The 57,671-nt window shown below is 67.9% G+C and carries 47 protein-coding genes and 1 pseudogene (1 of these 48 running past the window's edge); 21 read left to right on the top strand and 27 right to left on the bottom strand.

All coding sequences use genetic code 11. The annotated features are described in order from the left end of the window. The 5 genes from infB to truB form a co-directional block, all read left to right on the top strand. Positions 1 to 1,395, top strand: the final stretch of a protein-coding gene (gene infB / locus ETD85_RS09085; protein ID WP_138689172.1) for a translation initiation factor IF-2. 1,656 nt of this gene lie to the left of the window's left edge; the window shows 1,395 of its 3,051 coding nt (coding positions 1,657–3,051); the start codon falls outside the window, past its left edge; its stop codon occupies positions 1,393 to 1,395. A gap of 120 nt (positions 1,396 to 1,515) precedes the next feature. Next, the gene (locus tag ETD85_RS09080) at positions 1,516 to 1,812 is read left to right on the top strand and encodes a DUF503 domain-containing protein (protein ID WP_138689171.1); all 297 of its coding nucleotides are present in this window, start codon (positions 1,516 to 1,518) and stop codon (positions 1,810 to 1,812) included. A gap of 39 nt (positions 1,813 to 1,851) precedes the next feature. Further along, positions 1,852 to 2,334 (top strand): 30S ribosome-binding factor RbfA, encoded by a 483-nt coding sequence (gene rbfA / locus ETD85_RS09075; RefSeq protein WP_138689170.1) that lies wholly within the window; start codon positions 1,852 to 1,854, stop codon positions 2,332 to 2,334. Then, the gene (locus ETD85_RS09070; RefSeq protein WP_138689169.1) at positions 2,331 to 3,380 is read left to right on the top strand and encodes a DHH family phosphoesterase; all 1,050 of its coding nucleotides are present in this window, start codon (positions 2,331 to 2,333) and stop codon (positions 3,378 to 3,380) included. The genes rbfA and ETD85_RS09070 overlap by 4 nt, the downstream gene beginning before the upstream one ends. After that, complete coding sequence (gene truB, locus ETD85_RS09065) at positions 3,380 to 4,252, top strand: tRNA pseudouridine(55) synthase TruB (protein WP_138689168.1); 873 nt, start codon at positions 3,380 to 3,382, stop codon at positions 4,250 to 4,252. The genes ETD85_RS09070 and truB overlap by 1 nt, the downstream gene beginning before the upstream one ends. Before the next feature lie 61 nt (positions 4,253 to 4,313). On the opposite strand, the gene ETD85_RS09060 is transcribed toward truB, so the two are convergent. Continuing rightward, positions 4,314 to 5,333, bottom strand: a complete 1,020-nt coding sequence (locus ETD85_RS09060) for a TRM11 family SAM-dependent methyltransferase (protein ID WP_138689167.1) — start codon at positions 5,331 to 5,333, stop codon at positions 4,314 to 4,316. A gap of 117 nt (positions 5,334 to 5,450) precedes the next feature. Here ETD85_RS09060 and ETD85_RS09055 point away from each other — a divergent pair, with 117 nt between their 5' ends. The 6 genes from ETD85_RS09055 (at position 5,451) to ETD85_RS09030 (ending at position 12,440) form a co-directional block, all read left to right on the top strand. Continuing rightward, on the top strand, positions 5,451 to 6,377 hold the full coding sequence (locus ETD85_RS09055) for a bifunctional riboflavin kinase/FAD synthetase (protein ID WP_138689196.1): 927 nt from the start codon (positions 5,451 to 5,453) through the stop codon (positions 6,375 to 6,377). Positions 6,378 to 6,592: 215 nt separating this feature from the next. Further along, the gene (gene rpsO / locus ETD85_RS09050) at positions 6,593 to 6,862 is read left to right on the top strand and encodes a 30S ribosomal protein S15 (RefSeq protein ID WP_138689166.1); all 270 of its coding nucleotides are present in this window, start codon (positions 6,593 to 6,595) and stop codon (positions 6,860 to 6,862) included. Between the two features lie 299 nt (positions 6,863 to 7,161). After that, positions 7,162 to 9,492, top strand: coding sequence for a polyribonucleotide nucleotidyltransferase (locus ETD85_RS09045; protein ID WP_138689165.1), 2,331 nt, complete (start codon positions 7,162 to 7,164; stop codon positions 9,490 to 9,492). After that, positions 9,489 to 10,799, top strand: a complete 1,311-nt coding sequence (locus ETD85_RS09040; protein ID WP_138689164.1) for a M16 family metallopeptidase — start codon at positions 9,489 to 9,491, stop codon at positions 10,797 to 10,799. The genes ETD85_RS09045 and ETD85_RS09040 overlap by 4 nt, the downstream gene beginning before the upstream one ends. A gap of 87 nt (positions 10,800 to 10,886) precedes the next feature. Continuing rightward, entirely contained in the window at positions 10,887 to 11,624 is a 738-nt protein-coding gene (gene dapB / locus ETD85_RS09035; protein ID WP_138689163.1) for a 4-hydroxy-tetrahydrodipicolinate reductase, read from the top strand. A 450-nt stretch (positions 11,625 to 12,074) separates the two neighbouring features. Beyond that, entirely contained in the window at positions 12,075 to 12,440 is a 366-nt protein-coding gene (locus tag ETD85_RS09030; protein ID WP_240779045.1) for a GNAT family N-acetyltransferase, read from the top strand. Positions 12,441 to 12,551: 111 nt separating this feature from the next. Here ETD85_RS09030 and ETD85_RS09025 read toward each other — a convergent pair whose 3' ends face one another. Continuing rightward, positions 12,552 to 13,388: an AAC(3) family N-acetyltransferase gene (locus tag ETD85_RS09025; RefSeq protein WP_170246579.1), complete on the bottom strand. Its 837-nt coding sequence runs from the start codon at positions 13,386 to 13,388 to the stop codon at positions 12,552 to 12,554. 307 nt (positions 13,389 to 13,695) lie between these two features. On the opposite strand from ETD85_RS09025, the gene ETD85_RS09020 reads away from it, so the two are divergent. Beyond that, complete coding sequence (locus ETD85_RS09020; protein WP_170246578.1) at positions 13,696 to 14,961, top strand: MFS transporter; 1,266 nt, start codon at positions 13,696 to 13,698, stop codon at positions 14,959 to 14,961. Here ETD85_RS09020 and ETD85_RS09015 read toward each other — a convergent pair. Together ETD85_RS09015 and ETD85_RS09010 are read right to left on the bottom strand one after the other, a co-directional pair. Beyond that, positions 14,958 to 16,943: a tetratricopeptide repeat protein gene (locus ETD85_RS09015; protein WP_338087129.1), complete on the bottom strand. Its 1,986-nt coding sequence runs from the start codon at positions 16,941 to 16,943 to the stop codon at positions 14,958 to 14,960. The genes ETD85_RS09020 and ETD85_RS09015 overlap by 4 nt on opposite strands. Positions 16,944 to 17,136: 193 nt before the next feature. Continuing rightward, positions 17,137 to 17,379, bottom strand: a complete 243-nt coding sequence (locus tag ETD85_RS09010; protein WP_138689159.1) for a hypothetical protein — start codon at positions 17,377 to 17,379, stop codon at positions 17,137 to 17,139. 108 nt (positions 17,380 to 17,487) lie between these two features. Between ETD85_RS09010 and fxsT the strand changes: the two genes are divergently transcribed. Next, a complete protein-coding gene (gene fxsT / locus ETD85_RS09005) occupies positions 17,488 to 20,007 on the top strand; it encodes an FxSxx-COOH system tetratricopeptide repeat protein (protein WP_240779044.1) in 2,520 nt (839 codons plus the stop codon). On the opposite strand, the gene ETD85_RS09000 is transcribed toward fxsT, so the two are convergent. From ETD85_RS09000 to ETD85_RS08950, 11 genes are all read right to left on the bottom strand, one after another. Further along, the gene (locus ETD85_RS09000) at positions 20,008 to 21,294 is read right to left on the bottom strand and encodes an HEXXH motif domain-containing protein (RefSeq protein WP_138689158.1); all 1,287 of its coding nucleotides are present in this window, start codon (positions 21,292 to 21,294) and stop codon (positions 20,008 to 20,010) included. Next, the gene (locus ETD85_RS08995) at positions 21,291 to 22,523 is read right to left on the bottom strand and encodes an FxsB family cyclophane-forming radical SAM/SPASM peptide maturase (RefSeq protein ID WP_240779043.1); all 1,233 of its coding nucleotides are present in this window, start codon (positions 22,521 to 22,523) and stop codon (positions 21,291 to 21,293) included. Before ETD85_RS08995 ends, ETD85_RS09000 begins: the two co-directional genes overlap by 4 nt. Before the next feature lie 99 nt (positions 22,524 to 22,622). Further along, on the bottom strand, positions 22,623 to 25,313 hold the full coding sequence (locus tag ETD85_RS08990) for a P-loop NTPase family protein (protein WP_138689157.1): 2,691 nt from the start codon (positions 25,311 to 25,313) through the stop codon (positions 22,623 to 22,625). Further along, positions 25,306 to 26,295: a hypothetical protein gene (locus ETD85_RS08985; protein WP_138689156.1), complete on the bottom strand. Its 990-nt coding sequence runs from the start codon at positions 26,293 to 26,295 to the stop codon at positions 25,306 to 25,308. The genes ETD85_RS08990 and ETD85_RS08985 overlap by 8 nt, the downstream gene beginning before the upstream one ends. 1 nt (position 26,296) lies before the next feature. After that, on the bottom strand, positions 26,297 to 27,547 hold the full coding sequence (locus ETD85_RS08980) for a KAP family P-loop NTPase fold protein (RefSeq protein WP_170246576.1): 1,251 nt from the start codon (positions 27,545 to 27,547) through the stop codon (positions 26,297 to 26,299). A gap of 84 nt (positions 27,548 to 27,631) precedes the next feature. Continuing rightward, positions 27,632 to 28,336 carry a GAF and ANTAR domain-containing protein gene (locus ETD85_RS08975; RefSeq protein ID WP_138689154.1) on the bottom strand — a complete coding sequence of 235 codons (705 nt, stop codon included), beginning with the start codon at positions 28,334 to 28,336 and terminating at the stop codon, positions 27,632 to 27,634. Positions 28,337 to 28,450: 114 nt separating this feature from the next. After that, the gene (locus tag ETD85_RS08970; RefSeq protein ID WP_138689153.1) at positions 28,451 to 29,449 is read right to left on the bottom strand and encodes an adenosine deaminase; all 999 of its coding nucleotides are present in this window, start codon (positions 29,447 to 29,449) and stop codon (positions 28,451 to 28,453) included. 9 nt (positions 29,450 to 29,458) lie between these two features. Then, the gene (locus tag ETD85_RS08965) at positions 29,459 to 30,334 is read right to left on the bottom strand and encodes a 1,4-dihydroxy-2-naphthoate polyprenyltransferase (protein WP_138689152.1); all 876 of its coding nucleotides are present in this window, start codon (positions 30,332 to 30,334) and stop codon (positions 29,459 to 29,461) included. Positions 30,335 to 30,349: 15 nt separating this feature from the next. After that, the gene (locus ETD85_RS08960) at positions 30,350 to 30,958 is read right to left on the bottom strand and encodes a GNAT family N-acetyltransferase (RefSeq protein WP_170246575.1); all 609 of its coding nucleotides are present in this window, start codon (positions 30,956 to 30,958) and stop codon (positions 30,350 to 30,352) included. Positions 30,959 to 31,002: 44 nt separating this feature from the next. Further along, positions 31,003 to 31,554, bottom strand: a complete 552-nt coding sequence (locus ETD85_RS08955; RefSeq protein WP_240779042.1) for a CGNR zinc finger domain-containing protein — start codon at positions 31,552 to 31,554, stop codon at positions 31,003 to 31,005. Between the two features lie 30 nt (positions 31,555 to 31,584). After that, entirely contained in the window at positions 31,585 to 32,988 is a 1,404-nt protein-coding gene (locus tag ETD85_RS08950) for an aminotransferase-like domain-containing protein (protein WP_138689151.1), read from the bottom strand. Between the two features lie 169 nt (positions 32,989 to 33,157). Between ETD85_RS08950 and ETD85_RS08945 the strand changes: the two genes are divergently transcribed. Next, positions 33,158 to 33,988 carry a DMT family transporter gene (locus ETD85_RS08945; RefSeq protein WP_240779041.1) on the top strand — a complete coding sequence of 277 codons (831 nt, stop codon included), beginning with the start codon at positions 33,158 to 33,160 and terminating at the stop codon, positions 33,986 to 33,988. Positions 33,989 to 34,034: 46 nt separating this feature from the next. After that, entirely contained in the window at positions 34,035 to 35,057 is a 1,023-nt protein-coding gene (locus ETD85_RS08940) for a hypothetical protein (RefSeq protein ID WP_138689149.1), read from the top strand. A 173-nt stretch (positions 35,058 to 35,230) separates the two neighbouring features. On the opposite strand, the gene ETD85_RS08935 is transcribed toward ETD85_RS08940, so the two are convergent. The 5 genes from ETD85_RS08935 to ETD85_RS08915 all read right to left on the bottom strand — a co-directional run bounded on the left by ETD85_RS08935 (position 35,231) and on the right by ETD85_RS08915 (position 41,746). Further along, the gene (locus ETD85_RS08935) at positions 35,231 to 35,713 is read right to left on the bottom strand and encodes a GntR family transcriptional regulator (RefSeq protein WP_138689148.1); all 483 of its coding nucleotides are present in this window, start codon (positions 35,711 to 35,713) and stop codon (positions 35,231 to 35,233) included. 49 nt (positions 35,714 to 35,762) lie between these two features. After that, positions 35,763 to 36,242 carry a GntR family transcriptional regulator gene (locus ETD85_RS08930; RefSeq protein ID WP_240779040.1) on the bottom strand — a complete coding sequence of 160 codons (480 nt, stop codon included), beginning with the start codon at positions 36,240 to 36,242 and terminating at the stop codon, positions 35,763 to 35,765. 1,087 nt (positions 36,243 to 37,329) lie between these two features. Continuing rightward, positions 37,330 to 37,728 (bottom strand): hypothetical protein, encoded by a 399-nt coding sequence (locus ETD85_RS08925; protein WP_138689146.1) that lies wholly within the window; start codon positions 37,726 to 37,728, stop codon positions 37,330 to 37,332. Between the two features lie 1,420 nt (positions 37,729 to 39,148). Further along, complete coding sequence (locus tag ETD85_RS08920) at positions 39,149 to 39,805, bottom strand: JAB domain-containing protein (RefSeq protein ID WP_138689145.1); 657 nt, start codon at positions 39,803 to 39,805, stop codon at positions 39,149 to 39,151. Between the two features lie 1,224 nt (positions 39,806 to 41,029). Further along, on the bottom strand, positions 41,030 to 41,746 hold the full coding sequence (locus tag ETD85_RS08915) for a GntR family transcriptional regulator (RefSeq protein WP_138689144.1): 717 nt from the start codon (positions 41,744 to 41,746) through the stop codon (positions 41,030 to 41,032). A gap of 736 nt (positions 41,747 to 42,482) precedes the next feature. On the opposite strand from ETD85_RS08915, the gene ETD85_RS08910 reads away from it, so the two are divergent. The 3 genes from ETD85_RS08910 to ETD85_RS08900 all read left to right on the top strand — a co-directional run bounded on the left by ETD85_RS08910 (position 42,483) and on the right by ETD85_RS08900 (position 46,234). After that, entirely contained in the window at positions 42,483 to 42,926 is a 444-nt protein-coding gene (locus ETD85_RS08910) for a GNAT family N-acetyltransferase (protein ID WP_138689143.1), read from the top strand. Between the two features lie 650 nt (positions 42,927 to 43,576). Then, positions 43,577 to 44,494 carry a 4-hydroxy-tetrahydrodipicolinate synthase gene (dapA, locus tag ETD85_RS08905; RefSeq protein WP_138689142.1) on the top strand — a complete coding sequence of 306 codons (918 nt, stop codon included), beginning with the start codon at positions 43,577 to 43,579 and terminating at the stop codon, positions 44,492 to 44,494. Positions 44,495 to 44,548: 54 nt separating this feature from the next. Next, positions 44,549 to 46,234: a ribonuclease J gene (locus tag ETD85_RS08900; protein ID WP_138689141.1), complete on the top strand. Its 1,686-nt coding sequence runs from the start codon at positions 44,549 to 44,551 to the stop codon at positions 46,232 to 46,234. 262 nt (positions 46,235 to 46,496) lie between these two features. Here ETD85_RS08900 and ETD85_RS08895 read toward each other — a convergent pair whose 3' ends face one another. The 4 genes and pseudogenes from ETD85_RS08895 to ETD85_RS08880 form a co-directional block, all read right to left on the bottom strand. After that, the gene (locus tag ETD85_RS08895) at positions 46,497 to 46,664 is read right to left on the bottom strand and encodes an integrase core domain-containing protein (protein WP_170246574.1); all 168 of its coding nucleotides are present in this window, start codon (positions 46,662 to 46,664) and stop codon (positions 46,497 to 46,499) included. A 351-nt stretch (positions 46,665 to 47,015) separates the two neighbouring features. After that, complete coding sequence (locus ETD85_RS08890; RefSeq protein ID WP_138689139.1) at positions 47,016 to 47,792, bottom strand: ABC-2 transporter permease; 777 nt, start codon at positions 47,790 to 47,792, stop codon at positions 47,016 to 47,018. A gap of 20 nt (positions 47,793 to 47,812) precedes the next feature. After that, the gene (locus tag ETD85_RS08885) at positions 47,813 to 48,577 is read right to left on the bottom strand and encodes an ABC transporter permease subunit (protein ID WP_138689138.1); all 765 of its coding nucleotides are present in this window, start codon (positions 48,575 to 48,577) and stop codon (positions 47,813 to 47,815) included. A gap of 62 nt (positions 48,578 to 48,639) precedes the next feature. Continuing rightward, positions 48,640 to 49,293: pseudogene (locus ETD85_RS08880) on the bottom strand (ABC transporter ATP-binding protein); the annotation flags it as partial. A gap of 113 nt (positions 49,294 to 49,406) precedes the next feature. Here ETD85_RS08880 and ETD85_RS64565 point away from each other — a divergent pair. Together ETD85_RS64565 and ETD85_RS08865 are read left to right on the top strand one after the other, a co-directional pair. After that, the gene (locus ETD85_RS64565; RefSeq protein ID WP_206058199.1) at positions 49,407 to 51,182 is read left to right on the top strand and encodes a histidine kinase; all 1,776 of its coding nucleotides are present in this window, start codon (positions 49,407 to 49,409) and stop codon (positions 51,180 to 51,182) included. Next, positions 51,179 to 51,820 (top strand): response regulator, encoded by a 642-nt coding sequence (locus ETD85_RS08865; protein ID WP_138689136.1) that lies wholly within the window; start codon positions 51,179 to 51,181, stop codon positions 51,818 to 51,820. Before ETD85_RS64565 ends, ETD85_RS08865 begins: the two co-directional genes overlap by 4 nt. A 177-nt stretch (positions 51,821 to 51,997) precedes the next feature. Here the strand turns inward: ETD85_RS08865 and ETD85_RS08860 are convergent, their stop codons facing one another. The 3 genes from ETD85_RS08860 to ETD85_RS08850 all read right to left on the bottom strand — a co-directional run bounded on the left by ETD85_RS08860 (position 51,998) and on the right by ETD85_RS08850 (position 55,510). Beyond that, on the bottom strand, positions 51,998 to 52,504 hold the full coding sequence (locus ETD85_RS08860) for a DUF402 domain-containing protein (RefSeq protein WP_138689135.1): 507 nt from the start codon (positions 52,502 to 52,504) through the stop codon (positions 51,998 to 52,000). A gap of 583 nt (positions 52,505 to 53,087) precedes the next feature. Next, the gene (locus ETD85_RS08855; protein WP_138689134.1) at positions 53,088 to 54,257 is read right to left on the bottom strand and encodes a hypothetical protein; all 1,170 of its coding nucleotides are present in this window, start codon (positions 54,255 to 54,257) and stop codon (positions 53,088 to 53,090) included. Continuing rightward, complete coding sequence (locus ETD85_RS08850; protein ID WP_138689133.1) at positions 54,254 to 55,510, bottom strand: glucarate dehydratase family protein; 1,257 nt, start codon at positions 55,508 to 55,510, stop codon at positions 54,254 to 54,256. Before ETD85_RS08850 ends, ETD85_RS08855 begins: the two co-directional genes overlap by 4 nt. 103 nt (positions 55,511 to 55,613) lie before the next feature. Between ETD85_RS08850 and ETD85_RS08845 the strand changes: the two genes are divergently transcribed. Beyond that, positions 55,614 to 57,083 carry an aldehyde dehydrogenase (NADP(+)) gene (locus ETD85_RS08845; RefSeq protein ID WP_138689132.1) on the top strand — a complete coding sequence of 490 codons (1,470 nt, stop codon included), beginning with the start codon at positions 55,614 to 55,616 and terminating at the stop codon, positions 57,081 to 57,083. Positions 57,084 to 57,671 lie beyond the last annotated feature (588 nt).

Raw genomic sequence — 57,671 nt, 5'->3', positions numbered from 1 at the left:
GTCGCCGCCGAGCACGAGGGCGAAGAGCGGAAGATCACCTTCATCGACACCCCGGGTCACGAGGCGTTCACCGCCATGCGTGCCCGAGGCGCCAAGTCCACCGACATCGCGGTGCTGGTGGTCGCGGCCGACGACGGTGTGAAGCCGCAGACGATCGAGGCGCTCAACCACGCCCAGGCGGCCGAGGTCCCGATCGTGGTCGCGGTCAACAAGGTCGACAAGGAGGGCGCAGACCCGAACAAGGTTCGCGCCCAGCTCACCGAGTACGGCCTGGTGGCGGAGGAGTACGGCGGCTCGACGCTGTTCGTCGACATCTCGGCGAAGAACGGCACGGGCATCGACGAGCTCCTCGAGGCCATCGTCCTGACCGCGGACGCCGAGCTCGACCTGCGGGCCAACCCGACGATGGACGCGCAGGGCATCGCGATCGAGGCGCACCTCGACAAGGGCCGCGGCCCGGTCGCGACCGTCCTGGTCCAGCGCGGCACGCTGCGCGTCGGCGACTCGATCGTGTGTGGCGAGGCCTTCGGCCGCGTCCGCGCGATGCTCGACGACAGTGGCGAGCTGGTCGAGGAGGCCACGCCGTCCCGTCCGGTCCTGGTGATGGGCCTGACGGCCGTGCCGAGCGCCGGTGACAACTTCATCGTGGTCACCGACGACCGCATGGCCCGCCAGATCGCCCAGCAGCGCGCGGCGCGCAAGCGCAGCGCCGACATGGCGAAGTCGAGCCGTCGCCGCACCCTCGAAGAGCTGTTCAGCGACCTTGAGAAGGGTCGCGTCGACGAGCTCAAGCTCATCATCAAGGGTGACGTGTCCGGTTCGGTGGAGGCCCTGGAAGACGCCCTGCTCAAGATCGATGTCGGCGACGAGGTCAGGCTTCGTGTCCTGCACCGCGCGGTCGGCGCGATCACCGAGTACGACGTCAACCTGGCCGTCGCCGACGACAACGCGGTCATCATCGGCTTCAACGTCCGCCCCGAGCCTCGGGCGCGCGACCTGGCCGAGCGCGAGGGCGTCGACATCCGCTACTACTCGGTCATCTACCAGGCGATCGAGGAAATCGAAGCGGCGCTCAAGGGCATGCTCAAGCCCGAGTTCGAAGAGGTCCAGATGGGCACCGCCGAAGTCCGCGAGGTCTTCAAGGTGCCGAAGATCGGCAACGTTGCCGGTTCGCTGGTCCGCTCCGGTCTCATCGTCCGCAACAGCAAGGCCAGGATCATCCGCGATGGCGTCGTCATCGCCGACAACCTGACCGTCTCGTCCCTGCGTCGGTTCAAGGATGACGCGACCGAGGTCCGCGAGGGCTTCGAGTGCGGCATCGGGGTCGGTTACAACGACATCCGGATCGACGACGTGATCGAGACGTTCGAGATGCGGGAGAAGCCGCGCGTGTGATGCGCGGCCGGGCGCCCGGCGGGACATCCGCCGGGCGCCCCTCGCACGTCCTGGCCTGGTCTCCACCGCAGCAGGCCGCTCGTGCGCTCACCACACCAGGCCAAGCGGTGGTCATCAACGATGTATGTGGGTGCTCTGACCCTGGACATCCTGCTCGGCGACGTCCGATCGCTGAAGCAGAAGCGCTCTGTCGTCCGGCCGCTGATCGCCGAGCTGCAGCGCCGTTATCCCAGCATCGCGGTGGCCGAGACCGGCCATCTCGACCTGCATCGCAGAGCTGAGATCGGCGTCGCGGTGGTCTCCGCCTCCGCGGGTAACTGCAACGAGGTGCTGGACGCCTGTGAGCGGATGGTGGCGTTCCGCCCGGAGATCGAGCTGCTGTCGGCCCGGCACCGGCTCTACAACGACGAAGATTGATCGACTGCACGGCCAGGTCGTGCGTGAGGGGGAGCGAACATGGTGGATGCCGCACGAGCGCGCAAGCTCGCCGACCGCATCCAGCAGATCGTCGCCGAGATGCTGGAGCGCCGGATCAAGGACCCGCGTCTGGGCTTCGTCACCGTGACCGACACGCGGATCACCGCGGACCTTCGCGAGGCGACGGTGTTCTACACGGTGTTCGGCTCCGACGCCGAGCGGGCCGACAGTGCGGCTGCCCTCGAAAGCGCCAAGGGGATCATCCGCTCCGAGGTCGGACGCCAGACCGGCGTGCGGTTCACCCCGACGCTGACGTTCAAGCACGACCCGCTGCCCGACAGCGCGCGCCAGCTCGACGACCTGATCAACGCCGCCAGGGCGCGGGACGCCGAGGTGGCGCGCAAGGCCGAGGGCGCCGCGTACGCCGGGGAGTCCGACCCCTACCGGAAGCCCGACGACATCCTGGACGGGGGTCCCGAGCCTGAGATCGTCCCCGAGTCCGGCAAGGACGACCAGGCGTGACGCCCGACGTCCGCGACAGAGCCGAGCGCCCGTCCCACACCCCATCCCATGTGGGCGCGCGTGCGGCCGAGAGCTGCCCGATCCCTGAGGCGGCCTGGGATCGGGCGGTGCAGCTGATCGGCCAGGCCGACGAGATCGCACTGTCCTGTCACGTGACGCCCGACGGGGACGCGCTCGGCTCGATGCTGGCCGTGGGCTTCGTGCTGCGGTCGATGGGCAAGCGGGTCGTGGCGTCGTTCGGCGACCGCCACTTCGCGGTGCCGCGGCTGCTGCGCTTCCTGCCCGGCCAGGAGATGCTGGTGCCGCCCGAGGACTACCCGGCGGCGCCCGACCTGATGATCACCTTCGACGCCTCGACGTTCGAGCGGCTGGGGCTGCTGCGTGACAGCACCGCCAGGGCCCGGGAGGTCGTCGTGGTCGACCATCACCCGTCCAACGAGGGGTTCGGCACGCTGAGCCTCATCGACTCCAAGGCGGCGGCCACGGCCATGCTGGCCGAGCAGCTCGTCTACCGGCTCGGCGGGCGGCTCGACCGCGACATCGCCACCTGCCTGTACGCGGGCCTGGTGACCGACACGGGATCGTTCCGATACGCCTCGACCACGCCGGCCGTGCACCAGATGGCGGCCAGGCTCGTGGCCACGGGGCTGCGTACCGACGAGATCGCCAGGGAGCTGTGGGACCGCTCGCCGTTCGGCTACCTCAAGGTGCTGGCCAGGGCGCTGGAGCGGGTGACGCTGGAGGGGCAGCTGGTGTGGACGTACGTGACGCGGGTCGACCGGGCCGCGTACGGGCTGCCGTACGCGGAGCTTGAGGGGATCATCGACATCGTCCGGCGTACCGACGAGGCTCAGGTCGCGGCCGTGCTCAAGGAGGACGACCAGGGGGCCTGGCAGGTGTCGACCAGGTCCAAGGGCAGCGTCGACCTGGGGGCGGTGTGCGCGGCCCTGGGCGGCGGCGGGCACCACAACGCGGCCGGCTACACCTCGCACGACAGTGTGGAGGAGACCATGGCGAAGTTCAGGCGAGAGCTGGGGAAGGCTTGATGGCCGAGAGCGGTCTGATCATCGTCGACAAGGCGGGGGAGTGGACCTCCCACGACGTGGTGGCCAAGATGCGGCGCATCGCGGGCACCCGTCGCGTGGGCCACGCGGGCACGCTCGACCCGATGGCCACCGGCGTGCTGGTGGTCGGCATCGAGAAGGCGACCCGGCTGCTCGGGCACCTGACGCTGACGGAGAAGGTCTACGAGGCCACGATCAGGCTCGGCGTCAGCACGAACACCGACGACGCCGAGGGCGAGACCACCGCCACGGCGTCGGCTGCGGGCGTGACGGCGGCCGGGATCCGCCAGGGCGTCGCGGCGCTGACCGGCGAGATCATGCAGGTCCCGCCGCAGGTGAGCGCGATCAAGGTGCACGGCGAGCGGGCCTACAAGAAGGCGCGCGCGGGCGAGGAGGTCGAGCTGTCGGCCCGGCCCGTCACCGTGCGGGCCTTCGACGTGCTCGACATCAGGGCCGAGGGCGAGGTCGTGGACGTGGACGCGGTCGTGACCTGCTCCAGCGGCACCTACATCCGCGCGCTCGCCCGTGACCTCGGGGCCGGGCTCGGGGTGGGCGGGCATCTGACGCGGCTGCGGCGCACCCGGGTGGGGCCCTATGACCTGTCACTGGCCAGGAGCGTGGAGCAGCTCGCCGAGGAGTGCGTGATCCTGCCGATCGCCGAGGCGGTGTCGGCGGCCTTCCCGCGCAGGGACGTCACGGCCGAGGAGGCGCGCGTCATCGGGCACGGTGGCCGGCTGCCCGCGGTCGGGCTCGGGGAGGGGCCGATCGGCGTGTTCGGGCCGGAGGGCGAGCTGCTGGCGCTGGTGGAGGAGCAGGGGCGCACGGCCAGGCCGATCGCCGTCTTCGTGTCGTAGCCGCATCCCCGCCCTCGCGGGCTTACGCGAGCTCTAGGCGGGCTTACGCAGGCTACGCGGGCTACGCCGGCTTGCGGGCGACGATGATGTCGCGGACGATCGCCTGGTCCACCCAGTGCTCGAAATCGGGATAGTCCAGCACCTCCAGGCCGGCGGCCCTGAGGATCTCGGCCAGCTCGGCGCTCTTGCCGCCGTAGGTGTTCCAGGCGATCCCCATCGCGCCGTCAGGGCGCAGCAGCTCGGCCCACACCGGGACGGCCTTCCTGAGCAGCTCCAGCGGGCTGCGGGACAGGCCGGTGCCGCCCTTGCTGCCGTGCTGGACGCCGTAGGGGGCGTCGGTGACCAAGACGTCGAACGAGCGCGGCTTGAAGAACTCCCTGCTCCTGAGGGTGTCGGCGTTGACCACGGTCAGGTGCTGCACGTCGCCGGCCTTGACCGACTCCTTCGACAGGCCGAACGTGACATTGAGCCGCTTCCCGACCAGGGCCCGCTCGCGGCGCACCGGCACGGTCTCGGCGGTGTGCTTGAGCCGCTTGTTGCGCAGCCAGGTCTTGACGAAGCCGGAGTAGGCCTCGAAGTCCTTGCCGTCGACGTCGATCCCGTAGGCGTCGTAGCCGTACATGAGGGCCTGGTTGAGTGTCGTGCCGCGGCCGCACAGCGGGTCGAACACCGACAGCCGCTCGCCGAGCCCCTTGCCGCCTGCCAGCACCGTGACGTTGAGCAGCAGCTTGGTGAAGTGCTCGTTGGTCTTGCCGGCGTATTTCTGGATGGTGATCAGGTCGCTGCTCAGCCGGTCGAGGGACTCCATGGTCAGCGGGCGGAGCAGCTCACCTTCGACCCCAAAAATCGCGTAAACAGAGGAAAGGTTTGACAAAAGCGAAATGTCGGGCTGGGAGAGGGGGTCCGGCGTCTCGAACGTCACGTACGGCACGCCGCCGATGACCGTCTCCTCGCTGTCCAGCACCGCCTGGCCGAGGGCGCGGTCGCTGAAGACGGCCAGCTCGCTCTTCGTCAGCCGCACGGAGCTCTCTCCGTAGACGCGGTTGAAGGCAGGCAGGATCAGGAGCGCGTATCGAGGCACGATGACCGATCCTATCCGGCGGCGCGCGGGAGCCCGGCAACCGTCTATACCCCTCTCGATTGGAGGTAACACGGAGGAGCATGGCAGGCTTGTGTGCGATTGATCCGCCACGAGCGAATGGGGCCTAGCGTGCAGGGTTCGGGAAGGTCTGTCGTCACCATCGGCGTGTACGACGGGGTCCACCGCGGACACCAGCGGGTGGTCGAGCGCGCCGTCGGCATCGCCCGCGAGCGAGGGCTGCGCAGCGTGGCCGTCACGTTCGAGCCGCATCCCGACGAGGTCGTGCGCCCCGGGGCGCACCCGCAGCGGCTCACGAGCCTGCGACGCCGGGCCGAGCTGCTGACCGGGCTGGGGGTGGACGAGGTCGACGTGGTGGAGTTCACGCTGGACCTGTCGCGGACCAGCGCGGGGGACTTCGTCCAGAACGTGCTGGGTGAGCGGTTGCGGGCGGCGGTCGTGGTGGTGGGGGAGGATTTCCGGTTCGGGCAGGGCGCCAGCGGCGATGTCGAGATATTGCGGACGCTGGGCGATAAATACGATTTTGAGGTCGAAACTGTGCCCAGCCTTGACGCCATCTCCTCGACCGCGATCCGCGAATCCCTCGTGCGGGGCGACGTCGAGGGCGCCGCGGACCGGCTCGGCCGGCCGCACCGCGTCGAGGGCGTGGTCGTACGCGGCTACCAGCGGGGCCGCCAGCTCGGCTTCCCGACCGCGAACGTCGAGACGCCCCAGCACACGGCCATCCCGGCGGACGGGGTCTACGCGGGCTGGCTGGAGTGCGTGCCCGTGGCGAACCTGCCCACTCTCTACGAGGGCGAGCGGTGGCCGGCGGCGATCTCGGTCGGCACGAACCCGACGTTCGAGGGCGTGCCGCGGACGGTGGAGGCCTACGCGCTGGACCGGGACGACCTGGAGCTGTACGGGGCGCACGTCGCGGTCGAGTTCGCCGCCCGGCTGCGCGGCAACACCCGCTTCGACTCGATCGACGCCCTCATCGCGCAGATCCACGCGGACGTGGACGCCACCCGCCGGCTCACCGGCTGAGCCGTCGCGCCACACGCCGGAGGGCGGCACGGCCCGCGAGTAAAGGATGACCGGTTGTGCCGGACACCGCTTACCAAGTGGTAGCCTTGCATGTCGGCTCTGTAGCGGCGGTGCTGCGCGCTGCCCATGACGGCCTTCACGCGGCGACTGTAGGCACGCACGGTCGTTCGCGCTATTCATCTCATTCGCGCGTGTCCGTAGATTGAAGGAGAGCCGTGTCCCTCGACACCGCTGCCAAGAAGACCATCATCAGCGAATATGCGACGGCCGACGGCGACACTGGTTCGCCCGAGGTGCAGATCGCGCTGCTGAGCAAGCGCATCAGCGAGCTCACCGAGCACCTGAAGACGCACAAGCACGACCACCACAGCCGTCGTGGTCTGCTTCTGCTCGTCGGTCGCCGGCGCCGCCTGCTGAAGTACCTGCAGAAGGTCGACATCCAGCGTTACCGCTCGCTGATCGAGCGGCTCGGCCTGCGCCGATAGCATGAAAGGGAGCGGCGTCCGCGCCGCTCCCTTCTCATATGGGTAAGCCCTGAGAGGCGGCGCGTGGCGACGTGAAACGGCCGCGCGCCTGACGTACAACTGAATATCCGAGACACACAGCCCCCGCGTCCGCTCAGCACCATGCGACCCGCGACGCCTGCGGGCCGGTCCTCGGTAGTGGCTTCCGGTAGGAATGACAGTGATCCTCGACCGGGCGCTTCGATCGAAGACCGGCGCTGCACCTAACGAGGGTGCCGGTGAGAAAAGGGCGCGGGAGACCGACCACAAGGAGGTCCCCCGTGGAGGGTGTCCACACCGCTGAAGCCGTCATAGACAACGGCTCATTCGGCACGCGCACGATCCGGTTCGAAACCGGTCGTCTCGCGCGCCAGGCGGCCGGTTCGGCCGTCGCCTATCTCGACAACGACACGATGGTCCTCTCCGCGACCACCGCGTCCAAGTCGCCGAAGGAGAACTTCGACTTCTTCCCGCTCACGGTGGACGTCGAAGAGCGCATGTACGCCGCGGGCCGCATCCCCGGCTCGTTCTTCCGCCGTGAGGGCCGTCCCTCCGAGGACGCGATCCTCACCTGCCGGCTGATCGACCGGCCGCTGCGCCCGTCGTTCGTCAAGGGCCTGCGCAACGAGATCCAGGTCGTCGCCACCGTCATGGCGCTCAACCCCGACCACCTCTACGACGTGGTGGCCATCAACGCCGCGTCCCTGTCCACCCAGCTCGCCGGCCTGCCGTTCTCCGGCCCGATCGGCGGCGTGCGGGTCGCGCTGATCGACGGCCAGTGGGTCGCGTTCCCGACGCACCACGAGCTGGAGCGGGCCACGTTCGACATGGTCGTGGCGGGCCGCGTGCTCGCCGACGGCGACGTCGCCATCATGATGGTCGAGGCCGAGTCCACCAAGGACACGCTCAAGCTGGTCGCCGAGGGCGCGGTCGCGCCCACCGAGGAGACCGTCGCGCAGGGCCTCGAGGCCGCCAAGCCCTTCATCAAGGTGCTGTGCGAGGCGCAGTCGCGCATCGCACAGGTCGCGGCCAAGGAGACGGCCGAATACCCGGTCTTCCTGGACTACCAGGAGGACGTCTACGCCGCGGTCGAGGCCGCGGTGAAGACCGAGCTCGCCGCCGCGCTGACCATCGCGGGCAAGCAGGAGCGCGAGAACGAGCTGGACAAGGTCAAGGCGCTGGCCGGCGAGAAGCTCCTGCCCGAGTTCGAGGGGCGCGAGAAGGAGATCTCCGCGGCGTTCCGCTCGGTGATGAAGAAGCTCATGCGCGAGCGGGTCATCAGCGAGGGCATCCGCATCGACGGCCGCGGCACCAAGGACATCCGCGCGCTGTCCGCCGAGGTCCACGTGGTGCCCCGGGTGCACGGCTCGGCGCTGTTCGAGCGTGGCGAGACCCAGATCATGGGCATCACCACCCTCAACATGCTGCGCATGGAGCAGGTCATCGACACGCTCAACCCCGAGCGGACCAAGCGCTACATGCACAACTACAACTTCCCCCCCTACTCCACCGGGGAGACCGGCCGGGTGGGCTCGCCCAAGCGCCGCGAGATCGGTCACGGCGCGCTGGCCGAGCGGGCGCTGATCCCGGTGCTGCCCACGCGCGAGGAGTTCCCCTACGCCATCCGCCAGGTCTCCGAGGCGCTCGGCTCCAACGGCTCCACCTCGATGGGCTCGGTCTGCGCCTCCACGATGGCGCTGCTCGACGCCGGTGTGCCGCTCAGGGAGATGGTCGCGGGCATCGCGATGGGCCTGATCGGCGAGGGTGACTCCTACGTCACGCTGACCGACATCCTGGGCGCCGAGGACGCCATGGGCGACATGGACTTCAAGGTCGCCGGCACCAAGGACGTCATCACCGCCCTGCAGCTCGACACCAAGCTCGACGGCATCCCCGCCTCCGTGCTGGCCGGCGCGCTCAAGCAGGCCAAGGGCGCCCGCCTGGCGATCCTCGACGTGATGCAGGAGGCGATCGACTCTCCGGCGGAGATGAACCCGACCGCGCCGCGCATCATCACCATCAAGGTCCCCGTGGACAAGATCGGCGAGGTCATCGGCCCGAAGGGCAAGATGATCAACCAGATCCAGGACGACACGGGCGCCGAGATCACCATCGAGGACGACGGCACGATCTACATCGGCGCCACCGACGGACCGTCCGCCGAGGCGGCCCGTACGGCGATCAACGGCATCGCGAACCCGCACATGCCGGAGGTCGGCGAGCGCTACCTGGGCACGGTCGTCAAGATCGCGGCCTTCGGCGCGTTCGTCTCGCTCATGCCGGGCAAGGACGGCCTGCTGCACGTCTCCCAGATCCGCAAGCTGCACGGCGGCAAGCGGATCGAGAACGTCGAGGACGTGATGAGCGTCGGCGAGAAGATCCAGGTCGAGATCGCCGAGATCGACGGCCGGGGCAAGCTCTCCCTGGTGCCCGTCGAGGTCATCGAGAAGGAGGCCGCCGAGAAGGAGGCCAAGGGCGACGACGGCGACGACGCGCCCGCCCAGCAGGACGGCGCCGCGCCCGCGGCCGCCGAGGAGCGCTCCGAGCGGCCCCGCCGCACCCGTACGCGCGTGCGCAGCACCCGTAACGAAGGGGACGAACGGAACTCGTGACCACCACCACGCTGCACCCCGGCAAGGACGGAGCCGGGGTGGTAAGGCGCACCGTCCTCCCGGGTGGGCTGCGTGTGGTGACCGAGACCATGCCGACCGTGCGCAGCGTCGCGGTCGGCATGTGGGTCGGCATCGGCTCGCGTGACGAGGCCCCCGAGCACATGGGGGCCACCCACTTCCTTGAGCACCTGCTGTTCAAGGGCACCCCCACGCGTGACGCGATGGAGATCTCCGCCTCGATCGAGGGCATCGGCGGTGAGATCAACGCTTTCACCGCCAAGGAGTACACCTGCTACTACGCGCGGGTCCTCGACGAGGACCTGCCGATCGCGGTCGACGTGCTCGCCGACGTGGTGACCAGCTCGCTGGTCACCGACGAGGACGTCGACTCCGAGCGGGGCGTGATCCTCGAAGAGATCGCCATGCACGACGACGACCCCTCTGACGTGGTGCACGAGCAGTTCGCCGCCGCGCTCTACGGTGACTCGCCGATCGGCCGGCCCATCCTGGGCACGGTCGAGTCGATCAACACGCTGGGGCGCGAGCGGATCGCCGAGTACTACCACCGCTACTACCGGCCGCGCCGGACGGTGGTGTCGGTGGCGGGCAACGTACGGCACGAAGAGGTCGTGGAGCTCGTCACCAGGGCCTACGAGCGGGCGGGCGCGCTGAGCGGGCCCGCCGAGTTCGAGCCGCCGCGCACCAGCGGTCCCGGCGCGCGGACGCGGTCCGGCGTCAAGGTGCTCGACCGGCCGACCGAGCAGGCCAACCTGGTGCTCGGCACGACCGGCCTGTCCCGCACCGACGATCGCAGGTTCGCGCTCGGCGTGCTCAACGCCGCGCTGGGCGGTGGCATGTCGTCCAGACTCTTCCAGGAGATCAGGGAGAAGCGCGGCCTGGCCTACTCCGCCTACAGCTACACCTCCGCCTACGCCGACACCGGGCAGTTCGGCATCTACGTGGGCTGCCTGCCCTCGAAGATCGACGACGTGCTCAAGATCTGCCGGGACGAGGTGTCCAGGGTGGTGGCCGAGGGCCTGAGCGCCGACGAGATCATGCGCGGCAAGGGACAGATGCGCGGCGGGCTCGTGCTCGGCCTCGAGGACACCGGCTCGCGCATGTCGCGCATCGGCAAGAACGAGCTGGTCTACGACGAGCTGATGTCGGTGGACGAGGTGCTGGCACGCATCGAGGCCGTCACGCCCGACGAGATCTCCGAGGTGGCCGCCGACGTGCTCAACCGGCCGCTCACGCTCGCCGTGATCGGCCCGTACGGCGACAAGGACTTCTCCGACGCCCTGCGCTGACCTGGAGCCGCTCTCCGCCGATTCGTCGGTGACCAGGAAAAACGGTCCGAGAGCGGCCGGATTTCCGGTTGGTATAGGGTTGACGGTGTGATCAAGGTAGGTGTGCTCGGTGCCCGCGGTCGCGTGGGTGCCGAGGTGTGCAAGGCGGTCGAGGCGGCCACCGACATGGAGCTGGTGGCCGCGCTCGACAAGGACGACTCCATCGAGGGGCTCGAAGGCGCCGAGGTGGTGGTCGACTTCACCCATCCCGGTGTGGTCATGGGCAACCTCGAATGGGCGATCTCGCACGGCATCCACCCCGTGGTGGGGACGACCGGGTTCGACGAGGGCCGCCTCGAGACCGTGCGTGGCTGGCTGGCGGCCGCTCCCGGCACCAACTGCCTGATCGCCCCCAACTTCGGCATCGCGGCCGTCCTCATGATGCACTTCGCGCAGCAGGCGGCCAGGCACTTCGAGTCCGTCGAGATCGTCGAGCTGCATCACCCCAACAAGGCCGACGCCCCTTCCGGCACGGCTCGCCGCACTGCTGAGCTGGTGGCCGAGGCGCGCAGCAAGGCCGGGCTCGGTCAGATGCCCGACGCCACGAGCACGGCGCTCGACGGCGCCCGCGGCGCGGAAGTCGGCGGGGTGCACGTGCACGCCGTGCGGCTGTCCGGGCTGATCGCGCACCAGGAGGTGCTGCTCGGCGGCGACGGCGAGATCCTGACGATCAGGCACGACACGATGAGCAGGTCGGCGTTCGCGCCCGGCGTGCTGCTCGGCGTGCGCAGGGTGGGCGAGCTGCCCGGCCTGACCGTGGGCCTGGAGCCGTTGCTCGACCTCTGACCGTCGCGCCCTGACCCTCGCGCCCTGACCGTCGCGTCTTGGCCGTCGCGTCTTGGCCGTCGCGTCTTGGCCGTCGCGTCTTGGCCTTCGCGTCTTGGCCTTCGCGTCTTGGCCTTCGCGTCTTGGCCTTCGCGTCCTGGCCTTCGCGTCCTGACCTTCGTGCACCGACCTCTGCGCGCCGACCTTTGTGCCGCCGCCTGGGGCGGCGCACACGACGTGCCCACCACCAGCAGGTCGTGGGCACGCCGTGAGGAGAGGGTCCCGGCTCCGCACAGCCGGGCCTACGATCATCAACCCTAATACGATCAGCGACATCTGCCCGAAACATGAGATCGTGTCGGCATGGTGCGATGGGCTGAGGCCGCCGACCTTTCTGAGCTGGTATCCGTAGAGCTGGCCGCTGATCGGCTTTTCGAGCAGGTAGGCATCGTATTTCCGCCTGGTACCACCATGATCGAAGAGGTGGACGACCCTGAGGTCGTGCTGGTCGAGGGGGAGCCGCCGGCCGGGTTCGCGCTCATCGGCTGGGTGGACGGCAACCTGCATCTCGACCAGCTCGCCGTGCATCCCGAGAGCATGCGCCAGGGGATCGGCGGGCGGCTGGTGACGGCGGTGATCGAGCACGCGCGGGCGGCGGGCGCACCCGCGGTGACGCTGACGACGTACCGGGACGTGCCGTGGAACGCGCCGTGGTACGAGCGGCACGGCTTCGCGGTGATGCCCGAGGCCGAGTGGGGGCCCGAGCTGCGCGCGCTGGTGGAGCACGAGCGGGAGCTGGGGATCGAGGTCGCGCCCCGCGTGGTGATGCGCCGCTGACCGTCAAACGGCTTTTGGCGCCACTGACCGCCGGTCGGCCCGGTGTGCCGCTGACCGTCAACCGGCCTCAGGCGATGTTGACCGCCGGTCGGCCCGATGCGCCGCTGACCGTCAGCCGGCCGCTCCGCGGCACGCTGCGGGCTCACAAACCGCGGTCCTGCGGCCGGTGGTCCGATGCGCTCTGAACCAGTCCACCGCATAGTCCACGGCGGTGGCCAGCGGGAACAGCCGCGCCTCGGCCGCACCCACCCGCCCGTGCCGTACCGCGCCGGTCCGGTCGAAGTCCGCGCCCAGGGCGGCGAAGTCGCCGGAGTCCACGTCCACGTCCGCGAACTCGCACCAGCCGGGGCCCTGTCCGTCGTCCACCACCGCGCGATACCGGCGGCGTGGCGGGTCCGGACGGTAGCGATATTCGGCCAGATGGAAGGCCGTGCACTTGTCGTAGCCGACGCCGGCCAGCAGCACCAGCGCCCCGGCGTCGTAGAGCCGGGCGAGCGGCGACCGCTCCCCGAGCAGGCAGTCGCGGGCGTGGCCGTCGATGATCGGCGGGGCCTGCGGGCCGATGGCGGCGAACGACGTCTGCGGATGCGCGCTGCGAAGGGCGCCGGGCAGAGTGCGTACGTGCTCGGCGATCCGGCCCATCAGGTTGGTGGGGGTGGAGGCGGGGTCGTAGGCCGGCATGCGGGAGCGGTAGGAGGCCACTTCGTCCGCGCCCATTCCGGCCACCGCGGCCCGATATAGGGGCGACGTATCGGAATTGGCGGACGTGCCGGTGGGGACGACGAGCGTGCCGTCAGCGCCGAGCCGGTTTCTCAGAGCTCCGGCTACCGTGGCCGCCCCGCCGTCGCACCGGCCGATACTGCGAAGCGAAGAGTGCAGCAGGATGACCTGCCCGAATTCAATCCCAAGGGTCGCCAAGTCATCCCACAATCGGGCAAATCCCACCATCCTTGATCTATCGCTCCTTGATGTCGGCGTATGGTCACACCGAGGGGCATAGGTGAGTTGCCTGCCCTATTTCCCCTCATTGGGCCCTTACTTAATTGAGTGATCACGATAGACGTTTAGCGCCCCGTAACGGTGGTTTAGTGCACGTCCAAAATTTGCTCAGCTGGGCCGCCGCTGGAATCGTCCCCTATACTTCGACGGGTCTCAAGCCGCAATGTCTTGGTAAGCAGTCCCTTTCCCAACCAGCAAGAGGCGGGTTGTCGCCGTGCCCCACCTTACCCGTGACCGTAAGGTCAGGACCGAAAAGGTGCAGGGTGGGGCGGGGGGGCAATTGCATGAGATCCCGGTTTCTTCAAGGAAGGCTAGATTTGCCCTAGTATGGGCAGGTTCAGCCATTTCCACGATCGGCACGCGCACGCTCGGCGTCGCCTATCCGCTGCTGGCGTTGGCGCAGACCAAGTCACCGACCGTCGCGGGCTTGGCCGGGTTCGCCCTGACAATCCCCATCCTGGTGTTCTACATCCCAGGCGGGCTGCTGGTAGACCGAATATCGCCGCGCCGGATCATTCTGTGCGCGGAGTTCGGACGGTTGCTGAGCGTGGCCTCCGTGCTGATCATGCTGCCGTTCGAGGGTCCGTCGCTCACGCACCTCCTCGCGGCGGCGGCGGCGGAGGGCACGTTGTGGGTCCTCTACACACTGGCGGAGGCGGCGTTGCTGCCATCCGTGGTGCAGCCTGCCCTGATGCATCAGGCGCTGGCCAAGAGCGAGGCCGCCAGCCATGTCGCCGCGATCGCCGGCCGCCCACTCGGCGGTTATCTCTTCGCGGTCGGACGCTACATCCCTTTCGCGCTCAACACCGTGCTGTTCTTCGTCTCGTGGAGCCTGCTCTTCGGCTGGCGCGGTGGGTCCGGGCGGCGGCCCGCCGGGCCATCTCTGTGGCGCGATCTGACCGGGGGTTTCCTCGCGCTCAAGCAACTGCCCTTTCTCGGTAGCTCGATCATGGTGACCACCTTCACCAACCTGATGGTGAACGCGCTGATCATGGTCTTCGTCGCCGGATCCGCAGGCATGGCCTCGCTGGACATCGGGCTCGTGCTCGCGGCCGGCGGGGCGGGCGGCGCGGCGGGCTCCATCCTGGCCTTCTACCTACCGCCCGTACGGCACGTGCTGCAGATCCACATGTGGATCTGGGTGCTGGGGCTGTCGCTGGCCGCGTTGGGCGCGGCCCTCGGGGAGAAGTCGTGGTTCTTCGCCTTGGCGCTGTTCGTCACCGGCGTGGGCGGGGCCTTGAGCAATGTGGCGATCAGATCGGTGGAAGTCCACGCGGTGGATCCCGGGACGCTGGCTCGGGTCGTGGGCGCCTCGCGCCTGTCGTCGCATGGCGCGCTCTGCCTGGCCGCTCCGCTGGGCGGCCTGCTGGTGACGTGGGGCGGCGTGGAAAAGGGCTCGCTGGCCTTGTTCGGTGTCATGCTCCTCGTGGCGCTGCTGGTCGGCGTCATCGGGCCGCTCCGCAGACGCCTGACCCCGCCGCTGCCCGACCTGTTCAAGAAGGAAAGCCTCATGGTCGGCTAGACCCGGCTGTCGGCCAGCCGTATGGCGTCTTTCGCCAGATGCTCCGGCAACGCCGGCCCTTGCGCGTCGATCGCCCGTTTCGCCAGGTCCACCGCTGACACGGTCTTGCCGGCGAGCTTTTCGACCTTGGCGGCGTACCACAGGAGGGGGCCATGGTCTTCGGTCTCGGCCAGAGCCTCCACCATCTCCTGCTGGGCTTCCTTGATGCTGTTGGTCTCGGCGAGCGCGAGTGCGTGCGCGCCCTTGGCGAACGGCCAGTGGAGCGGCCGGGCGCGGTCGAGATCGCGGAGCGCGGCGGTGGCCCGGCCCATGCCGGCCAGGATCTGGCCGCGGCTGAGCAACGCGTCGGTGTTGTCGCCCTCTCGGTCGAGCACGCCGTCGAGCACGCCGACCGCCGCGTTCGGATGGCCGCCGTGCCACAACGCCCAGGCCAGCTCCGTCTGGATGGTCAGGTCCGCGGGCACGCGGACCATCGCGGCCCGCAGGTCGCGTACGGCATCGGCGGGGGAGCCCTGGGCCAGCCGTAGCCGCCCGATGGCCGTGAGCAGGAGCCCGACGGAGGCCGCCGCTCCGGCGGTCTCGAAGCTCTTGGCGGCGGTGCTGTAACGGGAGATGGCGGCGACCAGGTTTCCGCGCTCGTAGGCGACGTTGCCGAGCAGAGATTCGATCCGCGCACGCAGCCGCAGGTCGTCCTCTCTCGACCGGGCCAGGGCCTCGTCACCCAGCTTGGCGGCCAGCACGAGATCGCCTTCGCGCAGGGCCGCCTCCGCCTCGCGCAGGAAATCCTCGGGCCGCAGCTGCTCCAGGGGCGGGTCCACCTGCTGGTCACCCTGCTCGACGGGCTGGAGCAAGCGGTCGTAGGCCAGCTCGTACGAGCTCTCGCCCCCGCGCTCGTCGGCGCGGAGCAGATGCCGCTTCACCAGCAGGGCCACCGCGCTCCTGCCGACTCCCGCCATCCTGATGGCGCTCTGCCGGATGAGGCGCCCGCCGCCTGCCCGGTCGGAGAATGTCAGTCTCAGCCACGTTCGCAGCCGCCGGTCGTCGCCGTCGAACCGCCTGGCGGCGATCTCTCTGAGCTCCCTGTCGTAGTGCTCGGACAGTGCCTTGTCGGCGTACTGGAGCACGTCGCTCTTCGAGATCTCGACGGTGTCGGGGGACAGCGTGTGCCACAGAGACTCGCAGACGACCTGAAGCTGGACCGGCTCGACTCCTTGCGGCTGCAGGAGCGGGTCGGAGCGAGTCCGGATCTTGACGAGGTCGCGTACCATCAGCTCGGCCGCGCCCTTGGCGTACACCCGCCCGGTGCCCAGGATGGGCTTGGTCACCGCCTCCAGTGCGCCTTCGGCGCTCAGCGCCTCCAGCGGAAAACGTTCCCGATCACCACAGGACAGGTCCCGTTCGTACTGCAGGAGGTCTGTCAGCCGGTCGGCGCGAACGGACAGCAACAGGCGCAGGCCGGAGTCCGCGCGCAGCGCGTCGGCGAGCTGGCCGAAGAACCAGTCGCGGTAGCGCTGGTGCCGTGCTCCGGCGACGAAGAGCTCCTCGATCTGGTCAATCGCGATCAGGGTGCGGGTCGCGTCGCCGTGGGCGTCGAGCTTGATGGGCCGTGACCGCAGGAACGCGGGGATCGTCACGCCCAGGAGCCGGGTCGGCGGCGCCAGCGGGGACCAGGACATCAGCAGGGCCAGGATGTACGGATTGTGCGAGGCCAGCGCGGCGCGCGGAAAGGTCGATCCGTATGACACCCGGCCGATGGGGAGAACGTCCACGCTGTTCGGATCGATGAGTGGTAGGACGCCTGCCTGTAACAGCGAGCTCTTCCCGATGCCGGAGGCACCGTACAGCACGGTCAGCCGCTGCGACTGCCACAACTTGCAGATCTTGCTGGCCTCTGCGTCGCGTCCGAAGAATTTGTGGCTGTCCTCAGAACGAAAGGCGCGTAACCCTTTGTACGGTTCCGGCGCCGCCGGCTGTGCTCTCATGCCGGAAGTCATCATGTCGGTTCCATCCGCAGCCGCGTTTCACCACTCATTTCCTCCCTGGCCATGAAGGAGGATCGACATTTTCGCACGTGCGGCGGTGCCAGCACATCCTCCCCAGGGAGAAGGGTGCCTTTTCGGGCACACCTTCTGCGCCCGATTCATGCCCTACTGGTGGGCAATGTCAGAGTATGTACTAGATCGAATTCTGGAAGGCCGCCATCTGCTCCTTGTCGTCGCTCAGGCAGGACGCCACCGCCGCACGCAACGCGGCACTCTCCATTTCCTGCAGATTGTGCAGGGAGACGAGGGAAACGTCGATCAGCGCGCTGGATCCGTACTGTCCATCATGCATGTGCGCTCCATCTGTTTCGGGCCACCCGAATATCCACATGACATACAGGCGCTCATGGACGTGCGCATCGTCGTGCTCGACCAAGATCGCGAGAGATTCTTATTATGATTCTGTGATAAGCGGGTTCACTAATCAACCTCTAGGATGGGTCTGAGATCAGCGACTCTTCTGGCGTGGAAGCGGAGGATCGACGTGGCGGAAAATTCGCACTCCATGCCGGCGCAGGTGCCGAAGGTCTGGGAAAAGGTGCCCAAGCGCAATCCGACCTTCACCGGCCGTGCGGATCTGCTCACCGCGCTCAGGAAGAGCATCAACACCGTCACCGCGGTGGTGGCGCAGCCCCAGGCGTTGCAAGGTCTCGGTGGAGTGGGCAAGACCCAGCTCGCGATCGAGTACGCCTGGCAATATCGCGCCCACTACGACCTGGTCTGGTGGATCTCCGCGGACCAGCCGGTGCTCGTGCCGTCCGCGCTGGCCGGCATGGCGCAGGCGCTCGGGCTCCCGCCCGCGGACACCACGGGCGTGGAGCAGGCCACGCAGGCGGTGTTACGCACCCTGCAGAGTGGTGTCCCTTTCCGCAGCTGGCTGGTGATCTTCGACAACGCCGAAGAGCCCGACTACATCAAGGACTTCATTCCCAGAGGTCCCGGCCACGTCCTCATCACCTCGCGTAATTCGCGCTGGAGCGACCACGAGGCCACCATTCAGGTGGACGTGTTCCGGCGCGAGGAGAGCGTGGGATTCCTCAAAAAGCGTCTGCGCACGTCGGTGACCGAGTCGCAGGCCGATCTCCTCGCGGAGAAGCTCGGCGACCTTCCGCTCGCGCTCGAGCAGGCCGCCGCGTTGCTGGCCCGCACGCTGATGTCGGTGGAGGAATACGTCTCGCTGCTGGAGGAGCAGACGGGCCGGCTGCTCAGCCTGGAGAAGGCGCCGACCTACCCGCAGTCCATGACCGCCGCCTGGCAGCTGTCGGTGTCCCAGCTCGAAGACCGGATCCCCGAAGCGGTGGAGCTCCTGCGGTGCTGCGCCTTCTTCGGGCCCGAGCCCATCCCGCGCGACGTCTTCCGCCGCGGCAACCGGGTGGTCGGCGCGCGGCTATCGCGGATCCTGTCGGACACGATCCTGCTGACCAACGCCCTGAGCAACCTCGAACGCTTCGCGCTCGTCAAGGTGGAGCCGTCCACCCGCACCCTCCAGGTGCACCGCCTCAACCAGGCGCTGCTCCGCGACGAGACGCCCGAGAAAGATCGCGGCGAGCTACGCCACGAGGTGCACCTGCTGCTCGCGGGCAGTGCGCCGAACGATCCGGACGAGACGAGCAGGTGGCCGAACTTCGAGGAGCTCCTCGCCCACCTGGAGCCGTCCGGAGTGATCGAATGCGTCGAACCCAGCGTCCGTAAGTTCGCCCTCGACCTCGTGCGTTACCTGTATGTGCGAGGCAGCTACAAACCGGCCGAGCGCCTGCTGGACCAGTACATCCAACGCTGGTCGGAGGTGAGCGGCGCGCAGCACTCCGACGTCCTCGTCGCCCGCATCCACCTGGGCAACATCTACCGGGCCCTGACCTTCTACACCAGGGCGTACGAGATCGACTCGCAGACCCTGGAGATGATGCGCGAGACCCTCGGTCACGAGCACCCCGAGACGTTGTGGGCGACCAACAGCTACGCCGCCACTCTCCGGGGCCGGGGAGAGTTCCTGCGCGCGCGGGAGGTCGACCTGGAGGCGCTGGAGATCTACGAGCGGCTGTTCGGCGACGAGGACATCCGCACCCTTCGCACCCGCAACAACGTGGCCGTCGACTACGCCCTGACCAGTGACTACCCCTCCGCGCAGCGGCTGCTCCAGCAGATCTACCTCTACGTGAGCGGCGCGGAAGGCGTCGGCCGGCGCTTCCTGCTCGGCGTCTGGAGCACCCTGAGCCGGGCCGTGCGGCTGAGCGACCGTTTCCAGGTGGCCGCGGACATGGGCGAGGAGGCCTACACGTACGGTGTGGCGCAGCTCGGAGACGATCACCCCACCACCCTGCTCGCGGCCAAGGACTACGCCATCTCCCTGCGCCGGGCCGGTCGGCTGGCCGAGGCCCTGGAGCTCATGCGGGACACCCACACCCGGCTCGTACGCCTCTACGGAGACGGCCACGCCGACACGATGGCCGCGGCGCTGGGCCTGTCCAACGCCCTTCGCGCGGTCGGCGAGCTGGAGGAGGCACTCCAGGTCGCCGAGCGCGGGCTCAAGCACTATCCCGAGGTGTTCGGCGACGATCACCCCTTCACCCACGCCAGCAAGATCAACCTTGCACTGCTGGCCCGGCTGAAGGGCGACCCCGCCAAGGCGCTGAGCATCGACCGGGACGCTCTGGCCGGCCTCACCGCGCGTGTCAGCCGTGACCACGACTACTCCGTCACCTGTGCCCTCAATCTCCAGAACGACCTGGCCGCGCTGGGCGATCACGAGGAGGCCCGCCGGGTGGGCGAGGAGAACTACCAGCGCATCCAGACCTACTTCACCCCCGACCACTACCTCAGCCTCGTCTGCGCCGCCAACCTGGCCCTGGACCTGCAGGCGACGGGCGCGGAGGAGGAGGGCAAGCGGATGCTGGCGGACACGGTGCAACGACTCAACGCGGCCCTCGGGCCCGAGCACCCCGAGGCGCTCGCGGTGGCGGCCGGCGAGCGGCTCAACTGCGACTTCGACCCGCCGCCCATCTGATCAGGAGTTGGTCTTGACCCAGGTCTGCCTGTGCAGCTCGGACTGCCGGCGGGCCTGGGCGGCGGCGGTGGGCGTCACCGACTCGCTCCGCCAGCGGCCGAGCGTGTCGCGCAGCGTCGCGACGAAGCGCGTGCCGGCCTTCGTCAGCCCGCCGCTGTCCAGCAGCGCCTCGGTGACCTGGTGCGCGGCGTCGCGCCAGCGGGCGAACTCGACTTGGGCGTGCGGTCCGCGCCCCGGGTCCCGCAAGTGGTGCCGCCAGAAACCGGCGACGGCGGCGTGCGCGTACGCGCCGTGCAGCAGCCCGAAGAGCGGTCGCGGATCGGGGCGCCAGGGCGCGTAGTAGCGGCGGCCGTCGTCGGGCTCGACCAGGTCCACCACCTCGCTCAGCGCGTTCAGCTTGGCATGCTGGAGCTCGTGGGCCAGCGTGAGTGCCATGCCCATGCCGTCGATCGGGTCGGAGAGCGCGATCGTGCCGAACGTGTCCCGGGCCGACGCGCTGTGCTGGTCGAGCGAGCGGGGGACCACGGGCGTGAGCACCGACACGGCCGTGGCGATCTCTTCCGCGACCGTCCGGTGCCGGACCCGCAGGATCCGCCACGCCTCGCGCAGGTGCTCGGTCCAGCGCTCCCGGCGGTCCTCCGCCAGGCGCCCGCCCACGTCGTCTCCCGGCCAGCGGTAGGGGTCGAGGTCGTCAATGGTCATGAGCACGCCCGCCGTGACGGTGATCCGGTGCAGGACCTGCCAGCCCGGACCGTCACGCGACGGGTCGACCCGGCACGTGTGATCGGCCAGGCGCAGCTCGGCTCCGGTCTCCGCCGGCTCGACCACCACCCGTGCCACCTCCGGCAGGTCGGCCGGCAAGGTCAGCAGGCCGAGCGACGGCAGCATGAGCGCGCCGCCACCGACCGGCGCGTCCAGGGTGCGGGCGCTGCGGGTGCGCACGGCCGCGGCCAGTGCGAGCGCCGCCAGCCGGCCCGGATCGCCACCGCCACCGGGGATCGCCCGGCAGGTACGCAGGGCCCACGCTCCCACCGCGGGATGGCGCAGGCACCGGTCGACCTCCTCGGGCGAGTCCGCCTCCATCTCCGACAGCGCCTCGTAGGCACGCGTCACCAGATCGGCGTGCGGGTGCCCGACCCTCCGGGCCTCCGTGACGAGCAGCCGTACCAGCAGGCGGTGTTTGCTGGCCTGCGCGGAGCACAGCTCGGCCACGGCCCGCGCGCCGCCGCCACCTGTGGCCAGCGTGGAGAACGCGGTTGCGGAGATACGGTGTGGAGCGGGGGTCATCCCACGCCTCGAAACCGGGCCATGTCCCGCTCGCAGGTCGCCCGGATATAACTGATCAGCCGGTACAGATCGGGGCAGTAGACCGACGGCTCGGCGAAGCCGGTGGCGGGGCGGTAACGGTGCGCGTACAGACCGCCTCCACAGGTGGAGACGATGTCGCAACGGCGGCACACGGACGAGAGCGCCAGCTCGCCGATCTGCCTGGCCACGATCGACGGGTGCCGCAACGCCTCGTCCAGGCTGTGGGCGAGCACGTGCAGACGGGTGTCGGGAGCGCCCTGGTAGGCGCTCTTCAGGATGTCCGACTGCTCGATGCTGCCGTCGGTCTCGATCACGACCATGCGCACCGGGGACAACCCGATGGTCTCGGCCCGTGAGGCGCTGCCCATCAGCAGCCGCATGATCTCCCGGAACATGCGGATGTCGGTCTGCAGCACCGGGCTGCCGTACCATCGGTCGAAGATCGCGATCAGCCAGTCCGCGTACGGGGTCTCCGGCGAGCCGGGAACGCGGAAGGGCGGCGGCACCGCCCAGTTGCCGTGCGGCAGCAGGAAGTCGACCGCCGGCGGGTCGAACTCCAGCAGGGCCTCATACGTACGCACCGGATCGTTGCGCACGTCGACCGTGCACAGGATCCCGCTGAACAGATGGTGGTAAGGCCCCGCGGTGAGCCGCCGCAGCGACTCGCTGACCTGGGCATGGCTGCCTCGGCCGGTGGCGAAGCGGCGGTGCCGGTCGTGGGCCTCCTCGTAGCCGTCCAGGCTCACCCCGACCCGGATCTCCAGCGACTCGAAGAGCCGCAGGTACGCCTCGTCCAGCCGGAGCGCGTTGGTCTGAATGTTGACGTTGACCCGGGTGCCCGTCGCGACCGCGCCCCGGATGCCGCGTACCAGGCGGGAGATGAGCTCGGTCCCCGCGAGCAGCGGCTCGCCGCCGTGCAGGATGACGTCGATCTCCGGCAGGTCGTGGCGGGAGGCGTGCTCCGCGATGCGTTCGATCGCGCGGTCGGCGATGGCGTCGGACATTCTGCGTGGCTGGTCGCGCCAGCTCTGGTCCGCCATCTCGTAGACGTAACAGTGGCGGCAGGCCAGGTCGCACCGGCTGTGGATTTTCAGGATGAACTGCTGGAATCCCAGCGGCTCCCACCCGCTCACCAGCAGCGCGTCGACGTCGAGGAATTCCGGGAAACCTTGTGTGAGCAGCGGTTCCGATTCAGGGCTTCCTAACAACGGCTACCCCTTGTGTGTCGTGCGCCCCATACTGCGCTCCCCAAGGAAGGGCGCTGGACCCCGGTCTCTATGTCTCACGCCTTCGATGGCGAGTCAAGATTAATGCCTATTGGCGGCATTTTCCTCGTGGAAATACAGCAATTCCTCGAAGAACAGGTAAAGCTCATCGATTTTGGTGATCACCGGCAGCCAGTCGTACGTGCCGAGGCCGTCGCGGTGCAGCGGTGACAGCAACTGGGCGGTCGCTCTGAGCGCGCCGGCGGGGATCTCACCGGCCGGGATCTCGACGGTCACCGTTTGGGCCACGCCGTCGCGGAAGGCCAGCGCCAGCGGGTGCCGGTGCCCGCGGACGCCGAGCGCCTCGAGCGCGAGCTCGGCAGGCTGCGTGGAGACCGCGCCGCCGGCCAGCCGGAGCGCGGCCGGATTGGCCAGCGCCACGAGGACACGCAGCTCGGGCGGCAGGTCGCGGAGCGCGCGCGGCTGCCGGTCCGACTCCGCGTGCCGCTGACCGCGGGCCAGGAGCAGCAGCACCTCGGGTACGCCCGCGTGCAGCCCGCGCAGCACCTCCGGGACGCAGCGCGAAGGCGGGCGGGCGGTGTCGGCCAGGCGGCGGGCCATGGCCTGGCGGATCAGCGCCAGCGGCTCCTCCAGCATGCTCTCCAGCAACGGGGAGAAGGCGTTGTCCGGATCCCCCTGGAGCGCGTGGGCGTAGCGGCCGACGGGATCGGGAGACAGCGGATCGGCCTGCGCCTCGCGGGCCAGCCGGTCGAGATCGCGCGCGGACTCCAGGCTCGCTCCCGGTCGGTTCACCTTGATCGACAGCAGCCTCCGTCCGAGGAGCACCCCGCCGGCGGCCGTGGCAACGGCCGCCGCTACGAGCACCGCCGTCAGCGGCATCGAGTTGAGCAAGGCGATCGAGAGCAGCGCCACTGTCGCGATGGCGAGTCCGGCCAGCCAGCCGAGCGTCACCGAGCGCCCGCGGACGACGTCGGCGCGGCTCTTCCTGAACTCCTCCCAGTCGGCCGCGGCCCGTGCGGCCCTGGCCTCATCGATGCGCGCCACCAGTGTCGCGCGCCGGGCCGGCCAGTCGGGACGGGTCCGCTGCTGCTCGCGTTCGAGCCGCTCGGACAGCTCGGCGAGCTCCCGCCGCAGCGCGTCGGCTTCACGGCGGCGCTCGGAGTTCAGGCCGTCGAGCTGGGCCTGCAGCTCCCGTAAGGTGCTGTCGAGCACGGCCGGTTGACCGGCCTGGCCGGGCATGGCGGCGATCCGCTCGACGAGGCCATGGAGCCGGCGGACAAAGGCGGCCGAGCCGTCGGCCACCAGGACCTCGTGCATCGCGCCGCGCAGCACGGTCAGCACCGGCGGGCTGACATATCCGGTGACCACCAGAGCCGTGAAGGCCGATCGGGCGCCGGAGCCGACCAGCTCGGCCGCGTTGGACGCCTCGTCGTCGTAGAACATGGCCTCGGACAACCTGATCACAGCTCGCGGATTGCGCGCGCCGGGCACGTGGAACGAGGTGATCCGGTCGCGTTCCTCGACCCGCTCGGCGCTCAGCCCCATGGCCCGCAGCTCGCTGTCGACGAGCATGGCCACGCTGGGAAGACCGGGAGCGCGGCTGTCCTGGGTCGAGGCCGCGGCGACCTGCTCGGCCTCGATCGGCGACGGCGGACGGGCGGCCTCGAAGCCGGCCCAGGCCAGCTGCAGGAGCAGGCGGATGTTGCCGCCGCTGTGACGCAGCAGCTCCAGCAGTCCCGACTCGGTGAACGGCCAGATCCCCTCGGAGGGCGTCCGGCGAGTGGCCCCGATGTACGCCGCCAGCACCTGACGGGCCTCGTCCGGCGTGAGCGGCAGCAGATGGCAGGCCCCGGCGCCGATGCGCTGGCGCAGATCAGGTGGCATGCCGTGCCAGCCGGCCTCGCTGGTGACGAGGACGAGCAGCCCGCGGGCCTGCGGGACGACCTCGACCAGGCCCTGCAGGAGGCCGATGTTCGCGGGCACCGGGTCGCCGTCCATGAGCAGGAACTTCTCGCACTGATCCAGCACGACCACGAACGACCGCCCGCCCCTGGTGACCAGCGTGGTCAGGAGCTGCAGGCCGTAGCGGCAGGTGAGCGGGTCATCGATCTGCTCGCTCACCCCGATCGCACCTGCGGCGTCGGGCGTGATCGGCCGGCCGCACAGCCAGTCGTAGGCCGCGTCGGAGAAGTCGGGCCTGATCAGGTAGTCCAGCGCCCGCTGGAACTGCGGCCAGTCGACCGCCACCGCGGCGATCTCCTTGGCCTGCTCCTCCAGCACCTCGCCGTCCTCGATCACGTCCAGCACCCTGACGCGCTCCTTGCCGATGAGCTGGTCGTCGCCACCGGCCCCGTGCGCGGCACGGGCGGTCAGATCGCCTTTGAGCGCGGCGCGGTAACTCAGGCTCAGGTCGGCGAGGAGTTCGCGCGGAAGCTGGGCGACCAGGCTGCGGTAGGCCGCGACGAAGTCGTCGTCCTGGAACCGGAGGTAGAGCTGGATCGCCTGGGAGTCCTCGCCGTTGACGTAGGCCATCATGTGACGGGCCGCGTGCGTCTTGCCGATGCCGTGGGCGCCCCACAGGCAGCTGAGGCCGCCGTCACCGGGGAACCCGCGCAGGTACGTTTCGGCCAGTCGGAGTGCCCCGCGTACACCGGGAAGGACGACTGTGGGGATCTGCCGGGCCCAGTCGTTCAGGAAGTCCGGCCGCGAGGTCTCTTCTGCGGTGGAGATGCCACGAGCCGGGAAGGGGTTGCGCGGGGGGTAGTCAGCCATGGATGTCTCCCATCCCGTTCCATCTCTCACCCTGCCAGATCTTCAGCCGCAGCCAGTTCTCGTGCATGTGCAGGTCGTCCGTCGGCCACGGGTCGTCCTTCTCGTACTCGCTGAGGCGGAAATCGAGCAGCACCTCCAGGCGGCGCAGGGCCTGACCCACGGTGTACTCGCGCCCGCTCAAGGCGTTCGTGAGCCCCTGCTCGTGGAACGGCGCAGGAGGCCGGCCGTTCCACCGGTGCTTGGCCAGCTCGGAGATCTGCTCCGGGGTGAGCGTACCCAGGTCCACGATGTGGCCGCGCGCGGCGAAGCGCTCCCGCTCCGCTTTGGTCAGCCGGACGGTGTTGGCGTGCTCGTAGGCGTCGACGGTGAAGACGACGACCGTGCTCGTGCTCTCGAACACCTTGGTGGCCAGCGTGATCAGCTGCTTGGTCGGCACGCCTTCGTACCGGATGCCGAAGGCCACCTTCGCGGCGGCGAAGGTGGATCCGGCGAGGCCGGCGATGTCCTGCAGGTCGTACTCGTTCATCCGGTCGGCCCTCGTCCGCTGGCCCAGCTCGGTGAAGCGGGCGCGGAGCTCGTCAGGGATCTTGATCGCGCATTCGTTCATCTTGTTGCGCAAGGAGAGCAGCGTGGAGCAGATCTGCGCATAGGCGTCATGTGTCATATCGTCGGGCTCGGCACGGTGGGTCACGAAGGTGGCGCCCGGGCTCGTGGCGGCGTCCCGGTACAGGCGCATGATGTGGTTGGCGAGCGAGGTCCGGCCGCTCTTGCCCACTCCGGTGATCAGCACGAAGACCGGGCGTTTCCGGCCGGCCTTCTGCTCGATGGCGGTCTTGAGCGTCGTCAGCGGGATGAAGCCGGCCAGCTCCAGCAGGAGCTCGTGGTCGCTCTCGCAGGTGACCGCGTCCAGCGGCCTGCTGACATAGGGGTTGCCTGAACGCAGGCCGTAGAGCGCGTAGCGGGAGTCGTCGGCGAACTGCATCTCATCCGCCGATCATCGTCAGGTAGGCCGGCAGCCGGTCCTCGGACGCCTCGAACGCCGAGCCGCCGAACAGCGGCGCGAGGAAGCCGTGCCGTCCGTGATGCGATGACGTCAGCTGCTGGATCTCCTCCGCCCGCGCGCCGAAGCGCACCTGGAAACCCTGGAAGGTGCCGACCGCCAGCTTGTCCTGGTAGGTCAGTTCGAGCGCCACCAGCAGGGCAGGTTGCCGCACCACGTGCGTGAACAGTTCAGGACTCTGGATGCGCAGCACCACCAGGCGTACGACCAGGTCCATGTGCAGGTCGTCGAGTCCGGGCGTGCCCTCGATGATGGCCTCCGTCACCCGCAGCAGGTTCAGCACCCGTTTGATCTTGCGTGGGTTCGGTACGACGATGCTCTCCAGCGTCGCGACGTGCCGGACCGCCAGATCGCCCAGGAGCGAGCCGCGGATGAAGCCGCCCACCTCCGCGGGACCGAGCGGGTAGAGATGCAGCGGAAGCTGGATGATCTTGTCCAGGTAATCGTCGGCGATGGCCGCGTGGTCGGGAAAGCCGAATGGCTGGTATTTCACCGAGACCCCGCGGTCGACGACCTCCTTGGACAGGGCGATCAGCACGAAGACGTTCTTGAGGTCGAGGAAGAGTTTGATCGACTCGAGCACGTCGATGATCTGGTCGGGCTCGCACCGGTCGAGGTCGTCGATGAAGAAGACGATTCTTCGTCCCTTCTCCGCCAGGCGGTCCGCCTCCTTCTGCAGCAGGCCGCGCAGCCGGCCGGTCTGGCTGTCGACCTGGCCGCGCATCTCGGCGTACTGCTGGGCCAGCTTGCCGATCTTCTCCACGCTCGCGCCACCCAGGTTGACCCTTTTCAGAATCTCGTCGGCGGCGAGGTTGAGGATGATGTCGCCGAGCCGTTTCACGGTGTCGGCGAAGCGGTGCCCGGGGTCCTGGTTGAGGGCGTTGTGCAGGGCATTGAGGAGAGGGAGCAGCATTTCGGACTCGCGGCGGTGCACCCACGGGTTGAAATGCACCCGGACGAACTCCTCGCCGTGCCGATCGAGCAGGCGCTGGTCGACCATTCCGAGCAGGGTCGACTTCCCGCTTCCCCACGTGCCGTAGACGCCGATCGTAAAGGGCGTCTGGGTGCGGGGATTGGTTATGACCGAAACAAGCGGATCAACGTAACGCCGAAACTGCAGAAGATCTCCGCGCCAATCCGCCGGCGCGTCCGAGAGCATTGCGATATCGGGCATCCTCGTCCTCCAGCAATGAGGATGCATCGTTTCCGGCATGGAAGACCATAGGTTATCGAACTGTGACGCGGCTTAGGCGGCCGGTCATTTCTTCGGGTCGGCCGTGCGTTGTGGTGGCTCCTCGAAGCGGGGCCGCTGCGGCGGCTCACCGCTTACGGTCTCCACGATCGTGGCCGCGACCTGGTACAGCTTGACGTTCTTAACCTGCGAGACGTTCCGCAGGATCTCGAAAGCCTGGTGCGAGGTGCAGCGGCGCTGCGCCATGATGATGCCGAGGGCCTGGTCGATGATCGCCCGGGTGTTGAGCGCCTCCTTGAGCTGCGCCGCGATCTCCCGCATCCGGGCCGCGTCGAGCGCCGTGCGGTAGAGCAGCACGATGTGGTCGGCGGTCACGCGTACGGCCACCCTGGTCTCGTCGGCGAACCCCCCGGCGTCGCCCGAATAGAGGGTGATCGCGCCGAACGAGCTCCCCTCCCACTCCAGCGGCTCCGAGTACAGGCTCCGGACCTCCGTCGTGTCGGCGGTGAAGCGCCGCCAGCGAGAGTCGGCGGTCAGATCGTCCGCCGTCACCGCGATCCCGTGGCCGATCGCGTCGAGGACCGGCCCCTGCCCGGCGGCCGACTGCAGCTCGTCGAACAGCTCCGCCTTCGCGTGGGAGCAGGCCACGGTACGCAGGCCGGTCCGCGCGCACAAGGTGACGCTGACCATCGGGGAGTCGGGCACGACCCTCGACACGATGGTGACGCACTCGGTGAGCACCCGATCGAAATCTTCGATGTCGGCGGGCATGCGTGACCGATTCAAGGTTTCCTCGCGCTTTGCGGGCGGTGGGTCACTTGACCACAAAGCCTGGCCCTGTGGAGACCTCAAGGCTAGTCCCTCAGCGGCGGGATCGGGGTGCCCTCAGGAGAGGTATGCGTCCACCTCGGCCAGATAGGCGTCCTTGAGATGCCTGGGCAGCCAGGTGATCTCGAAGGCGTTGCGTTCGAGCTGCGCCAGCTCCTCCCTGCTGAGCTGGAGCGCGTCCTGCAGGGCCTCGAGGTTCTCCTGCACGTAGCCGGCGAAGTAGGCGGGGTCGTCGGAATTGACCGTCACGCGCACGCCCAGGTCCATGAGCTTGCGGATGCCCTCGGCCTTCATCGAGTCGGTGACGTAGCTGTTGGAGATCGGGCAGCACGTCAGCCCCATGCCGCGCTCCAGCACCACCTCCACCAGCCGCTGGTCCTCCAGGATGTTGACGCCGTGGTCGATCCGGTTGACCCCGATGTCCTCGACGGCCTGGCGGATGTGCTCGATCGCGTTGTCCTGGTCGACGTCGCAGTGCATGGTCAGCAGGTAGCCCTCCTGCCTGGCGCGCTCGTAGACGGCCGCGAACTTGGCCGGCGGGTTGCCCTTCTCGTCGGAGTCCAGCCCGACGCCGGCGATCCACTCCCGGTACGGCAGCGACTCCAGTAGCGTCGCCATCGCGTATTCGGCCTGGAAGTCGCGCAGGAAGCACATGATCAGCTGCGCCCGCACGCCGAGCTGCGACTGCGCGTCCATCAGCGCCCGGCGCAGCCCGCGGATCACCAGCTCGAACGGCACCCCGCGCGAGGTGTGGGCCTGCGGATCGAAGAAGATCTCCGCATAGCGGACGTTCTGCTCGGCGCCCTTGCGCAGGTAGGCCATGGCCAGGTCGTAGAAGTCGGGCTCGGTGCGCAGCACCTGCATGCCCTCGTAATAGATCTTCAGGAAGGACGGCAGGTCGTCGAAGGTGTAGGCGGCCCGCATCTCCTCCACCGAGGAGTAGGGGAGGCTGAGCCCGTTACGCTCGGCCAGCTCGAACTTGAGCTCGGGCTCCAGCGTGCCCTCGATGTGCAGGTGGAGCTCGCACTTGGGCAGCCCGGCGATGAAGTCCTTCATCTTCCCACTTTAGAAGATGATCGCCAGCCCGACGGCGAACAGGAGACCGTACGCCATCTGCAGCTTGCCCGTCTGCTGCAGCACCGCGATCAGCGCCGGGCCGACCGCCTCGCTCAGCACCGTCCTGATCGGGGTGATCGCCAGCGGCAGGGCGAGCAGTACGAGCGCCGCCCACGGCGTCAGGGGGATCATTGTGATCGCCACCGCGAACGGGATGACCTGGCAGGCCACGTAAAGCGCGCGGGTGCGCGCGGGGCCCAGCACCACGGCGAGCGTGCGCTTGCCGGACTCGCCGTCGGTGCCCACGTCACGCAGGTTGTTCACCACGAGCATCGAGCACGACAACAGCCCCACCGGGATCGACGCCAGGAACGCCGGCCAGCTCAGCGACTCCGTCTGCACGTACGCCGTGCCGACCACGGGCACGACCCCGAAGAACACGAACACGGCCAGCTCGCCCAGCCCGCGGTAGCCGTACGGACGCTTGCCGCCCGTGTAGAACCAGGCCGCGGCGATCGACGCGGCGCCCACCAGCAGGATCCACCACGCCTGCGTGACGACGACCAGGACGAGCCCCAGCACCGCCGCGAGCGCGAAGCAGCTCAGCGCCGCCGTCAGCACCTGCCGCGGCGTGGCCGCCCGCGAGCCCACCAGCCGCATCGGGCCGACCCGCTGGTCGTCCGTGCCGCGGATGCCGTCGCTGTAGTCGTTGGCGTAGTTGACGCCGATCTGCAGGGAGAGCGCCACGAGCAGCGCCAGGATCGCCCGCCACCACACGAAGCCGCCTTCGCCGATCGCCACGCCGGTGCCCACCATGACGGGCACGATGGCGTTGGGAAGGGTGCGCGGGCGAGCGCCGGCGATCCACTGGCCGGGGGTTGCCATGTCCTACTTCTACCTCTAGCTGATGTCCGTGGTGAGCCTGACCATCCGGATCGGGCGGCCCATGTCGAGTACGCGTTCGGCCATGTCCTCGCCCCAGCCGGCCGACTCCAGGAAGCCGAGCACCGCGTGGTTGTCGGCGAAGACCCAGGTGACGATCTGCCGGAAGCCGTCGTCACGCAGGTAGTCGACGGTGGCGTTGAGCAGGCGGCTGCCGTGGCCCCGGCGCACGAAGTCGGGGTCGACCAGCAGGGTCAGCATCTCGGCCACCACGCTGGGGTCGAGGTCGGGATCCTCCGCGGGGGAGTGGGAGGCCAGGCCGACCACGCGCTCGCCGCCACGGGGAGTGGTCAGGGCAGCGCTGCCGCCCGCGCCGAGCGCGGGAAAGCCCTCGGTGTCGAGGATGGTCTCCACGGCCACCAGCACCCGATGCCGGGCGGTGGGCGGGGCGACGATCGCCTCATCCCACTGGCGCAGCCACATCTTCTCGGCCGCGGCCCCGGTCATCTGCTCAAGCGGCCCCTCGGGGAGGAACTCCCGATAGCCGTAGCGCCAGGCGCGAATCTGGGTATTCGCAACCTGGAGCACATCCTCGCGCCGGGCCGCCCGGACGCCTACGTCTGCCATCTCGGCCCGCTCCTTCGCCTGCTGTCCATGCCACAAGGCACGAGTTACACCGTATCGGTGTTTGACCCTTGGAGACGACGCGAACCCTGCTTCCTCGCCCGGTAAGCGCGTGTCTTGGTGCGGTTGCCGCATACCCGCATGGAACACCACGAGCGGGAACGGTTCCGCGACGAGTCGATGAACGCCCACTGGCAGGTGGTCTCCGAGCACACCTTGAGCCGGCTCCACGGCGCGCGCACGGCCGCCACGGCGATTCCGGCCAGCCCGGCCCGCGCACCGTCCCCGACGGGGACCAGCCGGAGCCCCTCACCTGCCGCCTCGACTGCCAGCGGCAGCGAGGGGAGGTCGGCGCTCTCGCGCCTGAGCGCGGCTCTGAGGCCCTCGCGGAGGGCGAGCGCGAGGCGGAGATCCTCTTCCGTGGCGTCGTCCCGCGGGCCGGCGAGGCCGCGCAGGCGCAGCCAGAGTGCCAGCCCGGCGGGGGAGGACAGCTCGTCGGTCCCGGTCTCGACGTCGCGGGTGTTCACGAAATCGCGTACGAGCTCCGCGGCCGCCGGCTCCGCCTCCATGCCCTGCATGTGCTCTGCGGAGAACGGCATGCCGATCACTCTACTGGGTTCATGATCGATTCACCTGCGGGAGACGTCGGTCAGGGCCTGGGCGAGGCGTCGTACCCCTTCGTGGAGCTCCGGCAGATGCGCGGCGGCCATGTGCGTCACCCGGATGCGCGGCCCGGGCGGCTCCGACGGGTAGTACATCCGGCCGGGGCTCACCAGCACCCCGTTCCGCCTGGCCGCCTCGACCAGCTCGCCCTCGTCGACCTCGGCGGGCAGGCGTACCCACAGATGCATACCGCCCGCGGGCAGCAGGTGCACCTCCGCCTCCGGCATGCGCGCGGCCAGAGCGGCCGCGAGCGCGTCGCGCCGGACCCCGATCTCGGCGTGCACCGCCGTGAGATGCCGCCGCCAGGCGGGCGACCCGACGAACTCCAGCGCCGTCTCCTGCAGCGGGCGCGCCACGAAGAACGACTCCACGCACTGGCTCGCCCGCAGCCGGTGGGCGGCGGGACCCCTGGCGATGACGGCCGCCACCCGCATGCTCGGCGAGAGTATCTTCGTCAGCGAGCCCAGGTGGACCACGGTCCCGTGGCGATCCATCGACACCAGCGACGCGGGCGCCTGCTCGGTCAGATGCCGCGCGAAGTCGTCCTCGATCACGAACGCCCCGGCGGCCCGCGCCACCTCCAGCACCTGCTCCCGGCGCTCGGCCGTCAGGGTCGCCCCGGTCGGGTTCTGCAGGGTGGGCTGGCACAGGAACACCCGGGCGCCGGTGACGGCGAACGCCTCGGCCAGCAGCTCGGGCCGCACTCCGTCCCGGTCGATGGGCACGGCGACGGTCCGCAGCCCGGCCGCCCGCGCCGCCGCCAGCGCACCGGGGTAGGCGGGGGTCTCCACCAGCACCGGCGTGCCCGGGGCCGCCAGCGCCCTGAACGCATGCGTCAGCCCGGCCTGCCCGCCGCTCACGATCAACGCGTCGGCCGCGCTCACCTCGCCCCCGGCCTGCGCCGCGAACCACCGGCGCAGCTCGACGAGCCCGGCGAGCGGCGGCATCGCCCAGGCGTCCGGCCTGCGCACGGCCCGCGCCGCCGCGGCTCCCAACTGCTTGTCGGGGCGCAGTCCCGGGCGCAGATAACCGCCGGTCAGCGGCACCACCCCCTCCGCGGCCTGCCCCAGCAGCGTCGTGATCGGCCCTTCGTCGACCACCCGATCACCCAGGGCGACCGTCTGCCAGGACAGATCGGTCGCGTCGTGCCCTCGGGAGACCCTCTGCGCGACGAAGACCCCGTTACCCGGCCTGGTCACCACCCGCCCTTCGGCGGCCAGCTGGCCGATCGCCCTGGAGACCGTCACCGGGCTGACGCCGTGGCTGCGCATGATCTCCCGGCTGGACGGCAGCCGGGCGCCGGGTCCGAGCCGGTTGGCCTCTTCGCGCAGCATCGCGGCGATATGAGCGATACTGCTATCGTTGTTCATGAAAGATGAGAGTAGTGCTACTGCCTCTGACGGAGTAGCGCTCCCTTTCCACCCGCCCGCGTCACCGGTTGTCGAGCCGGTCACAAGCCCTGCGCGGCTCGACGGTGTCCGGGGCTCAAGGGCCTCGGCGCCGGGTGCCGGCCGTGGCACGCTGCTGGCCTTCCTCGGCGTGCTGGCCTTCTCCGGCTCCTTCCCGGCGACCGTCTACGCGATGAAGGGCTTCGACCCGTGGCTGGTCGCCATCGGCCGGGCCGCGCTGGCCGGCGCGATAGCCGCGATCTGTCTCAAAGTCACCCGCCGCCCCCTCCTCCCGCCGAGACATCAGTGGCCCGCCTACGCCCTCATCTCCCTGGGCGTCGTCTTCGGGTTCCCGGTCTTCAGCGGCCTGGCCCTGGACCTCGGCACCGGCACGGCCCACGCCGCGGTGGTCATAGCCCTGCTCCCCGCCGCCACGGCCGCCTGCGCCGTCCTGCGGGCCGGCGAGCGCCCCCGCCCCCTGTTCTGGACAGCCTGTACGGCAGGCGCCGTCGCCATCAGCGCCTTCACCCTCACCCAGCACCAGGCCGGAACGACCTCCTGGCCCGACCTCCTCCTGGTCGGCGCACTTCTGTCAGCGGCGGTCGGTTACACCGAAGGCGGCCGCCTGGCCAGGCAGACCCCGGGCTGGCAGGTGATCTCCCACGCCCTCGTGCTCTCGCTTCCCCTGACGGCCCCCGTGACCGCGTTCCTGGCCTTGACCACCCCCATGACCCCGGCCCCCCAAGCCGTCGCGGGCTTCGCCTACGTGGCCCTCGTCTCCATGTTCCTGGGCTTCATCCCCTGGTACGCGGGCCTGGCCGCCGGCGGCATCGCCAGGGCGGGCCAGACCCAGCTCACCCAGCCCCTCCTGACGCTCATCTGGGCCTGGGTCCTGCTGGGCGAACGCTTCGGCACGGCCACGGTGGTCGCCGCCCTGGCCGTACTGGTATGCGTGGCAATCACCCAGCGCGCCCGTACTTGAAAGCCGTGACGCCACCCCGCAGGATGGGAGAGGAGGTGTCACAACAATGGCGGACCTCACGATCCCAGAGGGCGGCTTCTGGCCTGCGCCGGAGATCCCGCAGCCCAACATCTATCCCATGGAGTGGCGCGTCGAGACGGAGAAGCTCGCCGCCATCTACGAGAAGTCCAAGCGCGTGCTCTGGAACCCGGCCGACCTGCCGTGGGACGAGCTGAACGCGGACGACTTCACCAGGGAGCAGCGCCTGGGCATCATGTACTGGTTCGCGGTCCTGGCCAACTTCGACGCGTCAGGACCCGCCGTGTTCGCCCGTGCCACCATCCAGGCGTTCGAGAAGCACGAGGAGGATCCGGTCAGGAAGTGCTTCTTCTCCATCACCCGTGACGAGATGAACCACGAGGAGTGCTGCCAGCGCACCATCGCCAAGCTCTGGCCGGGCGGCCCGCTCGACTGGACCCCGTCCGACGACCTCGAATCGGCCGCCCACAACAACATCGGCTGGCTCTACCACAACGGCGGCCGCTACTGGACCGGCTACACCTCGGCGGTCGGCAGATATTCGCTGCCGGTGCTCTTCACCAGCTTCATGATGGGGGAGATGGCCGCCTCGACGCTGTTCAGAGGCATGTCATCGGGCACGCGGCACCCGGTCTTCAGCGAGATGTTCCAGCGCATCGGCCGGGACGAGTCCCGCCATCTCCAGATCTGCATGACCATTCTCGAGAACGAGTGGCCCGGCCTCACCGACGAGACCCGGGTCCTCATCACTCGCCAGCTCAGAGCGGGTTTCGTCTTCCTGAGCATGATCCTCTGGGAGCCGCCGGCGGGCTTCTGGGAGCTGCCGCCGTACTTCCTGGCCAACCACCGCGTCCTCATGGACCATGCCAGGCAGGCGGGGCTGGGGGTGCTGTCGTACGAGGAGCAGGCGGAGAACTGGCGGGTGGCCATGGCCAAGATCCGCGCGATCGTCGAGCGGTGGGGCATCGACTTCCCGGCCATTCCCGAGCTGGACCTGGAGGGCGTACCGGTGGACTTCATCGACCCGGAGGAGATCATCCCGGTCTTCTGACTGGTTCTCGCGGTCGATCGCGCACGTCGATCATGCACGTTGATCGCGCGGGTTGATCGCGCGGGTTGATCGCGCAGGGTGATCGCGAACGTCGACCAGGCACGTCGACCAGGCGCGTTGACCAGGCGCGTTGACCAGGCACGTCGATCAGGCGCATTGACCAGGCACGTCGATCAGGCGCCGGGCCAGGACTCCTGGGGCGCGACGAAACTCCCACGGTGCGGGACGCTGCGCACCCATCCCTGCTCCCGCAGCAGCGTCACCGCCCGGCGTACCGTCTCGCGTGCGGCGCCGTAGTGCCGCACCAGCCCGATCTCGCTCGGAATCGCCTGACCCGGCGCCAGCTCGCCGGCCTTGATCCGCTTCCTGAGCTCTTCGGCGATGAGCTGATAGATCGGGGTCTGGGGATCCGCGGGGCGGCCCCTGGCGTCGGGCGCGCTCACGAACGTTCCCTCGCCCTGGCGGGTGTGAACGAGCCCTTGGTTACGCAACACGCGGATCGCCCGTCGCGCGGTCGTACGCGCCACCTGGAACTCTCGCTGGATGCCCGCCTCGCTGATCACAAGATCTCCGGGGGAGAGCTCGGCGATTATGCGCGACCTGATGACCTCACTGATCTGGAGATAGAGGTAGGTATCACCCTCGCGATTCAGCACGCCTCAAGGGTATACAACACCGCAGAGAAAGGGAGGGCGATTAGGAACCCTAGTTTATGGGCCATTTCTCTGGACCGGTCACATATGTGCCGCGATAAGGGACGGTGAACACCCAGCCCTGTTCGCGGAGATGCGCAACGGCCTGGCGTACCGTCACCTTGGCCACGCTGTATTGCCGCATCATAACTTTTTCGCCGGGAATGGCCTTGTTGGGCGAGATCTCGCCGAGCTGGATACGCTGGGCGACTTCGCCGGCGATCTTCTGATAGAGCGGCATCTGCTTGGCTGAGCGCGGAGTGCCAGGCCGGCCGACGAAGGTGCCTTCGCCCTGAACCGTGTGCACCAGTCCCATCTCGCGTAGCTCACGCGCCACTCGCCGGGCGGTCGTCCGGGCGATTTCGTAGTGCTTCTCGAGGGCCGCCTCGCTCGGCACGGGGTCGCCGGCGGTGAGCTCGCCGCGCTCTATCTGGTCGCGGACCAGGGCGGCGACCTGCTTGAAGAGAGGCACGGGCCCTTCGCGGTCTAGCACGCCTGGATTGTAGACCAACCCGTGCATGCGCCACCGGTGAGGACGCGTGGTGAACTCATGGCCCTTGGGGTTGCCGGGTGGGGGTCAGCGGCGCGGACCTCCGTCGAATGGGCCGTCGCAATACCGCGCTGCTGGGGTTGCGGTCGGCTGCGAAATGTGTCAGTGGGGGGACATTGCATTCATTCGCAAGAAGACCAGCAAACCCGGAAAAGGTGATGGCGGGGGAATGTGGCGTAAGATCCGGCATGGATGTGCATGCTTGTCTGGTGCCGGGTGCTGGATGTCGCTGAGAAGTCGCGCGCCGCATCTTTCACTCGCGCCTCTCTCCATCACTTGTGGTGAACCTTTGTGTGGCCCGGCTGGTGAGACCGCCGCTGTGGTGCCGGACGTTCAGCGGAGGGAGGTGAACAGGGCCTCTTCCTATGCACCGGCTCCGACGACGCTGGCGGTCGTGGCGGTCGGCGGTCGTGGCGGTCGTGGCGGTCGTGACGTCCATGACGGCGGCCACCAACCCGTCGCCGCCCATGGAAGGGCCACCAGTCCGGGGCCATCCAGGGCCTGTCGGAACCGTGCGATGCCGTGCTCGGGAGCCCTGGGGGCGTCGAACGTTCCGTTCATCACCCGTGCGACGCGCCGCAGGCAGGGCTCGTCGATCACCGGCACCCTCGTCCACCAGGGCCGTGATCGCGACGTGCCGCTCGTGCATTCCGGGCAAATCTCGTAGATCGCATCGCGAAATGGTGACGGCCATCGCGTGATCCTTCGAGGGCCTAATGAGAACGAAGGAAAGCAAAGCGATGGCCGCGAACAACATTGTGCTGCCTGGGTGTCGTCCGCCACAGCGAATCGGGACCAGGGGCCCCGACTTGTTCTCCGGTCCAGAGTCAGGACAGTTGTTGAAAATACGATCCAGGTCGTGGTTCGCACCTCAATCGACCTTGGTTGCGGCAAATCTGCCCACGACCAGACCACTGGGAACGACATCTTGCCGCCGTTCGCCCGGTTCATCTGTTCGCTAAGCCATGCCGTGGCATGCTGCTTCGTAAGTGCCCGGCGTGAGCCCCCGAGTCGAGAGCTCACGCCGGTCCTAGGCACTGTCGTTCTCCAGCAACCGATCAAGCCTAAGGCCTAGCTCGATCATCTCGCACCGTAGAGAGTCGAGTTTTTGCATCATCTCGTGCCGAGCGGATGCGAAGTTCTCGTTGGTCTGCCGTCGAAGGCCAGAGATCTCGAGACCGAGGGCCGCAAAGTCCTGGCTCATTTCCATCCGAACATCCGCAACTTCGGCCCTCGCCTCGGCGACGGAGATGGACGTCGTCAGAAGATCGGACTGAATGGCTTCCCTATGAGCGCATCTGTCGGCCGGGAGGTTGCCGTGCTGACCTCGTCCTCTGAAGTCGCCGGACGCCGTGCCCTCGGGACGGATGCTCGCTTCGAGGATTCCGACACGGAGCTGCAAGTCGAGAATTTCCGCCTCTACGTCCATGTGTCCCCCTACCTTCACGGTAGCCGAGGAGCCCTGAGCCTTGATGGCCCCGCCCCACTTTCTGTGAGCACATAGTGGCAAGGAGTCCATAGTCCTGGCGATCGGGCGTCTGCGCGTATGGGTGTGGTTTTATTCGTCGCGGTGTGGGGAAGATCGCCTGCTGGGGCGAGGTCTCTGATTGTGGAAGGGTTGGCGAACAAGACCATTTCACGCACAGTTCGCAAACCTTCCACGCATGACGGCCGGGCGGAAAGCTCCCCCCACTGACCATCAAGGCGCACGCAGCCTCCAGCGAGCCGGTCCGCCACCCAGGAACCATCCGATCAATTGGGACCAAGACCGCCGACTCCCGCAACATTCTGACTCCTCACAAAGACGCGTTCGGGTCAGTATCGTTCCTGCCCGGTGCGCACTTCCGCTGCAGCAGTTCTCGCCAACGCCACAAAAGGAGCGAAACCCTCGCATCTATACGAGCCGCACCTGGACACCAATCAATTGCGCAGTCCCGACGCCGGCAACCACGGGTAACCACCAACCAAGCCAACCTGCGCCCTGCCTGGCGCTCGTATCGACTGAGCACGAGGTCGTGGCCAGCCCACTCACTCCCGATGACCGAACACCAGGCGCCGCATACCCTCGACAAACTGGTAATCGAAGGCTGACCCTTCGGCGCGTGTCGACACATCGCCCTCGGCGGCCGGCGGCCGGCGGCCACATCGGCCGTGGCATTGGTCTCTCCCCTGTGCAGGTGCTCGGCGTGGAATGCGGCCGTGACCTTGTGCGATTCGCGAGAGCTTTCTGCGTCCTCCCCAGGGAACCTGCATCCCCGCGGCCGTGCAATCGATACCCACCGGCTCCGCGTGGCACTCCGTTAAGTAGTACAGACCCGGGCAGACCTCGCTACCCCCCGCGCGGGCAGCGCAACCGAGGCCGTACCCCAAGACGAGGATGGCGGAGAGAGGGTGGGACAAGCGTGGCGAGGAAGGGGGGTGGGACGAACGTGGCGAAGAGATCGAGACAGACGTGGCGAAGACGCCCGAGACCATATCCATCGAACACGGGTGTTGGACGTGCCAGGCTCGGCCGTCGACAGAGGCTCCCCGGACGGATCTCAGAGGATAAGGCGCTCGCCGACACACCCACCTGCGGTCGCTTGGGTGTGATCCCAGGCGATGCGTCGACCCGATCCGACCCTAATCAGATGGGCTCGCCTGGGACCACACGACTCGACGGTGTGGTCCTGCACCCTCCGGGAGGCACAGGACCACGCGCCAGCGAGTAACGGCCGGCTGACGTCCAAAACGGCCTACCCGCGTCATTAGATTCTCATGGTCATCTCTTGAGAAACTGCAGTTCGGCGCAATATCCGGGATCATTCCCTTTGCTGTTGGCTGGGGCCATAGTTCGCGGTGGAAGCGATTTACGTAGGGATTCGCCGCCAGGCCGCATCTGTGATGATCAGGTGGTCGAGGAGTCGCAGCCCGACCGTGTCCGCGGCCTCGGCGAGCTGCACCGTAGCCTCCACATCGAATGGGCTCGGATCGAGTGAACCTCCTGGATGGTTGTGGGCGAGGCCGAACGCGGCTCCACCCGCGGTGAGCACCTCCCTGATCACCTCACGAATCGGCACCGGCGTATGGTCGGTCCCGCCTTCGGTCAGGACCGTGCGCTTCAGCACCCTGCCGCCGGTATCGCAGACCACCACGATGAGCCGCTCCTGCTGCCGGCCCTGCAACAGCGGAGCACACACCTGTGCGAGATCGGAGGTGCTGGAGATCCGTTCGCGCTCGGGCCCTGCGTCCGCCCGGCGTACCAGATGGAAGGCAGCGGCCATCCGGGCGGCCTTGGCCGGGCCGACGCCGGGCACCGCCAGTAACCGATGCGGTTCCGAACGGCTGAGCGCGCCCAGATCTCCGCAGTGCTCGATCACCTGAGCGGCAAGGTCCAGGGCGCTCGACCCCCGAAACCCAGAGCCGAGCAGCACGGCCAGCAACTCCCAGTCGGCCAGTGCGGCGGCTCCACTGGCCATGAGTCGCTCGCGCGGCCGGTCGCGTTTGGACAGGTCTTTGACTCGCATCGACAACCTCCGCAGCCGTTGTATCAACGCCCACCGACAATCTCTGACCTGCACGTTTACGACGGCTCGACACGTTTCCATTCGTCCCCGTGCACCCGGAACATCCCATCCTCGCGACAGCCAGCGGGCGGGTATCCGGAAGACACCTCTTGCGGCGATGGCCGGCGTGCGCATATCCGGAACGCGCAATTGCCCCGACGGCCGACGGGGGGCACGTGACGTTCAGCGGGCGTAGGGGCGGAACCCGCGAGCCGGGACTGGGTCAACTCCAGCACGGGTCAGCACAGCCGCTCACCACCCCCCGGGCGATCTCCTCACGCCCGATGGCGCGGTGTGGCATCCACGCCCTGGACTTCCCGCACATCTCGGGCACCGACATCGCCCGCACCGTCACTCGGCTGAGACCGGGAGCTGAGGGTTCCGAGGTGTGTGCGGAGGCACTCGGCTTCGGCGCACCGCCGCCGTACACCCGAGACGCAGGTGTCTCGGCCACGACCCGGCTTCCACCGTCGTCCTGCCGCCAACGACGAGATCACCAACATGGCTCTCATAATGAGGCCCTGTTCAGGCCGGTCAAGGAGATCCGGTCGGGCGGCCGTTTCCGCCGCGCCACACCCAGGACTCCGGCGGACTCCATGCGGGCCGAGATGACCATCTCCGCGCCAGGCGCATCTCTCGGTCATGCGTTCGTGTAAGCCGGGGGTACGTGCCGCTCGCGCGCCAAAATCTCGTGACCCCCGCAACACCTGAGTAATTACCACCTGAGCGATCGCCTCTTTGGGCAACCGTACGCAGGCGCGAAGGACGACGCTCCTGGGCGACGTTGCGAGGAACGGGCGTGGCACTCCAAGCCACCGCACTCTCCCAGACCTCCGTACTGGGGCGGACCGGGAGACGACGGCTCAGGCTCGCTGGACTGGCCAGGTTGGTTGTCCACCTCGCAACAGCCATCTCGGCAAGAGACGTGGCTCCGAGCGGCATCCAAACCAACCCAGCAAGCTACGGAGTCCACGCCACCGAGCAAGGCGCGACATCCACACCGACGGAGCAAGGCGCAGCATCCACGCCGACCGAGCAAGATGCGAACATCCACACCGACCGAGCAAGATGCGGCTTCGAGGGGCATCCACGCTCACTGAGCTCGTAGGACTCCGAGCCGTCGTGCTGGTCGAACAGCCTGGAGGGCTCCGGGCGAGGTGCGCGGCTCGCCAGGAGCCTTCTGGCCTAGATCGGCATGCTGTACGTGATCCGGAAGCGATCACCCGGGATGACGATGTCGCTTGTCTCCACGGGACGATCCCCCGCCCAATGAGTCCGTTCAACGTGCAGAACATGCACCCCGGCTGCCAGATCGAGCGCGTCGCTTTCCGCCGGCCGAGGAACGCGCGTGTGCACGCTCTCGACGACCTCGGTGATCTTTATGCCGTGCGCGTACATCCTCGCGACCAAACTTCGTCGTTCCTCTTCCGAGTGGGCGGCGAACTCCATCGGCTCATACGACGTCGCGAGCTGGAGCGGTCTGCCGTCACCGCGAAAGACGTAGTGTGTCCTGCTCAGCGTGGTGGGCCCGCTGAGACGCAGCCGTCTGGCGATGTCGGGGCCCGCTTCGATGGGCTCGCTGTGCCAATCCCACGTCACACGTCTGCCTTGTGCCTGTAGGTCAGCCGCAAACGGGGCGGGATGGTCGAGAAAGCGCCATCGGTAAAGCGATGTGAGGTCGGGGCGTTCCCTGACGTAATGACCCGAGCCCACGCGGCCGATGATGAGCCCTTCGCCGGCGAGCACACGTAGCGCGTGCCGGGCGGCGGTCTCTCCGACCTGATACTTACGGGTCAGCTGCGCCCGTGAGGGGATGGGCGCACCGGGGGGAAGGGTGCCGTCGGTGATCTGCCGCCGAATGTCTTCGACGACACGCAGGTAGACCGGATCTGAGGTGGCCACTAGTCCATCCCTGGGGGTTCGTGTGAGGCGTTGCCCCATGTTGCCGTATTCGGCAGGTAACCGACCGTCATCGATGGACGCTGGAGCCCCAACTTTGCGATGACGGAAAATTATCGGAGAAACCCTGTAACGCCGATGTAAGGGGTGGCGATTCTCCGGTAGAGGTCGTCGATGTGTGTACCCCCGAGCACATATCGGCGACCTCTTCCAATACCTACGGCTGCTGTGCCGGTCCTCAGGCAGCCTAGCGGCCATGGCTGGTTGCTTTTCGCGGATCAGGCGCAGCGCAGCGCAGCACGCTGAGACCCTCTGCCCAGCGCGTAACCAGTTGAGAGCCTTCGTCTGGTGAGCACCAAGCTGAGATCCCTTCGCCTCGTGTGCACCGTAATGCGAGCCCTTGCAGCGAAGATGATCACGGCTCCGCCGCGAGCGCACTCTTCGTCTCTGGGGCGAGCCGTCGCGCTCGGCTGGCTAACTGTCCTTCGGCGCGGCTGATCGTCTCTCCGTCGGCGGCGGAAGCGGCACGGATCTTACGGTCGCTCGCCCGCGCCGACGCCGTACGAAAGTGGTCTCCTGTTATCGCCGCAGAGTGGTCGTATCTCGCAGGACCACTTTCTTCTAGGGTCTGACATTGAATCCCATCAACTGCCCATACGGGCATGTCTCCAACGCGGCATGGCAGCATCAGGGCCGCTGGTCAAGGCCTTCTCCGGGCTGCACGAGCAAGAGGAAATTCATGATCGACATTGGCAAGCTCCTTCCATCCGACCGGGACGCATGGGAGGGCTTGTTCCGTGCGTACATCGACTTCTACCAGCGCGTCGAGCCAGCGGAGATGTATGAGCGGGCCTGGCAGGAGTTCATGGCCGACACCCGGGTACACGCCTTCGGGGCAAGAGTGGATGGGCGGCTCGTCGGTATCACACATTTCTTCACGCATGCCAACACCTCGGCGCCAGACACCGACGTCTGCTACCTGCAAGATCTGTTCACCGCTTCAGACGTGCGTGGCAGGGGCGTCGGGCGCGCGCTGATCGAAGCTGTGGTCGCCTGGTCGCGGGAGCGCGGCTGCTCCCGCGTCTACTGGAACACCCACGAATCGAACAGCACTGCTCGGCGCTTGTACGACAAAGTGGCCGAAAACCGGGGTTTCATCAGGTATCAGATCGAACTGCTGTAGCCAGGCATTCCCTTCACCGCCAGTGCGTAGCGACCCGAACATGGCGAGACGGTGACGTCCCGTCGAGCGGTGTCACTTTTCGCCCACGCGGCCTCATGCGACCGGTACGCGACCAGCCGCTTGATCATCGAGTCTCCACTCGCCAGGACACCATCGGCGAGGCTGCGAACCGCAGTGGGCGTTATGGCCTGTACAGGGGCTGGATGGTTGGGTCTGGGTCGCGTCCGCAGGGAGTGTGAACGAGTTTGCCCTGGTCGCAGACGTGGCGTAGCGATATGAGAACGGCCAAGTCCGGTTCTGGCCGGTGACGGACACGGCGACCTTACCGGGGACCTCAGAGCGCCGGAGACGGACGGACGTGATGCGCTGAGTTTCAGCGGACGCTGGGTCGGAGGCTTCTGATGTGGTTGGTTCGCAAGAATTCTGGGAAAGTGATCACCAGCCCAGGCGGTCAGGTGACTCTGGCCGGAAAACGCGATCGTGAAACGGCGGCGGATGCCAGAGGTGGGGCAACGAGACCGGGCTGAGTGGTGGTCTGGTGTGAGGAGGGCTCGCGAGACGTCGGCGAAAGCGGGCAAAAAGCGGCTCCAGGCAGGCAAAGCGGGGTGGCGACGTCCACTGGATTTCTGAATCCAGGTAGCGTTCGCACTATGGCATCGCCAACTGGAACCACTGACGCACCCTTCGGCCGCATGCTGACCGCCATGGTCACGCCGTTCACGCCTGACGGCGAGGTCGATTATGTGGCTGTGCGACGTCTTGCCACCTATCTGGTGGATGAGCAGCGTAACGACGGCTTGATCGTCAACGGGACGACCGGTGAGTCGCCCACCACTTCGGACGAGGAGAAGCAGCGCATCGTCAGCGCAGTCCTCGAAGCGGTCGGCGACCGCGCGACCGTCGTAGCGGGCGCGGGCACCAACGACACTCGTCACAGCGTCGAGCTCGCGAAGCAGGCGGCCCGTGCCGGAGCGCATGGCTTGCTGGTAGTGACGCCTTACTACAACAAGCCCCCGCAGGAAGGGCTGTACCGCCACTTCACCGCCGTCGCGGACGCGACCGACCTTCCCGTGATGCTGTACGACATCCCGGGACGCAGTGGTGTACCAATCAAGACTGAAACCCTGATCCGCCTGGCTCAGCACGAGCGCATCGTGGCTGTGAAGGACGCGAAGGGCGACCTCTTCGCCGGCAGCCAGGTGATGGTAGCCACCGATCTCGCCTTCTACTCCGGCGACGACCTGCTCAACCTGGCATGGCTCTCCCTCGGCGCGGCCGGGTTCGTCAGCGTTGTCGGGCATGTAGTGGGCGCCGATTTGGCCCGCATGATCCGCCTGCACAAGAACGGCGATGTCGCGCAGGCCCTGGAGGTGCACAGCCAGGTGGCCCCGGTGGTGGACGGGATCATGCTTCGCGCCGGTGGCGCGATCATGGCAAAGGCGGCACTGAGCATGGTGGGTGTGCCGGTAGGACCGGTACGGCTCCCGCTCGTGGACGCAACAGAGAAGCAGATCGCCGAGCTGCGCGCTTGCCTGGTAGCCGGCGGGGTGAAGTTGACAGACGAATAGGAACGGGGAGGAACTGGGAGTTTTGAGAACACGATCTGACCGTGGGGGCCAGTCATGAGCCATCCACATCCTGAGCTGGGCCCGCCGCCGACGCTGCCTGAGGGCGGCTTGCGCATCGTTGCGCTCGGCGGACTGGGAGAGATCGGCAGGAACATGGCCGTCTTCGAATATGACGGCCGCCTGCTGATTGTCGATTGCGGGGTGTTGTTCCCTGAGCCTGACCAGCCGGGCGTCGACCTCATCCTGCCTGACTTCGAATACATCAGGGACCGGCTCGACGATGTCGAAGCCGTGGTGCTGACACACGCCCACGAGGACCATATCGGGGCAGTGCCGTACCTTCTGCGCGAGCGGCGCAATATCCCGCTCATCGGATCCAAGCTCACGCTTGCCTTGATCGAGGCCAAGCTCACTGAGCACAGGATCCAGCCGACCAAACTCGAGGTAGTCGAGGGCGAACGGCATATATTCGGACCCTTTGACTGCGAGTTCCTCGCGGTCAACCACTCCATCCCCGACGCGCTGGCCGTGGCCATCAGGACGCCTGCGGGCATCGTCCTGCACACCGGTGACTTCCGGATGGACCAGTTGCCGAGCGACGGCCGCCTCACCGACCTCGGTGGTTTCGCCAGGCTCGGGACCGAGGGCGTCGACCTGCTGATGTCCGACTCGACCAACGCCGAGGTGCCGGGGTTCGTCACCAGCGAGCGGGAGATCGCTCCAGTCATCGACGAGGTGATCCGCACGTCCGAGCAGCGGGTCATCGTGGCCAGCTTCGCCTCGCACGTGCACCGCATCCAGCAGGTCATGGACGCCGCCGCACGGCACGGTCGAAAGGTGGCCCTGGTCGGCCGCTCGATGGTGCGCAACATGGGCGTCGCTCGGGATCTGGGCTATCTCCATGTCCCACCGGGCCTCATCGTCGACTCCCGCGACATTGAGGAGTGGCCACCGGAAGACGTGGTGCTGATCTGCACCGGGTCCCAGGGCGAACCCATGGCGGCGCTGTCCAGAATGGCCAACCGCGATCATCCAATCCGCATCGCCGCTGGTGACACGGTGCTCATGGCCTCGTCGCTGGTGCCAGGGAACGAGACCGCGGTCAACAAGGTGATCAACGGCCTGACCCGGTGGGGTGCCCGTGTCGTGCACAAGGGCAATGCCAAGGTGCACGTATCCGGTCATGCGGCCGCAGGCGAGCTCCTCTACGTGCTGAACCTGACCCGTCCGTCGAACTTCATGCCCGTACACGGTGAGTGGCGTCACCTCCGTGCCCACGCCAAGCTGGCCGCCCTCACCGGTGTGCCCGCCGACCACATCGTGATCGCCGAGGACGGCGTCGTGGTGGACCTCGTCGACGGCCGGGCACGGATCGTCGGCGCGGTGCATGCCGGGTACGTGTACGTGGACGGTTCGTCGGTGGGCGAGATCACCGACACCTCGTTGAAGGATCGCAGGATCCTCGGCGACGAGGGGTTCATCTCGGTGGTCGTCGTGGTCGATTCCAGCACGGGGAAGCTCACCGCAGGCCCGGAGATCCACGCGCGTGGATCCGGTATCGACCCCATGCAGTTCGACGAGTTCATCCCTCAGATCCAAAGGGCTCTGGAGGAGAAAGCGGCGGACGGCGTGGTCGACATGCAGGAGATCCGCCGGGTGGTCCGTCGTACTGTGGGGCGCTGGGTGAGTGACACCTACCGCCGCCGGCCGATGATCATCCCGGTTGTGCTCGAGGTCTGAGCCTTCTGACGGTACGGCAGGCGGACTCGCCTGCCGTACCCGTGGATGCTCGCGCGCGGGGCGGTCGTCCGGATGCGTTGAAGGCTCGGGCGTATGGCGGCGGCGCACATGAGGCGTTGGACGTTCGGGCGTATGGCGGTGCCCATGAGTTGCCGGAAGGCCGTGAGCTTGTTCCGCTTTGACGGACACCATCGTTGTGGTGTCAGGCCACGTGAGCGGCCTCGTAGTCGGCAGGGCTACGGTAGCCCAGGCTGCTGTGCAGTCACCGGAGGTTGTACCAGCCCTCGATGAACTCGAAGATCGCGCCGCGAGCGGCAGCTCGGGTGGGCCAGGACTGCGCGTCGAGAAGCTCGCCCTTGATCGTGGCGAAGAACGACTCTGCCAGCGCGTTGTCCCAGCACTGACCGGTTCGACCGACCGACTGGCGCACCCCGAGCCATTCGGCCAGGGCGGTGTAGTCGGCGCTGGTGTACTGGCAGTCTTGGTTAGATGCCTGGCGGTGTGCCGGCTCTCACGGTTCGTTGGAACCCGGCGGGTGTGCCGGCTGATGGATCCGCTGGATGGTCGGGTGTGTGGCGGCTGTTGTGGTGCTGCTGGAGCCTCCATATGCGATCGTGGTTTTGCCGAGGGTCGAGACTCCAGCAGGGTGTGTAGCCGTCGAAGGCCGATGATGCCGATGATGTGGCAGATCAGGTGCCACGCGCCTCGCTGAGGGCCGAGGGAGCGATGGGTGGTGGCTCGGCGGTTAGACGAGCGCATCATGGGCTTCGGCGGCTGCATGCTAGGCGTCCCTCCGGCGTATGAGCCACGTTGCGGCCAGCAAGGGGAGGGCCGCGTAGGCGACCAGCACCGCGAGCGCTGCAGCGGGAGGTAGCAGCGAGCCGTACACCGAGGTGGTGATGATGTCGCCGGTGATCTCGCGGGGGAGTGCTCCGAGCATCAGGGAGCCGAGACGTTCGCTCCAGGGCTCTGGAATGTTGCCGATGATCATCGGGATGACGTAGGCCAGGCCGACCAGGATGGCGATCGCGGCGGCGGTGGACCGCAAGATCGCGCCCAGTCCGAGGCCGAGCAGCGCGAAAACCGGCACCGTGAGACTGGTGGCGGCCAGCAGAGGAAGCCTGTCCGCGAACGCGGTGCTGTAGGCGCCCTGGAAGCGGTCACCGAGCACCCATCCGGTGACGAAATACGTACCGAAGACTGTTGTCAGGCCGATGACCAGGCCAAGTGTCCCTGCGATCGCGGCTTTGGCGGTGAGTATGGGCCAGCGGCGAGGGACTACGGTCAGGCTTGCTCTGATCAGGCCGGTCACGTGCTCCGAGGTGATGGCCAAAGTGCCGAGGATGCCCATGCAGAGCTGGGGCACGATGACTACTACTTCCTCAAGGTCTGCGATCTGGGCGATGCGCTGACGCTCGGGAGACACGCTGTCGTACATGCTCGCCGCCATCACGGCGAGCGCGAGTCCGAGGAGGATGGCGCCGAGGCTGATGGCGAGGATCAGGAACGTCGAGCGCACGGATCGGACTTTTACCCATTCGGAGGCGAGCACGCTCACACGTCCCTCCGCTTGAACGCTCATGCGTCCCTCCGTTTGAAGAGGTGGTAGCCGATGGCGAGGGCGACGACGGGATAGGCGAGGAGGACGGCTACCGCAGCCCAGGGAGGTAGGAACCCATCGCCCAGACGAGAAGACAGTCGCTGGTCCGCTATTTGGGGGACGAGGTTCGGCAGCAGCAACGTGGCCACGCGGGTGTTCCACGGTGGGGGCAGGTAGTTGACGATGCCAGGTAGCACGAACAGCAACGCGACGACTGCCACGATCGCGCCCGCCGTTGATCGGATGGCGGCACCGAGGCCGAGACCCACCAGCGCGAGCGCGGCTACCGACAACGCAGAGGCGAGGAGCATGGGCAGGTCGTCGGCGAACGAAGTGTCGTTGAAGCCCAAGTGCCGACCGTTCGCGATCAAGCGGCTCGTGCAGTAGGTGACCAGAAGGACGGCGCCGGCGGCGACGAGTGTGACCAGGCCGACGATCCCAGCCTTGGCCAGGAGTAACGTTCCTCGCTTGGGGACAGCGGTGAGGCTGGGGCGGATCATGCCTGTGGCGTACTCGGAAGTGATCGCGAGCACTCCGAGGACCGCCAGGCTGATCTGGACCAGTGGCAGAAAGCCCTGCTCAGGAGCCGCGGCCCGCAGCGAGCCGCGGCTTTCGGCGAGGCTGCTCACATAGAGGGTCCAGGCCACTCCGAGGACCACCGTCATGGCGGCCGTGCCTATGGCGTGGTGAGTGGAGGTGACCGAGCGAAGCTTGAGCCACTCGGAGGAGAGAGTCGGCTTCATCGCTTTGCTCCATATTGAACGCTGTCGGCGGTCAGGGCCATGTAGGCGTCTTCGAGCGACGGGTAGCGGGCCGTGAGCTCCGCGACGGTGGCCTCGGCGATCAGCTTGCCGCGGCCGACGATGATGATGCGCTCGGCGGTGAGGGCCATTTCGCTCATCAAGTGGCTGGAGAGCAGGACCGTCCTGCCCTCGGCGGCCAGCGAACGCATGAGGTCGCGAATCCAGCGCACACCGTCGGGATCCAGGCCGTTGACCGGCTCGTCGAACATCAGCACGCCCGGGTCGCCGAGCAGCGCCGATGCGATACCGAGTCGCTGCTTCATGCCCAGAGAGAAGCCACCCGCTCTTTTCCTGGCCACGCCCGCCAGACCGACCTGCTCCAGCACTTCGGCCACCCGCATGGGGCCGATGCCATTGGTGCGAGCCAGGCAGAGCAGGTGGTTGTACGCGGAGCGGCCTCCGTGAACGGCGCTTGCGTCCAGCAGCGCGCCCACCTGGTGCATCGGCCGGCTGATCGACGTGTATCGGCGGCCGTTGACCAAGGCCTGGCCGGAGGTCGGGGCGTCTAGGCCGAGGATCAGGCGCATCGTGGTGGACTTGCCGGCGCCATTAGGGCCGAGGAAACCGGTCACATGGCCCGGCTCGACCGTGACGGACAGCTCGTCCACGGCCAGGGTGTCGCCGTAGCGTTTCGTCAGACGTTGGAGTTCGATCACGCGGTAAAGGATGCGGGACGGTGGGTCGGCGGCGCGTCGGACCACGGTTCGAATCTCAAGGTCAGACCCTGGGTTGACGTGGGCACCCGGGTTCAAGAGCTACGGTTCAACGCGTGGATGACACCAGCCTTCTCTTCGCCAGGCGCCTGAGCCGTCACCAGCTGATCATGCTGGATCTGGTGGCGGGGCTGGGTTTCGTGTTCGTGTCCTTCACGGCGACCGCCACTGCCACTGTGCTGCCGCCCTGGATGCGGATTGCCCTCCCGCTGGCGCTGGGGCTTCCCTTGGCCGTGCGGAGACTGTGGCCCATGCCCGTGTTCTGTTTCACGCTGGCGATCGCCATATTGGCCACGATGGCGGACGCCCTGGGGTTCGCTTATCTGGCGCCCGCATACGCGCTCTATCTTGTCGCACTCTCCGGCCGGTTCAGCGCCATGGCCCCGACGTCGGCGATTGGGATGGTGAGCGTGTTCACGATCTTAGGGCTGACGGTGGCCGGTACGCCGCGTCAGGGTGCTCCGGAATGGCTGCTGCATCTGGACCGGCCGCTTATGGGGATTGCGGCTTTGGGCGGTGCCTGGACGATCGGCAGGGCCGTGCATGAGCGCAGGCTCTATGCGACGCGGGATGCTGAGCGCCTGGCGGCGCAGGCTGTGACGGACGAGCGGCTGCGGATCGCTCGTGAGCTGCATGATGTGGTCACACACAGCGTGGGAATGATCGCCGTCAAGGCTGGTGTGGCCAATCACGTGATGGCCACACGGCCGGAGGAGGCGCACGATGCTCTGCGGGTGATCGAGACTGCCAGCAGGAGCGCGCTGGTGGAGATGCGCCACTTGCTTGGTGTCCTACGGTCCACGAATGTGCCCGACCTCGTTCCCGCACCGGGCCTTGATGGGATCGAAAGGTTGGCGGAGCAGGCGCGGCTGGCTGGGGTCGATGTGAAGCTAGAGGTTGTGGTGGGGGCCGAGCCCAGACGAAGGGCGGAGGCCGGTAGCGATGCCGAACGTCGCCAGAAGCGTGGCGATCGGCCGCAGGAAGAGCACGACGGTAGGTCTGACGGTATTGCCGGGATAGAAGGCCCTGGCGGCTTTCGGCGAGGCCGCGGTGATGTGGTGGGGGAGTGGCTTGGTGATGGCGGTGACGCGGGTCCGGGCGATGAGGGTGAGCGTCCGGGATGGCGCGTTGGTGGGCTGGGCGTGAGCGGTGGGCTTGGGCAAGGGCCCGACTCGGTGTGGGGGCGGGGTGGTGAGCTTGGGCAGGGACCCGATGCGGTGCCGGAATGGGGTGGTGAGCTTGGGCAGGGACCCGATGCGGTGCCGGAATGGGGTGGTGGGCTTGGGCAGGGACCCGATGCGGTGCCGGAATGGGGTGGTGGCCTCGGGCAGGGACGCGATGCGGTGTCGGGGCGGGGCGATGAGCTTGGGCCGGGACGCGATGCGACATCGGAGCGGAGTGGTGGGCCTCGACAGGGGAGCGGTGCTCTGCTGGGGCGTGGCGGCAGCGAGTCGTATGTGGAGCGGCGCGATGACTCGGGGGCAGATGGCGGTGAGGAGGGCGCGGTGAAAGGCGCTAGGACTCGGGCGCGACTGCCTGATGGTGTGGAGTTGTCCATCTATCGGATAGTGCAGGAAGCGCTCACCAATGTGGTCAAGCATGCGGCGCCGGCCCGCTGCCGGGTGTCTGTTGTCGCTGATCGCAGAGAGGTGCGGATCGAGGTCGTTGATGACGGGCCGGGGCGGCGTACGTTGCCTGCGGTGGGCACTGGGCACGGCCTGGTCGGCATGCGGGAGCGGGTCATGATGTATGGCGGCGTGTTCGAGGCTGGGCGCCTACCCGGGAAGGGGTTTCGGGTTTTCGCGCGGTTGCCCTATGAGGAGGCCGCGTGATTCGGGTGGTTGTGGCCGACGATCAGGCGTTGCTCAGAGGCAGTTTTCGGGTGCTGGTGGACTCTGAGCCCGATCTGGTTGTGGTGGGGGAGGCGGCCACCGGGGCGGAAGCTGTGTCCGTTGTTTTGGAGCAACGCCCAGATGTTGTGTTGATGGATGTGCGCATGCCGGAAATGGATGGCATTGAGGCTACGCGGCGGATCAAGGATGTGTCGCGGATTCTTGTTGTGACCATGTTCGATCTTGATTCTTATGTTTATGATGCGCTTCGGGCTGGAGCGAGCGGGTTTTTGCTCAAGGACACGCCGCCTGTGGATTTGCTTGCTGCTATTCGGGTGGTCGCGAGTGGTGAAGCGTTGCTGGCTCCTACCGTTACACGTAGATTGATTGAGGAATTCACGCGCACGCCGGTGATGCCCCGGGTGCGAGGGTTGGAAGGGATCACCGAGCGGGAGCGGGAAGTGTTGACTTTGATCGCGCGCGGGTTGTCGAACGGTGAGATCGCTGGTCATCTGCAGTTGAGCCTGGCCACGGTCAAGACGCACATCACCCGCCTGCTGGCCAAGCTGGAGGCCCGTGACAGGGCGCAGTTGGTTATCGCCGCATATGAGAGTGGACTGGTTTCTGCTGCAGGATGATGTTGTTGTGAATGCAGGTGAGAGATATTAATCTTGAGTTTGGCTGCCCTGTCGGCCGGAGCCCGTAAAGTTATTTGATCATGCGATTCTTGGGGTGGTCGGGATAGGGAGAGCTCATCATGATCTTGGGTGATATGGTGATGGATGGCGCTTGCTGGGGTTATTGAGTGTTCTCTTCTAGGCTGATCTGGTTGCCATTGTCAGCCATTCGAGATGTGCGCCACTGAACGGTCCTTTTCTCTCGCCAACTGCGTCAAGCAGCCAATGGGCGGTTCGTTCCGCCTGCGCGATCAACTCGGGTGGGTAACCGAGGAGTACTTGGTGCTCGGCGAACTCGTCCTGGTCGTCGAGGATGAGCCGTCCGTCACGCATTCGGATTACGTCAAGATCAAGATCCAGCATGGTCACCTCGCCGTTGCTCCACTCCGGGACGGTGGTGACGTCCACATAGATTTCGCTCTTGTGTGGAGGTGAGTTGAATGAGGCCGTCCACCAGGCGTCGCGTGGGAACAGCATGATTGCGGTTGTCTCCCAGGTGACGGGTGGTCCTTCACCCTTGCGGGCGACGGTCCCGCCGGGCACATCCACCCAGATTCCGTGCTCGTCCTCGCCCAGCACTCGGGCGGAGTGGTTCCAATGCAACGCTCCGCCGTACTTTCGGTACACGATCCGCACATCGCTCATGTAGGGCAACTTATCCGGGGTTGCTGGTTGGTGGTTCACGAGGTGCGGCGTGTTGCTTCAGGCCGTCAAGGTGGAGGTCGGTGCAGGTTCATCTCATCGCCAAACGCGCGACGATCAACTCAGGCGAACACGTGTGAACAGTTGCGCGGGAGCGTGTGAGTTGAGGGGTGTGGGCGTGTTCGGATGTTGAGGGGGCATCGAACCGCCCGCTGTCCGTCAGCGGTGTGAAGACGGGGCTGTCCGTCGGTCATGTGAGGGCAGCCGGTTGCCTGTCGGGTTATGTGGGGACGGTCGGTTGTCTCGTTGGTTATGGGAGCGCGGCGGTTGCCTGTCGGGTTATGCGAGGGCAGCTGGTTGTCTGTTGGGTTATGCGGGGACGGCTGGCTGTCTCGTTGGTTATGGGAGGGCAGCCGGTTGCCTGTCGGGTTATGCGAGGGCAGTTGGTTGCCTGTCGGCGTGTGTGAGGACGGTCGGCTGTCCGTTGGTTATGGGAGGGCGGCCGGTTGCCCGTCGGTTTTGTCAGGGCAGCCGGCCGCTTGTCAGCTATGCGAAGTGTGATCGTCGGGTCGGGTCCGCTGAATCGCTAGGAGTGCAGTTGCAGGGCCGCTGAAAGAGCTGTCAGTCGTTCCGGGGAGGCGAGGCCGGCGTGGTACAGGTGGAATTCGGCTGCTCCCGCCTTGGCGTACGTTCTGAGCTGGTCGGCCAGGAAGGCGGCGTCGGCCGGCCGGGGCGGGAGAGTCAGGACGTAGGCGCCCACTCGCTGGTCTGGGCCGGCCAGTTCCTTGAGGCGGGTCAGGCGGGCGGCGTCCGTGGCGGGGTCGCCCCAGCAGTTGGCCACCAGCACGTCCGCTCCCGGCTCGCCTGAGGGGAGAGGGGCGAAGGCGCCGGTCGCCCAGGGGTCCGGGTTGGCGTGCAAGGTGATCGGGAGGTTGGGCGCGATGTTTCTGGCGACGGCGATCAGGCGTTGCCGCAACGACGTGGACAGTTCGACGCGCCGGGCGCGTACCTCGTCGGCGAGAGAGCCCAGTGCTTCCTCGATGGTGGTGGCACCGATGGCGCCGGGGGTCGCCGTGGGCGAGGTCCGGTGGTTCGTGTCGAGCGGCGGTGTGCGGTCGATGGCGGCGCGGACCTGGGCTCTGGTGCCGGGCGGGTAGCGGTCGGCGCAAGTGGTGCAGAAGCACAGGGACAGGAGGTCTACGTCGGTCGGAGACCAGTCGGCGCCGGAGGTCTTCTCGTGGACGCTCTGGTGGCCGAATCCCATGGGGCCGCAGGCTTCGAGGATCAGGCCGTCCGGTTCACCGGCGGTGAGGATCTCCTGGACGAGGCGCTCGCAGTACTCGATGACGTCCTCATGGGCCGGGCAGAGGGCGTACGGGTAGGGGTCGCCGAAGGCGTTGCGTACGACCAGGTCCGGGTTCGCGGCGCCCAGGTGGGAATTGTGGGTCAGGACGGTCCAGGCGAGCACCTGCAGGCCCGCGGCCTTCAGGGCGTCGCGCGCCTGGAGGTAGGCGTCCTCGGGCGTCCAGGTCGGAGCCGCGGGCACCAGGCGGGACCAGGCGGAGGGGCGGATCGGGAGGTAGAAGGCCGGGTATGGGACGTCCAGCACGCGGTGGTTCGGGTGGTACGGCGTGGCCGCCCTGGTGGAGTGGTAGCTCGCCGCCAGCGCCACGGCTTCCACGCCCAGCGCTGCCAGGCGCTCGGGAGCCGCAGGGTCGCCGACGATGTCCCAGGGGTAGACGTAGGCGACGTTCACCAGCGGGGTCTCCTTGCGGAAAAGTCGGGTTCGAAGCGTTGCATATAGGTCGTGTCGTCGCGGGCCACGATCCCGCATTTCTCGTACTGCTCGTTCATGACGGCCAGCGCGTCGCGGTCCAGCTCGACGCCGAGGCCGGGGCCCGCGGGGACGGGTACGGCGCCCTCGATGAAGCGCAGGGCGCCGGGTTTGACCACGTCTTGGCCATCTTGCCATGGCGTGTGTGTGTCGCAGGCGAAGGTGAGGTTCGGGGTGGCGGCGGCCAGATGGGTCATGGCGGCCAGGCTGATCCCGAGGTGGGAGTTGGAGTGCATGGACAGCGACAGGCCGAACGCCTGGCACATGGCGGCGATGTGCGAGGAGCGGACGAGGCCGCCCCAGTAATGGTGGTCCAGGAGGAGCACGCCGATCGCGCGGGAGGCCATGGCGGGCGGGAAGTGTTCGGGGGTGACCACGCACATGTTCGTGGCGAGGGGCATGGGGACCGCGGCGGCCACTTCGGCCATGCGGGAAATGTCGGCAGTGGGGTCCTCCAGGTATTGGAGGGTGCCTTCCAACTCGCGGCCCACGCGGATCGAGGTCTCGACCGTCCATGCGGCGTTCGGGTCGAGGCGCAGGGGTACCGACGGGAACGCCGCGTGCAGTGCCCGGATCGCCGCTATCTCCTGATCCGGGGGGAACACGCCGCCCTTGAGCTTGATCGAGCGGAAGCCGTACTCCTTGATCAGGAGGGCGGCCTGCTCGACGATGCCCGCTTCGTCCAGCGCCGCGCCGAACCTGTCCGGCTCCTGATCCGGATGGCCGGCCCACTTGTAGAAGAGGTACGCGCTGTACGGGACCGCGTCCCTGACTCGGCCGCCCAAAAGATCTACCACCGGCACGCCGGCCGTCTTGCCGCGGATGTCGAGGCAGGCCACCTCGAAGGGGGAGAAGACCCGATCGACGCTCTTCTCCCTCGTGCCGGCGCCGGTCAGCCCATGCGCGTCGCCCACCACGTCGCCGACGATCGCGCCGATCCGGGCGTACATCGTGTTCGTCTCATGGACGCCGAGGCCGACCAGCGCCTGCGCGCACTCCCGCACCTTGCCGAGATGACCGAGGTCCCCGTACGTCTCGCCCAGCCCGGTCAGTCCCTCGTCGGTGACGACCTCGACAATGGTACGGAGAGCCCACGGCTCGTGGACTCCGGCGGCGTTCAGGAGGGGCGGATCCCTGAAGGCGACAGGGGTGACGCGAATCTGCCTGATGATCATTCAGCGCCGTCCATATATATGAACAATAGCCAGATTTGTGGACAAGTTGCCGCAACTGTAAGAATCGGGTTGAAGCAGTGTCAAGACTCCGAAGGGCCATTCGATGATCTACGGACACGACCCCAGGACCGGCGAGACCGTGGGCTCCGCCTTGTCCGAGACCGACAGCGCCGGGGTCGACAAGCTCGTTTCGGCCGCGGCCGCCGCAGGCACGGCCTGGCGTGCGACCCCGGCGGCCGAACGGGCGCTCGCGCTCGAAGCCGTCGCCGACGCGCTCCTCGCGAACGTGGACGAGCTGTGGCAGATCGCCGACCAGGAGACCGCGCTCGGCGAGGGCCGTCTGCGCGGCGAGGTGGCGCGTGCCGCGGGTCAGTTCAAGCTCTTCGCCGAGGTCATCAGGGACGGCGGCTACCTCGAGGCCATCATCGACCACGCCGATGCCTCGCTCGCCCCGCCCAGGCCCGACGTCCGCCGGATGAAGCGCGCGCTGCAGGGTGTCGTCGCCGTCTTCTCGGCCAGCAACTTCCCGTTCGCGTTCTCCGTGGCCGGGGGCGACACCGCCTCGGCGCTGGCCGCCGGCTGCCCGGTGGTGGTCAAGGCGCATCCCGGTCACCCGAACACGTCCGAGCGGGTGGCGAAGATCGTGCGTGACGCGCTGCCGCACCCGGATCTGCTGGGCCTGGTGCAGGGCATGCAGGCGGGGATCGACCTGGTGCAGCACCCCGCGGTGGTCGCGGCCGGATTCACCGGGTCGGTGGCCGGGGGCAAGGCGATCCAGAAGCTGATCGACGAGCGTGAGGTGCCGATCCCGTTCTTCGGCGAGCTGGGCAGCGTCAACCCCGTCGTGGTGCTCCCGTCCGCGCCGGTCAAGGAGGTGGCGGCCGGGTTCGCCGGGTCGCTGACGCTGGGGGTCGGGCAGTTCTGCACGAATCCCGGGCTCCTGTTCGTGCCGGAGGGCGATGAGCTGCGCTCCGCCATCGTGGAGGCCGTCGAGGGGACCAGTGGCGGGCCCATGCTGGCCGAGCGGATCAGGGACGGCTACCTGGGCGGCATCGAGCGGCTGGGTGAGCTTGAGCTGCTGGCCGAGGGCAAGCCTGGCGAGGGCAGCCTGGCGGTCACGCCGAAGGTGTTCACGGCTGACGTCGACACGTTCGCGAAGAAGCTGCCGCACATCGGTGAGGAGTGCTTCGGTCCGGCGTCGATCGTGGTGACATATCGGGACGTGTCCGAGCTGGGGCCGGTGCTTGAGCGGCTGGAGGGCTCGCTGACCGCGACGCTGCACGGCACCGATCCCGGGGAGGCCGGGGACGTCGTCGAGGTGCTGGGCAGGAAGGCCGGGCGGCTCATCTGGAACGGCTGGCCCACCGGGGTGGCCGTGTGCTGGGCGATGCACCATGGTGGTCCGTGGCCTGCTGCCACTTCGCCGTACACGTCGGTAGGGGCGACGGCCATCGGGCGGTGGCTGGCGCCGACGGCGTACCAGGACTGGCCTGACACGCTGCTGCCGGATGAGCTCAAGGAGGCCAACCCGCTGTCCATCCCGCGCCGGGTCGATGGCCGTTCCCAGCTCTGAGGGTGAGTGTTTCCGGGTCAGGTTTCCGGCTGCCGGTGCCCAGCTCTGAGGGCCAGCATTCCCGGTTCCCGGTTCCCGGTTCCCGGTTCCCGGTTCTGAGGGTGAGTGTCCTCGGCTCTGTGGGGTCTGAGGGCTGAGAGCTGGGATCGGGTTCGGCGGGCTCTGGCGTGCGCGTGGCGTGGGTGCCGCGTGGTGTGGAGCGGTGGGTCCTGTGACCGCGCGTCCGTGCGAGTAGAGGAAGCGGGCGCGCGGTGGGGCCCGAGTGTGGTCCAGGGGAGCGGGTCCCCGGGTTGGCGGGGCGCGGGATGCCTGGGATGCAGGACGTCTGGGGCGTGGCTGAGGACGAGCAGGCCCTGACCGCCGGTGAGGGCACGGTCCCAGGATTCAACCATCAGTCCAGGTGGTGGGAGTGCTCACCCACCGGCGGCTACCAGACACCGAGTCTGCCTGAACAGCCAACCCGGTAGCTCCCATTAGGTGGCGGCTATGTCCAGGCCGGTGGCGAGGATCCGTTCCAGTGCCGCCACGTGCTCGGGCGTCGGATCCACCAGCGGCGCCCGTACGCCCCCCACCTCCAGCCCCCGGCAC

Origin of the sequence: Nonomuraea zeae, assembly GCF_005889725.1 — a bacterium.
In the GTDB taxonomy this organism is placed as follows: domain Bacteria; phylum Actinomycetota; class Actinomycetes; order Streptosporangiales; family Streptosporangiaceae; genus Nonomuraea; species Nonomuraea zeae.
The sequence above is the reverse complement of the archived record's forward strand: the minus strand, read 5'-3'. Positions and strand labels throughout refer to the sequence as shown.

Coding starts and splice junctions, on each gene's coding strand:
- ETD85_RS09080 (WP_138689171.1), top strand. CDS start 1,516: ATGTATGTGGGTGCTCTGACCCTGGACATCCTGCTCGGCGACGTCCGA.
- rbfA (WP_138689170.1), top strand. CDS start 1,852: ATGGTGGATGCCGCACGAGCGCGCAAGCTCGCCGACCGCATCCAGCAG.
- truB (WP_138689168.1), top strand. CDS start 3,380: ATGGCCGAGAGCGGTCTGATCATCGTCGACAAGGCGGGGGAGTGGACC.
- ETD85_RS09055 (WP_138689196.1), top strand. CDS start 5,451: ATGGGGCCTAGCGTGCAGGGTTCGGGAAGGTCTGTCGTCACCATCGGC.
- ETD85_RS09030 (WP_240779045.1), top strand. CDS start 12,075: ATGATCGAAGAGGTGGACGACCCTGAGGTCGTGCTGGTCGAGGGGGAG.
- ETD85_RS09025 (WP_170246579.1), bottom strand. CDS start 13,388: ATGGTGGGATTTGCCCGATTGTGGGATGACTTGGCGACCCTTGGGATT.
- ETD85_RS09015 (WP_338087129.1), bottom strand. CDS start 16,943: ATGAGAGCACAGCCGGCGGCGCCGGAACCGTACAAAGGGTTACGCGCC.
- ETD85_RS09000 (WP_138689158.1), bottom strand. CDS start 21,294: ATGACCCCCGCTCCACACCGTATCTCCGCAACCGCGTTCTCCACGCTG.
- ETD85_RS08990 (WP_138689157.1), bottom strand. CDS start 25,313: ATGGCTGACTACCCCCCGCGCAACCCCTTCCCGGCTCGTGGCATCTCC.
- ETD85_RS08985 (WP_138689156.1), bottom strand. CDS start 26,295: ATGCAGTTCGCCGACGACTCCCGCTACGCGCTCTACGGCCTGCGTTCA.
- ETD85_RS08980 (WP_170246576.1), bottom strand. CDS start 27,547: ATGCCCGATATCGCAATGCTCTCGGACGCGCCGGCGGATTGGCGCGGA.
- ETD85_RS08975 (WP_138689154.1), bottom strand. CDS start 28,336: ATGCCCGCCGACATCGAAGATTTCGATCGGGTGCTCACCGAGTGCGTC.
- ETD85_RS08970 (WP_138689153.1), bottom strand. CDS start 29,449: ATGAAGGACTTCATCGCCGGGCTGCCCAAGTGCGAGCTCCACCTGCAC.
- ETD85_RS08965 (WP_138689152.1), bottom strand. CDS start 30,334: ATGGCAACCCCCGGCCAGTGGATCGCCGGCGCTCGCCCGCGCACCCTT.
- ETD85_RS08960 (WP_170246575.1), bottom strand. CDS start 30,958: ATGGCAGACGTAGGCGTCCGGGCGGCCCGGCGCGAGGATGTGCTCCAG.
- ETD85_RS08955 (WP_240779042.1), bottom strand. CDS start 31,554: ATGCCGTTCTCCGCAGAGCACATGCAGGGCATGGAGGCGGAGCCGGCG.
- ETD85_RS08950 (WP_138689151.1), bottom strand. CDS start 32,988: ATGAACAACGATAGCAGTATCGCTCATATCGCCGCGATGCTGCGCGAA.
- ETD85_RS08940 (WP_138689149.1), top strand. CDS start 34,035: ATGGCGGACCTCACGATCCCAGAGGGCGGCTTCTGGCCTGCGCCGGAG.
- ETD85_RS08925 (WP_138689146.1), bottom strand. CDS start 37,728: ATGGACGTAGAGGCGGAAATTCTCGACTTGCAGCTCCGTGTCGGAATC.
- ETD85_RS08920 (WP_138689145.1), bottom strand. CDS start 39,805: ATGCGAGTCAAAGACCTGTCCAAACGCGACCGGCCGCGCGAGCGACTC.
- ETD85_RS08910 (WP_138689143.1), top strand. CDS start 42,483: ATGATCGACATTGGCAAGCTCCTTCCATCCGACCGGGACGCATGGGAG.
- dapA (WP_138689142.1), top strand. CDS start 43,577: ATGGCATCGCCAACTGGAACCACTGACGCACCCTTCGGCCGCATGCTG.
- ETD85_RS08900 (WP_138689141.1), top strand. CDS start 44,549: ATGAGCCATCCACATCCTGAGCTGGGCCCGCCGCCGACGCTGCCTGAG.
- ETD85_RS08885 (WP_138689138.1), bottom strand. CDS start 48,577: ATGAAGCCGACTCTCTCCTCCGAGTGGCTCAAGCTTCGCTCGGTCACC.
- ETD85_RS08860 (WP_138689135.1), bottom strand. CDS start 52,504: ATGAGCGATGTGCGGATCGTGTACCGAAAGTACGGCGGAGCGTTGCAT.
- ETD85_RS08850 (WP_138689133.1), bottom strand. CDS start 55,510: ATGATCATCAGGCAGATTCGCGTCACCCCTGTCGCCTTCAGGGATCCG.
- ETD85_RS08845 (WP_138689132.1), top strand. CDS start 55,614: ATGATCTACGGACACGACCCCAGGACCGGCGAGACCGTGGGCTCCGCC.